Here is a 57,671-nt window from a genome sequence, read left to right as displayed (position 1 = left end):
ACGCGCAGCACTGCTTGCACCCGGTGACCGCGTACGGTTCTGCGATATGGCGAAGAGCGGGACAATCACCGTATCAAAACCAGCCACAGCCGCAGTGAAAACACAGCCCGCAAAAGGCTTGCTTGTCACGCGCGCTGACCGCCCGGCGCTGTATCAGGATATGGGTCGCCCGGGCCTTGCCAGTCAGGGAGTGTCGGAATCCGGCGCGCTTGATCGGACTGCTATGCGAGAAGCGAATCTGTGCGTTGGCAATCCAGCCAATGCTGGCGCAATCGAGGTCTCTTTTGGCGGCTTTGCGTTCAAGGCCGACCGTCCTGTGACTGTTGCCGTGTCCGGAGCGCCTGGCCCGCTGACCATTCGGACGCCGGAAGGCAAAACCGTTACCGCAGGCTTTGCGCAACCAATCGCGTTGAACGAAGGCGACGAACTGTCGCTCGGCATCCCGCCGGAAGGAATGCTCAGCTATCTCGCACTGCGCGGCGGATTTGAAGTTGAACCTGTTCTTGGATCAGCGGCGCGTGACACGCTTGCAAAGGTCGGTCCATCACCGATCATCGCTGGCGATATTCTTGTACCGGCCCACGGGACAGCACTAGCAGTTTCTTCTGATATAAGCGCGTCGCGCGCGCTGCCGCGCGCCGGAGAAGTCGTGACACTCGATATTGTGCTGGGCCCGCGTACCGACTGGTTCACCCCGCAGGGTCTTACAACCCTCACATCGCAGGACTGGGATGTGACACCGCAATCAAGTCGCGTTGGTATGCGCCTTAAAGGTGCTACCACCATCGAACGCGCCATTCATGATGAGCTGCCATCCGAAGGCACCGCCCTTGGTGCCATTCAGGTGCCTGCGAGCGGTCAGCCCGTTCTGTTTCTGGCCGATCACCCGCTGACCGGTGGTTATCCAGTTATAGGCGTGGTCGCAAACCATCATCTCGATCTCGCAGGCCAGATACCTATCGGCGCCCGCATTCGCTTCAACCCAATCTCCAATTTCGAACCGCAAGAAGTTATAGCCTGATGAAGAAGCTGCTTATTGCCAATCGCGGCGAAATCGCCATCCGCATCATCCGCGCAGCACGCGATTATGGCGTTGCGTCCGTCGCGATCTATTCCGACGCAGATGCAAATTCCCTACACGCCGAATTTGCCGACGAGGCCTATGGTCTCGGCGCAGGTCGCCCGGCAGATACCTATCTTAACATTGCAAAGATACTCGACATTGCGAAGCGTTCAGGCGCGGATGCTGTCCATCCCGGCTATGGATTTTTGTCGGAACGTGCGGAATTTGCCAAAGCCGTGATTGGTGCGGGTCTGATCTGGGTCGGCCCATCACCGGACGTCATCACATCGCTCGGCGATAAGGTTGAAGCACGCCGCATTGCCGAAAAAGTCGGCGCGCCACTCGTTAAGGGTTCCGACGGCCCTCTGGCATCAGCTGCGGAAGCTGTGGCCTTTGCACGTGAAGCTGGGCTGCCTTTGGCGATCAAGGCTGCCTTTGGCGGCGGTGGTCGCGGCATGAAGGTGGCGCATCGTCTGGAAGAAGTCGGCGAATTGTTCGATTCCGCCGTTCGTGAGGCCGTCGAGGCATTCGGACGTGGCGAATGCTACGCCGAGCAATTCCTTGAAAAGCCACGCCATATCGAGGCACAGGTTATCGCCGACACACACGGCAACACTGTTGTTCTTGGCACGCGTGATTGCTCACTGCAGCGCCGCAACCAGAAGCTCGTTGAAGAAGCGCCAGCACCTTTTATCACGGAAGAACAGCGCACCCGTATTCATGACTCTGCGCGCGCAATCTGTGCGGCGGCGGGCTATACGGGAGCAGGCACGGTCGAATTTCTGCTTTCACAGAATGGCACGATTTCGTTTCTCGAAGTTAACACGCGCCTTCAGGTCGAACATCCGATCACCGAAGAAACCACCGGCATCGATATCGTCATCGAGCAGCTGCGCATTGCGGACGGCAAGGAATTATCAGTCACCGAAACCCCAGCGCCACGCGCTCATGCCTTTGAATTCCGCATCAATGCCGAAGATCCGGGCCGTGGCTTTTTGCCAACCCCGGGCCTGATCACGCGTTTCCGTGCACCTTCGGGTCCGGGTGTGCGTCTGGATACCGGTGTTGAAAGCGGATCGGAAATTCCCGGCCTCTACGACTCTTTGATGGCAAAGCTTATTGTGACGGGTGCCACGCGTGAGGAAGCGCTTATCCGTGCGCGCCGTGCGCTGGCCGAGTTTAAGATTGAAGGTGTCGCCTCCGTGCTGCCATTCCATCGAGCGGTTGTGGAAGACGAGGCCTTTACCGGCGAAGACGGATTTAAGGTTTTCACCAACTGGATTGAAACCGAGTTCTGCGGTGTTGAACCATCGGAAAGGATTGATCCCGTCGAGGGTGGTGTTATACGCAGTTTCATTGAGATCGACGGCAAGCGCCATGAACTTGGCCTTCCCGCTGCACTCTTCTCCGGCCTTAGCGCGCCACAGCAAACAGCCTCTTCCACGCAGCCGGTTACAGAAGGCGCTGTCACGGCCCCCATTCCCGGCACGTTCCAGCAATGGCTGGTTGAAGATGGTACAACGGTCGCAGAAGGCGAAGTTGTTGCTATCATGGAAGCCATGAAGATGGAAACACGCATAGCCGCGCCCAAGGCTGGTAAGATTAGCCTGCTTGCACAGCCCGGTGAAAGCGTTGGGCTTGGCGCAGAGCTTGCAACCATCGAATGATGAGTGGGGCAACAATGCCCCTTTCTCAAACCAAAAAAGACCGGCGGATTATGAAATCAGCCGGTCTTTTTTGTCATGATATGACCCGAGGTGGATAACCGCTTAGCTTTGCAGCATAAACTTCTGGATGCGGCTATCGGCCGGGGCATCTTTGAGTTCGTCTGCCGTCATGTTGACTGCGACATGGCCATTTTCCATCATCACAACGCGGTCACTAACACGGCTGACAAAGCGCATTTCATGGGTCACGATAATCATCGTCATGCCATCACGTGCGAGGCTTTCAATGACCTGCAACACTTCACCCACGAGTTCCGGATCAAGCGCTGAGGTTGGCTCATCAAACAGCATGATTTCAGGGTCCATCGCCAGCGCACGCGCAATGGCCACACGCTGCTTCTGTCCACCTGAAAGCTGATGCGGATATTTGTTGGCATGCGCAGCCATGCCGACACGTGCCAGATGGCTCATGGAAGCAGCGCGCAGCGCTTCCTTGTTGCGATTGCCATGATAACGCGGGCCAAAAGTCACGTTCTGCAAAACAGTCATATGCGGAAACAGGTTGAAAGACTGGAACACCATTCCAAGCCGCTTAACGCGATCATGGAAATCGGAAACAACCCGATAGCCTTTGTCATCAGCTGTAATCCACTCGCCACCATCCAGCAGAATGCGACCTTTATCGATGTCCTGAAGCGCATTGATCGTGCGGATCAGGGTCGTCTTACCAGAACCGGACGGTCCGATGATGCTGACAACTTCGCCCTTGTTTACCTTCAGTGACACATCAGCAAGCGCATGCTTGTCGCCGAAATCTTTGCAGACATGATCGAGAGCCACAACGACTTCGTCGCCAATGTGACGCTGATTGGTGGTTTGAACTGGTGCATGCATCATGGCAGGCACTGCGATTTCAGCCCCGGTCATACGCGTGATATCGAGACGACCTTCAAGCCGTGACAGGAAAAAGCTGAAAACAGAAACCACCAGCACATAGTAGAATGACACCGCAACCAGAGTTTCAATGACCATGAAATTGCGTGTGTAAAGCCGCTGGCCAACCAGCAATATCTCCGCAAGCGAAATCACCGATACAAGCGAGGTCAGCTTGACGATTGTAATAAATTCATTGCCCAGCGATGGCAGTGCCACCCGAACGGCTTGCGGCAAAATGATATGGCGATATTTGCCCACCGGGCGGACGCCAAGCGCGTGTGCTGCTTCGTGCTGGCCCTGATCAACCGAAATGAGACCAGCGCGATGAATTTCCGCGAGATAGGCCGTTTCCGAAATAACCAGCGCGATCAGGCCAGCCCAGAAGGGCACAGACAACACTGGACCGAGCGCCGGTATGAACTGCGGCATGTTGTAAACGAAGATCAGCAACACCAGCAAAGGCAGGCTGCGAAACAGCCAGATATAAGTCTTTGCAGACCAGCGCACGACGCGCAGGTTGGATTGTCTTGCAAGCGCAAGCAAAAAGCCAAGCACAGTACCGACAACCCATGTCAGCACTCCCAGCCATGCGACAAGAGCCGTGGCACGCCAGAAATCTGGATACAGCACCAGGCTGAAGAGATAGTTCCAGTCAAAACTCATGGGCCGGATTTCCCAAATATAGTGCGCCCAATTGGACGCTTTGCGCTTCAGATTAATGTTTTAATGCGCATCTTCATCCAAAAACCGTTTCACAGTTTTCAGGATGCGCTTTGAAGCGCCGCAAATCCCAGTCGTGATTGGTCTGGCAGATGTGTGGTGTCCATCTGCCAGACACGCTTATTCGGCAATAGCTGCCTTGAATTCAGCTTCCGTCGACTTCGCAACGCCATACTTGCTGAACAGGGCTTCGTAATCGGCATCACCATCAAGCCTGGTCAGTGCATCGCGCAGGAACTTAGCCTGCTCCTCATTGCCCTTCTTGACACCGAAGCCGACGATCACCGGATAAAGCTGATCAGTCGAAGTGACCTTCATACGGCCACGGAGCTTTTCGGCTGCATCGGCCAGAACGGCAGAGTTTTCAAGCTGCGCATCAACGCCGCCGGAAAGGAGAGCCTGTGTCGCTTCTGGCGAAGTCGGGAACTCACGAGAGTCAATCGGACTGGCGGAGCAAACCGTCTTGTTGAGCTTTTCAAGCTCAGGAATCCATGCAGCACCCTTGATGGAACCAACGCGCTTACCGCACAGCTCTTCCGGCTTAGTAAAGTTTTCACCGCTGCTCGTAGCAACCGCGATGGAAACACCAGTTTTCATGTAAGGGATGTAGTCAATTTGCTTAGCACGCGCAGGCGTTACGTAAAGCGTAGAGGCAATGACATTGAACTGATCACTGGAAACACCGAGGATCAGGTTTTCAAAACGGGTATCCTGAAAGGACACTTCACTGCCCGTCTTATTGCCGATCAGTTTCACCAGTTCTACGTCAAAGCCCGCTGGTTGATTGGCTTCGTCGAAATAATTGTAAGGCGGATAAGTCAGATCGACACCGATCTTAAGTGCCTCTGCATGAGCACCTGTGAGTGAAGCCATCAGGATGAAGGTCGTGGCCAGAAGTTTTTTCATGGGGTGTTCCTCTCATTCGTTTTCTTATCTTTGTTGAACAATTATAAGATTGCAATCCCTTTATCTGCATAAATTCTCATCATAAGCTGTTCGAGGTCTGTAAAAGTAGCCAAACCAATCGCAGTAACCCCGCTGATATGACCGTAAGCTATTCAATTTTCGGGCATTTCTTTTTTGTTCAACATTAGAGGGAAAAAATTCTAAATTTGCAGTCGGTATCGCATACCCAGACGTTTACCCCATAGTAGCTGGCCTTTGTCCGTAAATTGGGTATCGAAGGCCAGAAGCCACCTGTACCCGCACTTGATGCGCAGCAAACAAAACGCCGCGACCTTCGAGAATCTGCTACAAATTTTGCTTATGGGAGTAAGCGGGTGGCGCATTTTCCCTTGACATAGAAAAGTTGTTCAACAAATTATAATGCCAAGGAGACCAGAGTGACCCATCAGGACCGCCCTACAGATCGCCCTTTAGTGCTGACGCAGACTGCGGCTGGCTTGTTGCGCGACAAAATTTTGCGCGGTGAACTGGCGCCTGGCACGCCACTACGCGAGGTTGTCTGGGCCGAGGCGCTTAATGTATCGCGCAATACATTGCGCGAAGCATTGCGCGATCTTGTCGCCGAAGGCCTGATTGAGCACCGTGCACATCACGGCGCCACCGTTCGTGCGCTCAACGCTGCTGAAATCAGTGAGATCTATGCAATCCGCATGACGCTTGAACTGCGCGGCGTCACTTGCAGTGCCTATGCCTCGCAGGAAACCATGTCAGAACTTGTTGAGCGCGTCGAAGCTGTGCAGCGCGCAGCACTTAACAGGGACTGGCAGCAATGCGGCACTGCTTCGCTCGAGTTTCATCAGCAGATCGTTGATTTTATCGGCAGTCCGCGTTTGAATGAGGTTTTCGCAACGGTCGCAGCGCAAGCGCGTCTGGCCTTCTCCATGGCGCCGGATGCACGCCGCTTTCAGGAGCCCTGGGTGGCGCGCGATGTCGAGATCTGCGGCCTGCTCTGTGACGGTGATCGCGCTGCCGCAAGCCGTGCTCTTGAACTCTATTTGCAGGAATCTGAACGCGTGGTTCTTGAAGCAGCCCGCGCACAAAACCTGCCCCGCCCCAGCAAAAAGATATCTTCACACGCAGAATAGCGTGACATACCAATACTAAGGAGAATACAGGGATGAAACCTGAGCCCATTACCCTTGCGCCGGAAGATGCGTCTGCCCGCAAGGCGATCAAACCTGTGATCTGCTATCCGGTCGACACTTTGCCGCGCCCTGATCTTGCGGCCTATCGCGCGCTACGCAATGAGTTGGAATTCGTTGAACGCATCGTCGTTCCAGCACGCGATGCGGCTTGCTGGCAGGTTCCGGCCGGACATTTCTGCCGTATTCTTTGCAGCGAAGGTTCGCAGGTCGGCGATCTGAACCTATTTAATGCAAAGAACCTTAGTGAGCGGCTTTATACCGGCAAGACGCGCGCGCTCAATGGATCGCATGTTGGCCTTGGCGATCAACTTTTCTCGAATATGCCTTACCTGCGCCCGATCGCAACGATCACGCATGACACACTCGACTGGTACGGCTTCGATGAATTCGGCGGCTCGGTACATGACGTGATTGGAACCCGCTGCGACCCATACACGCACAATCTTCTCAGTAATGGCGGCCAGTACCATCATTGCTGCCACTCCAACCTGACCCGTGCTTTTGCAAAACAGACCGGGAAATCGCTGGAGGAAGCAGGCAATTTTGTTCATGACGTCCTCAACGTCTTCATGTGCACAGGCTTTACGCGGGATACCGGCCAGTACTTCATGAAAGCAAGCCCGGTTCGCCCCGGCGACTATCTTGAGTTCTTCGCCGAAATCGACCTGCTGGGCTGCATGTCGGCCTGCCCAGGCGGTGACTGCTCCTCTGAGCACTCCTCCGACACAGCCGCTTGCTATCCACTTGTCGTTGAAGTCTATAAACCTGCTCATAAGCCAGACGGGTGGGTCGCACCGAAAATCAACGGATATGACGGCACGCACGGGCTTTGAAACAATTCGTGGTGGCAGTACAATGTTAGAGAAATGCTACTTATAAGCCTTATGATCTTTCTCGACGCCACTTTCGTATCGGATACCAGGAAAATTATACTGCCATCGGACTAAATTTGTTGGCCGGAACAGACAGAAGAGGAGTTTACCTGCTGTTCTGCTTCGCGATAAGTTAAAATTGGACCGTGGGCGCATAACGATCTGATAAAATCTCTTACTGCCACATATTTAACGGCGGCGAGAAAATTTATCAGGTCTTTATCGTGACGAGTGGGTATGCGTCTGAACTGTTTTAATTTTCTGAAGACGCGCTCAAGGATATTGCGTTGTCAGTAAACCCAATGGCTCAAAGGGTCACTTTCCTTGGAAATGCTTTTAGCCGGAATATTGGCTCATGAGCGCACTGGTTAAGGCATCGTACCGTTAACATGAGTGCAGAGGAATTTGGATATTGGTGGTTGTTTTTATGCGGCTTTCAGGCACGCGATTTTACGCCACACGTCTGTTGCGGCGTGTCGTAACTCACGGTGATTGGAAGAACTGAATCGGTTACGTGGAAAGTTGAAGGTTGTAATTAGGGTCATGTATCAATGTGAATTCTTTTACATGGCGCGCTGACTTGAAACGCTTCATTATGCGTTCTCGTCGTCGCATTGGATGATGCAAATTCTCGCGACGATTGTTCAGGCCTTTAAGCTGGCGAGGATCACAAATGCTCCGGCCTAATTCCCGCCTGACTGCTCCATAAGACCCAGGTTTATCTGTGACCATCACCCGTGGTGAGCAACCCTGAGCGGTTAGCAATTTACGCATGGAATGCTTGGCAGCTTTGGTATCGGGTCGTTTCTGAACCAAAGTCTCCAGCACAAATCCATCCTGATCAAAAGCGCGCCACAGGATGTGATGTTCACCTTTGATCGATATGACTCATTCATCCAGATGCCACTTGTCACCAGGGCGCGGTGTCCGGCGACGGATTGCGTTGGCAGGCGCCCACCCGAATTTCTCCACCCATTCGCGGACTGTCTTATGAGTGACGACGGCCCCTCGATAAACCAGCATGTCTTCAACCAGGCGAAAGCTGAACGGAAAGAGGAAATACAGCCACACCGATTCCGCGATGACCTCGGCTGGCAAGCGATGGCGTCGATAAAGCGCTGAGCCGGCTTTTTCATAGCGCATAGTCGCTCCGTTAGATTACGCCAAAGTTTAGGTTACGCTGCCATAGGAAGGAATACATTAGAAGGTGAGGTCATTAAACCGCGTAGGAGGCCGCTGACAGGCAGCCTCCTATTCTGAGCGAAGCTCCTAATATTAATGACATACTCCATAGACCTTCTATATAAGCCGTAAATAAATTTATAAGATTGAAACTTCATCTATTGGTTTATGCGACAACACTTATTATTGGTTTTGTATGTGATTGATTTTTCTATTTTATATTTCCTATACTGTATTATATATTATTATAAATAGATATAATTTTTGATTTTGTCCGGACAGCAAAAAATAGATCAAAACATAGCGAACATTCAAACAAATAATTTGACGGGTAAAACTAACTCCGGTCAAACGATTAATGAAACGTCTGGCAAAAAGAATTTAAGCTTCACGCAAGATTCGTCGTGCACAACGTCCCCGGGCAAATTGGGGACGACTATGGGACTTTATGGAATGATGCGAACGGGCGTTTCAGGTATGAACGCTCAGGCAAACAGGCTTAGCGCTGTCGCAGATAATATTGCGAATGCAAGCACTAATGGATACAAACGCGCTTCCACAGAGTTTTCTTCGTTGGTTTTGCCATCAACGGCTGGAAGTTATAATTCTGGCAGCGTTCTAACCAATGTGCGCCACGCAATTGGTGCGCAGGGTGGCCTGACATCAACCAGTTCAACCACAGATATAGCCCTTGATGGAAAAGGCTTTTTCGTGGTGCAGGACGCCAGCGGAATGCCTTATCTCACCCGCGCCGGCTCATTTGTGCCCGACAAAACCGGCGCACTGGTGAACGTTGCTGGTATTACGCTGATGGGCTACCCTTACCCTTTTTCGGGGGCTGGCAACGGTTTTGAAGGTTTACAGCCTATCACCCTTGGTCAGAGCAGCTTTCCTGCTGAACCGACAACGAATGGTACATTCACTGTAAACCTCCCTGCAAATGGTCAGAATGTAGGACAGGCAATCATTAACGTGCCGCCATCGGAAAACAGCCCTTACAGTGCATGGAATTCCATAAATCAAATAACCACATTCGATGAAATTGATGGCCTCACTACGACTGAAACCTATTATACCAAGATTGCAGATAACCAATGGGAAGTGACAATAGTAAGCACCTATGGGGGCGCGTCTTCAGGTTTTCCGTATAATCTCACGCATGGCAATGTCGAAATGCAATCGGTTTTGTTGGACTTTGATCCAACTACAGGAGAACTGCTCACTGCAAAACCAGTGATAGAAACGGACCCTCTGAACCACTTGGTTTTTGATCTTTCTGCTTTCACGCAAGCTGTCAACGGAGGAAATGCACCAGGCCTCAAGGTCAACATGAACTTCCCATCAATTGCCAATGTGATTGCAAACACTGCCAATCCTCCTTCGCAAAATACAGTACCCGTAGCTTTTACGGGCTCGATAACATTGCAAGGATATGCTGGCTTTCCCGATAATGTTTCACTGAACCTTTATTATGCGAAAACGGGAGCAGATACGTGGGATGTCGCAGTCTACAACACAACGGATGCGACGCCACCTAATGGTTTTCCTTTTAGCAACCCTCCACTCGGTCAAACGACACTTAAGTTTGATATGGGAACAGGAGAACTGATCAGCGGTGGTGACCTTAGTATCACACTGCCTGATGGCGCGATCTTTCCTGTTGACCTCAGCGATAGTATGTCGGTCGCAGATTCAAACCTCATGGACAACGAAGGCGTTTTTGCTTCGCTCAACCTTCCATCTTCTGCCCCAACCATCAGACCGTCTGTAGCCGGGCTAACTCCCGCTAAAAACACTGCGAATAGTGCCTATTCTCATAAGACATCGCTGATTTCTTATGATGATCAGGGGGCGCCTGTCACACTTGATGTCTATTTCACTAAGGGCACAGACTTTAACTGGGAAGTGGCGGTCTTCAATCGTGCGGACGCGTCACCCAATGGTGGGTTCCCCTATGGCACTGCAGGCAGTGCGCCACTTGCCACATCGCTCATGCGTTTTGATCCCCAGAATGGCACGTTGCTTGAGGGCGGTGATGTTGAGATAGCCATCCCCGGCGGCCAAACCATGCTGCTTGATCTGACAGCTTCCACACAGCGCGCTGGCGACTATCAGATTGCGACAGCGGAACTCAACGGAAACCCGCCTAGTGCGACAGTGGAAACGGTCATTGGCGAGGATGGGGTGGTCTATGATCGATCGGCACGCGGTGACATGCTGGCACGTTATCAGCTGGCAGTTGCCACTGTCGCAAGCCCCGACAGAATGACGGTTATCAGCGGCAATGTTTTCTCAGCATCCGCTGAGTCAGGCGACGTTGTTCTTGGCACGGCAACCGCCAACGGCAACGGCACGATCAGAACTGGCGCATTAGAAAATTCGAATGCGGACATTGCGCAGGAACTCACCGATATGATTGAAGCGCAACGAAGTTATACAGCCAATTCCAAAGTGTTCCAGACGGGCTCAGAACTTATGGATGTACTGGTGAATCTGAAGCGCTGACGTATGGCATTGATTAAGATGTGGAGTGATATACATAGCTATGCTAATGACGATCCATTCACGCCTTCAGGATCTGATCCCCAAGCAAACCAAAGCTCACCGCAATAGTTAGTTTGGGCATGCTGAAAAAGATCGACAGGAGGCACGATTTACGCTGTGGTGCCCGGCCCTGTTTCATCAGTGTTCGATAGACCAGTGAATCACTAAGCCACAGTGAAACGCAAGAATTGACATAATGTGGGCATTTTAAATGAATAAGGAGGTCACTTTTCCACTAAGGACTGCGACCACAGTCATCCGTTTCGGATCCACAGCGGAAGGCTTACGCACGATTGCGCGCCCCATGGCAACGCGCTGGCGCTGACCGCCCGACAATGCGTTAGGTTTGCGATCGAGAAATGGTTCGATCTCCAGCATACGGGCGGCTTCCGCCACGCGTGTTTCGATTTCGGCCTTTGGTGTTTTGCGGTTGCGCAGGCCATAAGCCATATTGTTATAGACGCTCATATGCGGATAGAGCGCATAGTTCTGGAAAACCATTGCGATGTCACGATCAGCAGGTTCAACCTCGTTTATGATGCGTCCGCCAATGCTGACTTCGCCCCCTGAAATGTCCTCACGACCAGCAACCATACGCAGCAACGTTGATTTTCCGCAGCCTGACGGACCCACCAGAACGATAAATTCACCTGCACGGATATCGATGGATACGCCTTTAACGGCTTCTACTCCACCAGCATAGACCTTCTTGAGGTCCTTCATGATGATACCGGCCATTTTTCTCCATTTCCGCAAAGCGAAATGTCATGCGCTTTGCATCTTCAAATTTGAGTTTCCAATGTGGGATTAAAGCGCCTGCTGCTTCTTCAGATCCCTCTGCTCCAGCCAATCAGCGGTTGCTTTGCTGGCATTGCGCGCGGAATCGTCAATCGCTGTTCCCGCAAGCAGCGCGGATACGAGATTTACGCTGAAATGATCGCCTGCGCCGATCGTGCTTTTGACGACGGTGCGTTTTGTGGGCATCACAATGCGTTCCTGTTGGCCATCATAAATGGTGATAGAACGCGTGCCGTCGGTCATGACGAGATGCTTCAGGCGTGAACCGCAGAAGTGCTGTGCTTTGCGCCAGAGCGCATTGTCATCCAATTCCGGAAAGTCGCCTTTTGAGCCGATCATGAGATCCGCTGGTCGCGGCACGGAGGTCTCAGATAAGGGAAACTGAGACGCCACCAGACCGATTGAATCGATCGTTTTAAGGATTGTGGCATCCGGGTTGAAACAATTGATATAGGCAGCATCTGCTTTGACATCGCCATCAAGCCGGAACAATCGCATGGCCCCCTGGCTCGGTGTTAAAATCGTGCGTTCGCCCGAAGGCTCAAGCAGAATATCGGTGATGTGAGTGCCGCTATCGCGTGTCAGCACATGCTGCATGTCGAAGCCGAGTTCTGAGAGCTCAGAACGGGCTGTTTCACCGAGCACATCATTGCCAAGCGTGCTAACCAGCGCCACCTCATGTCCCAGAGCCAAAAATGGTGAGCCAGTGAAATACCCGCCGCCGCCAAGTCTTGTCTCACGCTTTCCCCACGAAACGCGGGAGCCGGATTGGAGTGGCCCGTCCAGCTCCCATATCCGATCATGGTTGAGATGTGCGATTACCAGAACACGCGCCATTATTTCTCTCCTTTGCCGGCAGAGAATGCTTCAACGATGTAACGTTGCGCCAGAAGAAACATGCCAAGTACCGGCAATATGGAAAGCAGGCTGGTCGCCATCAGTGGTCCCCATGGGGTTTCAGCACCATCCACATCAGCAAACATAGCAATGCCCGTGGTGAGTGTCTTTCGGCTAGTGTCTTCGAGGACGAGTTGCCCCCAAAGATAGATGTTCCAAGCGCCCATGAAAGAAATCACGGAAAGGGCCGCAATGGCTGGCAGCACGTTGGGTATGGCAACGTCCTTGAACTGTTTCCATATACCGCATCCATCGATGCGCGCCGCTTCGAACATTTCGTCAGGAAGCGAGCGGAACGACTGTCTGAAATAGAAGACATAAAAGCCGATATAAGGGATCGACGGGATGATCATGGCCGAATAGGTATCGAAGGCCTGTATCTTTACCACCGCAATATAAGTTGGAATGATTGCGAGAACGGTCGGAAAGGACATGGTAGCGATTACGAGCCAGAACATGAAATTTTTTCCACGAAACTCCATTCGCGCAAAAGCATAGCCTGCAGGCAGACTGATGACGAGCTTGCCCAGTGTGATGGCCGCCGATGTCACCACGGAGTTAAACAGCCACCACCAGATCGGATAGCGATCCGCTGCAAGCTGGAAGTTCGACACGGTGATCTGCTCGGGCCAGAACCGCAGCGCCTTTTGCGCAATCAGTTCATTGGGTGTGAAAGCAGACGTCACCATCCACAGCAGTGGAAACAGCGTGATGAGCGACAGCACAATGAGAAGAATATGGAGTGTGCCACGCTGAAGCGTAGCGCTGACAGAATTTGCAGTCATTGATAATGCACCCGCTTTTCGCCGAAGCGGAACTGCGCCCAGGTGACGAGAAGGACTGCCACGATAATGATCATGGCGACTGCACTTGCTCTGCCAAACTGGAAGAACTGCAGGCCTTGCTGCCAGAGGAAATAAAGCAGATTGGAGCTTCTGCCCGCTGGTCCGCCGCCCTTCAGAACGTCAACAACGCCGACAATATCGTCGAGCACCGAAAACACCGTTGTGACCGAAATGAAAAACGCGGTCGGGGTAATCAGTGGCAGCTCAATGGTGAAGAAGCGCCGCCATGCACCAGCACCATCCAGCCGTGATGCCTCGCGCAAGGATTGCGGAACATTGGCGAGTGCGGCGATCCACAACAGCATGTTGAGCCCAAAACTCTTCCAGAAGGTGACGACCGATACAGACAGAAGTGCGAGACCGGGGTCCATATGCCACATCGAAGTAGGCAGCCCAAACCAGACCAGCACTTCATTGAAAAGGCCATTGACCGGGTTGAGCAACCATGACCATGTCACGCCTGCGACCGAATAGGCCAATATGGTGGGCAGGAAGAAAGCCCCACGATAGACGCGCTCCAGCTTTGATCCCTGTACAGCGTGAATCATCACAGCGATGATGAGCGGCAGAATAATCTGTGCCGGAACCAGAATGATGCAATAAAGCAGCGTGTTCCAGGCTGCGAGCCGGAAATCGGCATCAGCAAACAGGCTTTTGTAATTGTCGAGCCCAACAAAGCTGACATCGGTTGAAAGCAAGTTCCAGTCAACAACCGACAAAACCGCGGAGGCAATGATCGGGCCATAAAGGAAAACAATGACGGAAAGGACGGCTGGCCCTGCAAACATCCACGGAGCCAGCTTTGCAAACAGAGGTTTCGACATTGCGCGTCAGGCATCCACCAGCACGGTTGCAAGTTCGTCATGAGCCGATTTAAGGCCGGATTTGATATCCGTTTCTTTCAGCAACATGCGTGATACCCATTTGCGCCAGATGTTCTGGCCTTCAAGCCCACGTTTACCGGGCCAGATGGTTTCGGCAGTTAGTCCATCGGCAAGCTGACCCGCGGCAGGTTTCATGAAGTCGTTAATCAGCGGAATGTCGTGAACGGATGTGTTGAGATAACCAACTTCCGACCAAATTTTCTGACCTTCAGGTGAAGCGCAGAATTCAAGAAACGCAAGCGAAGCCTTGGCCTGCTCGTCATTCTTTGCATAAACAGCGAGGAAGTTTCCGCCGCTGTTCATGTTGCGGCCATGGCCCGGAATGCCAGGGAAACGCGCGGTGATCGCCTTGGCATTCCCAAACGGGAAACTGGCAGCGCGTGTCGAGCTTGTGGTGCAGATCGCAAGCGCGCCAGCTTCAAAAGCGGCATCCTGCTCTTTGCCGCTGACGGGAATCCAAAGCCCCTGATGGGCTGGCTGGCAGAAAAGTTCCATGCCCTTTGCAGCCTCATCGCTGTTAAGCGCAAGCTTGCCTTCGGGATCGATAATGTAGCCACCGGCATTCTGAATGAAGGACTGGCTGGTCCATTCATTGTTGGAAAGAGCCAGTGCCGACCGGTAGGTGGCATGTTTGCCCTTGAGCTTTTCATCAAGCGTGCGGGCAGCCTTATAGAGCCAGTCCGTATCCGGATATTCCGGAAGGTGTGGATCGAGACCGGCTTCCGCCCAAAGAGCGCTGTTGATGAAGGTGATCGGCGTGGACATTGCCCATGGCAGGCCAATCACGGCATCGTCGATGGTGACCAGCGGCATCAGCGAAGGAACGAAGTTCGCAATTATGGCCTTTGCTTTGGTTGAATTGATCTCGTTGAGATCACGGGCACCAAGAGTACGACGTGCGAAATACCCGAACTTCCAGCCCGTTACCATGATTGCTGGTGGCTTGCCTGCAGCGATACCGGCCAGTGCCTTGGCAGTTGCTGTTTCATAATCGCCGTCGAAGCGGTTGGTGACCGTGACGCCGGTCTTCAATGCGTTGAAAGCGTCTACGACTTTCTGAAATGGCTTGTCTGGTCCCCAGATGCTGGAGATTTCAATTTTGGCATCGGCGGAAAATGCCGAAGAAATACCAAAGGTGCTTGTTGCTGCCAATGCAGCGGAGGCTGTCAGAAAACTGCGCCTTGAAAGTTCGACCATGTCCGTCACTCCTGTGTCCGCTTTGGGCACAAACTATCGGGCGTGAATGACATGCGAATTGTGAGTTTCGACCGGCTCTTGCGCTATTTGCCCGTTTGATGACCGTTTTGGTGAAATTTTGTCGTATTATTGTGTTGTGTGATCTGTAGGTCTGCCACGACATAACAATGGAATAATCTTGAAATGGCACAAAGACCACTCCGCCCCTCGGACAGGCAAGATCGGATTCGTGATCACCTGATTAGACTAGGCGATACAACATGCGCAGAGCTGGCTGGCATTTTTGCAGTTTCGGAAGAAACAATAAGGCGTGATTTGGCTTCACTGGAAGAGAGAGGCCAAGGAGCGCATTGCGAGACTTGCACATGGACTGCTTAAGCCCGGCATGTCTGTGTTTTTTAGTGGTGGTTCAACCGCCCTGGCCACCGCGTGGGAGGCGCGTCACGAACCACCGATCATCGCCACATCGTTGATGGTCGATATCATGATCGTCTTGTCGATGGGAGGCCAGACCGACCTGACCCTTTGCGGAGGGCAGTTTGACAAACATTCACGCGCTTCATTCGGCTTTGAGGCGATGGAAATAATTTCGCGCCGCGTATTTGATATAGCTTTCATGGGAGCCAGTGGTTTTGACGTGCAGCGTGGATTGCTCGGGCCGTCGGATCGGCATCTGCAATTGGCACAAGTGGTACGTCGCCAAACAAGGCAATTCATCGTGCTGGCGAGCCATACGGCTTTACAAAAATCAGATAAGTTCTCAATCCTGCCGACATCAGGCATAGATTTGGTGATCACAGACCAGCCGCCGCCCAGCTCTGTTTATGCTGCTTTAGAAAAAGGGGGCGTGAAGGTGCTCTATTAGTCTGGTTTTGGTCTTTTGATCAATTCCTCGACCAGTTCAGCACAATTGAGCTTTCGAACCGACAAAGTGATGATTGGCAATCTTTTTTCGATGAATTCAAAAAATAATACAGTCCAGAATCCAGGCTGAAGCACATCCCGAAAAGTGGGAATGCTCCAGCCTATTGGCCTGTTATGCCGATTTCATCGCCTTCTTGCCAATCATCGCATGGCGAAGTTTCGATGAGAACCAGTCAATCACAGCGACGGCAATCAGGATCATCAGGATCAGGAAGGAAACATCCTGAAGGTTGAGAACCTTGATCTGCTCTGCCAGATGCGCGCCGATGCCACCTGCCCCGACAATACCGATAATTGTCGCTGAACGAGTGTTTGACTCGAAGAAATAAAGCACTTGGCTACCGATCAGCGGCAGAACCTGCGGCAGCACGCCAAAGCGATAGCCGTGCAGCTTACTTCCGCCCGAAGAAACAACACCCTCGACCGGCTTTTTGTCAGCACCTTCAATAGCTTCCGAGAACAACTTGCCGAACGCCCCGAAATCCGAACAGGCAATCGCGAGAATACCCGCAAACGGCCCCAGTCCCACAACCGACACCCAGATCAATGCCCAGATCAGCGTATCGACGCCGCGAATAGCATCAAGAAAGCGACGGATGCCGAAATGCAGGAACACATTCGGGATAATATTCCTGGCAGCCAGAAATCCGAATGGGAAAGCAAGGATCGCCGCCAGTAATGTGCCAAGATAGGCAATCGCTAAAGTTTCGAGCATTGACCAGAGATAAAGGCTGAAGCGTCCACCGGACGATGGCGGCATCATCATCAATGCAAAATCGCCAAGACGACCAAGGCCATTGAGAATACGCAGCAGCGAGAAATCGAGCCAATAGAAGGCGAACCAAACGGAAGCAATTACTACTACGGTAAAGATCGTCAGATTGCACCACGCACGCGCATTTCCAAACAAATCGGCATGTTCGGCACGGAGTTCTTTTTCATGCGCGTGTGCTTCGCGGGAGAGACTTTGTGCAATATCGGTCATAATTCTCTCCTCAACCAACACGGCCCAAAAGCGTATGGCGGATGCGCTGGGTAATCAGGTCGATGATAACGATGGTCACGATAATCAGCAGCAGAATGGCGCTGACATCGCTGTAATAGAATTGGCGGATCGAGGTGATGAGTTCCTGACCGATACCACCAGCGCCCACAAAGCCCATCACCGAAGCGCCGCGCACATTGATTTCAAAGCGCAGCAAGCCATAGGAAGCAAAATTTGCGGCCACTTGCGGCAGCACAGCAAAGCGGATCACCTGAAAACCAGAGCCGCCCGAAGCGCGAATGCCTTCCACCGGACGCATATCAATGTTCTCAACAACTTCGGAGAACAGCTTGCCCAGCGCACCCGTTGTATGAAGCATCAGCGCCAGCACACCCGCCATCGGCCCAAGACCAAAGGCAATAACGAACAGCAAAGCGAAAACGATTTCAGGAACCGTCCGCAGCAATTCCAAACCACGACGAACAACAAACCGAACCTTCGAATTGGGTGCCATATTCGATGACGCGGCAAAACATGCCGCAAAAGCGATCACACCACCAATAAGCGTGGCGAGATAAGCAATCAGCAACGTCTCGAACAGCATCTTGAGCCAGCCGCCGAGGTTCCAATACCAATTGGCCATATCGGCCCCGAAATTGGCAATGGTGAGTTCAGGCAGGATACGCCCAAGATAATTCGTAAAGCGGAAGAGATTTTCGGCCAATGTGCCGGGCCGAACATCGGCAACAACTGAAGCAGCAATGGCGATAACGACAAGAGCGAAGAGCAACCACATACCGTAGAGACGTCGTTTACCGACTTCCCTGCGATAATCGGCAAGCAGGTTTTTTACGCCGTTGCCGTCGAGTGAGGATACCGTCATGCGAGATTCCTTCAGAGCGCATTTCGATCAGATGAAATCAGATCGGCGCTCTAACTGTCTGTTTAACGCGCATCCATCCCGAAAACGGGTTCTCACTGTTTGGCACGCGCTCTAAAAAAATGCCCGGAACGAGATACGTTCCGGGCATTTCAATTGCTCTATAGATTAAGACTTGCGAGCCTTGTCGTTGAACTTGAGCATCTCGATGATTGGCTCGTATTCCTTGGCTTCAGTTCCGACGAACTCAATATCTTTACCGTCAGAAAGGGCATCAAAGCCTGCTTTGTCTTTCTTAGGCATATCAAGGAAAGCCTGCTTGATGTCGACCTGCAGCTGTTCTGGCAAGCTATCGAGGACCGCAAATGGGCCTTCGGGCAGGAAGTCGGACTTGAAGATAACGCGGAAGTCATCCTTGGTCATGACCTTGCCATTGGCATCCTTCAGAACGCCGCGGCTGACCATGCGGGTCAGGTTGGAATCGTCTTCCGAGTTCCATGAGTTTGCTGCAGCGTCTGCTGTGCCCTGTGCAAGTGCAAGCACTGCGTTTTCATGGCTGCCAGCAAAGAAGTTCTTACCAAAGAACGTATCAACGCTATAGCCATCGCGGTTCAGGAAGAAGCGCGGTGCGTTGTTGCCTGAAGTCGAGTTTGGATCAACCAGAGCGATTGACTTGCCCTTAAGGTCGTCCATGGTCTTGTATGGGCTGTCGTTGAGAACATAGACAACCGAATAATAGCCGTTAACGCCGGTGTTGTGGCGCTGATTGACCATAGGAGTGGTTTCAACGCCAGTCATCACAGCGCGGGCATAAGAAGCAGGGCCATAGAATGCGACCTGAATGTTGCCAGCGCGCTGGCCTTCGATCACGGCTGCATAGTCATTTGCAACGCGCAGCGTAACCTTCGTGCCGAGTTCCTTGCCGAGATAAGCAGCGAGCGGCGCGTAACGGTCCGAAGTGGTGGAAGCGTTTTCGGCTGGGATCACACCCAGAACGATTTCTGGGTAGTCCTTGCTCCAGTCAGCAGCCTGAGCTGTGGAAGCGAGCATTGGCAAGGTCAGCGTCGCAGTGAGTGCAGCAGCCGCGAGAAAGTTTCTACGGTTAAGCATAGGTATCTCCTGTTAATCCCCGATTTTAGTAAGGTGTTTTTCCGAAGCTTTATTCGCTCAGGCGGAAATTTGGCGCAGCATGGCTTCAGCCGACTGCGGAACTGGCATTGGCATTGTTTCAGCCTGCTCATCGCTATCGATGACATCATCGGCTTCCATGCCGTAAAGGTCGCGTGACGCCATATCGGTCAACATCGACGGCGTGCCGCGGAAGACGATCTTTCCAGCAGACATGCCAACAAGGCGGTCGCAATAGCTGCGCGCAATATCGAGTGAGTGCAGATTGCAGAGCACCGTGATGCCATATTCGCGGTTGATGCGACGCAGCGCATCCATAACGCTGCGAGTGTTACGCGGATCGAGTGATGCAATCGGCTCATCTGCGAGAATGATGCGCGGTTGTTGAACAAGCGCACGGGCAATCGCCACGCGCTGCTGCTGACCACCTGAAAGCTCGTCTGCGCGATGCGCTGCAAGATGCGCAATATCGAACTGTTGCAGAGCAGAAAGCGCGATCAGGCGCTCCTCGTCACTCCAGATGCGAAGAAGCGATTTTGGCGTCGAAACATAGTTCAGGCGACCCATAAGGACGTTAGTCAAAACATCAAGACGATCAACCAGATTGAAATGCTGAAAAATCATCGCGCATTGTGCGCGCCAATCGCGCAGCCCCGAACCTTTCAGTCCGGTAACGTCGCGACCATCCCAGTGAATTGTTCCCTCAGAAGGCTCAACAAGACGATTAATCATCCGCAACAGCGTCGACTTACCAGCACCCGAGCGCCCAATAATTCCAACAAACGTGCCCGGTTCAATCTCAAGGTCAACGCCCGAAACCGCCACCTTATCATTATAGCGGCGCGTTACGCCTTCCAGTCGAAGCATGAATTAATCTCCATTCATGCTCACTATCGATCCATTCAATGACACAGCAATGAACGGACAATGACGTTTGTGTAAACTTAAAAACCACCCAGATTATTTCATCTAAGTATATGTTTTTAAGCTTATTTCCTTCAAATGATTAATAAAGGCATCTGTGGAAATAGCGACTTCACCCGAATTGTCTATTATAACGACATCGTCTGCACCGTCATCGAAGTTCACTTCGCGCTTAAGTCGCAAGGCGATTTCTTCTCGACTTTCACGTCCGCGCGATGCAAGCCGCTCTGCAAGCACTTCCGGCTTTGCCGAGATGACAACAACCGAACGCTGTCCAAAGAGCGTTCGTATATCGCCAAGCACGCGCCGCGAAACATTTGCAATCACCACGATACCGTCGGCGATTTCATCAATAAGTGACTTCGGCAAACCGTAGCTCAGGCCATGCGCCTGCCAGTGTAGCGCGAAAGCGCCCTCGCCCGCGGCTTCTATAAACGCTGCATCATCCAGACTGTCGTGATCTTCCGTGCCGGGCATTTGCGGACGCGTAATGATCCGGCGCACAAAATGAAACCGCATGTCGCCTGCAAGAGCCACACGCGCTGCATCCATAATCGTGTCTTTGCCGGCCCCGCTGGGGCCGACAACGGCAACGAAACAGCCTTTCGGCGTATCGGATTGCAACTGCATCAAAGCACCCGTTCGCCTTCGCGCCAGACAGTGCGCACCACCGGAATTGCACCTTTCGGCCGCACGCGAACCAGATCGGCACGCTTTCCGATAGCAATTTCGCCGCGATCATCCATAGCCATGGCATTAGCCGGGTTCCTGGTGACGAGGCGCATGGCCTGCGGCAACGAGATCGGACGCTCGCCCGAAGCAAGGCCGAAAGCCGACTGAATGAGGCTGAACGGAATGTAATCTGAGGACAGAATGTCGAGGCTGCCATTATCAACAAGATCGCGTGCAGCAATGTTACCGGAATGCGAGCCACCGCGCACAATATTGGGCGCGCCCATCAGAATGGAAAGGCCTGCACCTTTTGAGGCACTCGCTGCTTCCATCGTGGTCGGAAACTCGGCGATCCGCACACCATGGTCGAGTGATTCATCGACATGCGCGCTGGTCGCATCGTCATGGCTGGCCAGCACGATGCTGCGCGCTGCTGCCAATTCGGCAATGGCGCGACGATGTTTGGCCGAATAGGCGTCCGAATCTGCCATACGTTTCTCACAATGCACCCGGAACTCCTCATCCGTGAGCTTCATCTTGCGCATGTAATAAGTGCGATACGTATTAAGATCCACGAATTGACGCTGTCCCGGTGCATGATCCATCAATGAAGCGAGTTTAACGCGGTCATCGCCTGAAAAAAGCTCGAATGTTTCAAGGCAATCTGCTGAGGATACTTCGCAGCGCAGGTGCAGAAAGTGGTCTGCACGCAGGCGATTTTCGCGAACACCGCTTTCGATGGCGTCCGCAAGCATCCGCATATCCTTGCCCACAAAGTCCCGGTCATAATCGGACCCAACGCGCATCGCATCGAAAACTGTTGTGATGCCCGATGCTGCAACCTGCGCATCATGCGCCTGAACCGCTGCATCGACATTCCAGCGCACCTTTGGACGCGGCGCGTAATGGCTTTCGAGCTGATCGGTATGCAGCTCAATGAGGCCCGGAATGATATAATCGCCATCGATGTCATCGCCTCCGTTGGTATTGCCCTGATCGATGGCGGCAATTTTGCCATCACGGATCAGGATAGAACCGGTAACAATCTCATCAGCAAGCACGATCTGCGCATTTTTCAGAACGGTTTCACTAGCCATTGGACAGCTCTTTCATGACCGCATTCGCATTGGCGGCCGTTTCATATTTCGAGAGGAAAGCTTCGATATCGAGCGCGCGGAAATCATCGAGCGTTTGGCGCAGACGATCATGGCTCCAGTCCCACCAGGCCAGTTGATCCAGACGATTGCCGGTCGCAGCATCGAAGCGTTCGCGGATGAGACGCGCCGGGACACCACCAACAATCGTGTAGGGCGCCACGTCCCTGCTCACGACAGCTCTCACGGCATTGCCGCGACGCCAATCAAAGAACTCCGTCTCATCCTTTTCTTCCGGCCAGTAATCACCGGCGCGATAGGTGAAATGATGCAACGTTGGACGCCATGTCGGATGATTGGTGGCGTTGATACGTACATGGCTGGCGATATTGGAAAACTTACCGATCTCAGCACACCAGATTTCGCAATCGATGCCGAGATAGGAATAGTCGTCCAGCACGGTCTCCGACACACGGCTGCGCGCGCCGATCTCGGTATATCGACCGAGCTTGCTAGCGTTTACTTCAGCCGTTTCGTAAACAAGTGGTTCTACCGAGAGCTTGGTCATGCTGCTGCTCTGGGAGAGAAAGCGGTTACGTCGATAATGCGATCAGCAACCTGTTCACGCACGTCTTCATCATGGAAAATGCCAAGCATTGCGACGCCTTGCGCCTTCTTGGCCTTGATGAGATCAACAACGACTGCTCTGTTTTTGGCATCGAGGGAAGCGGTTGGCTCATCAAGCAGCAACACCGGATGATCCGTGATGAAACCGCGCGCAATATTTACGCGCTGCTGCTCACCGCCGGAGAAGGTTGCAGGTGGCAATGCCCAGAGCCGTTCCGGCAGGTTGAGTTGCGCGAGCAATTCGCTGGCACGATTGCGAGCAGCATCGCGATCAACACCACGCGCCACCAATGGCTCCGCAACGACATCAATTGCCGACACGCGCGGCAATGTGCGCAGGAACTGGCTGACATAACCAATCGTATCACGCCGAACGGCCAGCACTTCGCGTGGATCAGCGGTTGCCAGATCCACCATACGGTGTTCGTGGCGAATGAGGATTGAACCTGCATTCACGGCGTAATTGCCATAGACCATCTTAAGGATGGAGCTTTTACCGGCACCGGAAGGTCCACCAAGCACGGCGCATTCGCCTGCTTCCAGATTGAAGTCCACGCCACTTACGACTGGCAACTGTATGCCACCCTGCAAATGCATTGTGAACGTCTTCGCCAGACCTGACACGGTCAGCGGGGAGGATGTTCTAACTTGTGTCATTTCTCACCTCAGGCATGAAGTTTCGCTAATTTACGAACAACACGCTGCAAACATCTGTTTTAATTTACTAAACCTGCAGAATAGATGACACGAGCAGCTGCGTGTAAGGCGCTTGCGGGTCATCCAGAACGCGGTCGGTGAGGCCCTGTTCGACAATATGGCCGTCTTTCATGACCATGATGCGATGGGACAGAAGACGCGCCACTGCGAGATCGTGGGTCACGATGACAACCGAAAGGCCGAGATCGCTCACCAGACCGCGCAGCAGGTCGAGAAGACGTGCCTGCACGGACACGTCGAGACCGCCGGTCGGTTCATCCATGAAAACAAGACGCGGAGCCGTGACGAGATTGCGCGCAATCTGGAGACGCTGACGCATACCGCCGGAGAAAGCGCGGGGCTCGTCGTCGATGCGGTCAGCAGCGATTTCGACACGTCCGAGCCATTCAGTTGCCGTGTTGCGAATATTGCCATAATGGCGCTCGCCAACAGCCATCAGCCGTTCACCGACATTAGCACCCGCCGAAACGGTCATGCGCAGGCCATCCGAAGGATTCTGATGCACGAAGCCCCAGTCGGTACGCATCAGGAAGCGGCGTTCAGCCTCTCCGACCTTGTAAAGATCGCGGAACTCGCCATCACGCATCCGATATTCCACGCTGCCCGATGTCGGTTCCAGACGTGTCGCTAAGCAATTGAGCAAAGTCGTCTTGCCGGAACCGGATTCACCGACAATGGCCAGCACTTCGCCCGGCCACAGCGAGAAATCGATATCCGAACAACCGCGGCGGCTGCCATAAAACTTCGAGAGATTGCTGACTTTCAGCAGAGGTTCGGCGCTCATTTTAATACTCATTTCAGGGCTCCCCTGGCTGCGGCCTCGTTGTTCGCTGCCAGATGACCAAAGTGGCCATTCGCCTGACGATCTTCACAATAATCGGTGTCGGAGCAGACAAACATCGAGCCGCCACGGTCATCGAGCACGACTTCGTCAAGATAGACGCCGCGTGCGCCACACAATGCGCAAGGCTGTTTGAATTTCTGTACCTCAAATGGATGATCCTCGAAATCGAGGCTCACGACATCCGTATAAGGTGGTACGGCATAGATGCGCTTTTCACGACCGGCACCAAACAGCTGCAAAGCTGGCGACATATGCATCTTTGGATTGTCGAATTTGGGCGTCGGCGACGGTGCCATGACATAGCGCCCTTCGATCATCACCGGATAATCATAGGTCTTGGCAATATGGCCATGGCGCGCGATATCTTCGTAAAGCTTCACATGCATGAGGCCATATTCGGCAAGCGCGTGCATCTTACGCGTTTCGGTTTCACGCGGCTCCAGAAAACGCAGCGGCTCAGGAATGGGCACCTGATAGACAATCACCTGCCCTTCGCTCAGCGGATATTCCGGAATGCGGTGACGTGTCTGGATGATAGTCGCCTCACCCGTATGGGTGGTCACGGCAACATCAGCAGTTTTCTGGAAGAATGCCCGGATGGAAACGGCATTGGTCGTATCATCAGCGCCCTGATCGATAACTTTGAGCACATCATCCTGACCAAGAATTGCCGCCGTCACCTGCACACCGCCTGTGCCCCAGCCATAAGGCATCGGCATTTCACGGCTTGCGAACGGAACCTGATAGCCCGGAATAGCAATGGCTTTCAGGATAGCACGACGGATCATCCGCTTTGTCTGCTCGTCCAGATAGGCGAAATTGTAATTGGCCAGATCGCTCATTCTGCTGCTTCCTTGCCTTCAGCAGTATTGGCTGCTGCATCAGTGCTCTGGTTCTGCGTTTCCTCATACTCCGCACGCATACGGCGGATAAGATCGAGCTCGGCCTGAAAGTCCACATAATGGGGCAATTTCAGATGCTCGACGAAACCTGTCGACTGCACATTATCGGAATGGGAAATGACGAATTCTTCGTCCTGCGCGGGTGCTGTCACATCCGCATCGAATTCGCGGACACGCAGCGCCCGGTCGCAGAGCGACATCGACATGGCTTTGCGCTCGCTTTGTCCGAATACCAGACCATAGCCACGCGTGAACTGTGGTGCCTGCCTGGACGAGCCTTTGAACTGGCTCACCATCTGGCATTCGGTCAGCTGAACACGGCCAAGCGAAACGGCAAAGCCGAGCTCAGGCACATCGAAGTCAACCTCCACCTCACCAATGCGAATTTCACCGACAAATGGATGCGTGTTGCCATAACCGCGCTGCGTGGAATAACCCAGCGCCAGCAGGAAGCCTTCATCACCGCGCGCCAAAGCCTGCAAGCGCAGATCGCGCGGCATCGGGAACGTCCACGGCTCGCGGGTAAGATCGCCCGGCTCATGCCCTTCCGGCATTGCACCATCTTCTTCGATCATGCCGTTGACACCGAGAATATCGGTCACGCGTGGCGTTTCTTCAGGCTCAGTCACACGCACTTCCGGCTCGGGAACACTGACATCACCCGCCAGTTCCGGATCAAGCAGACGATGCGTATAGTCAAATGTCGGTCCCAACAGCTGCCCGCCGGGCAGGTCTTTATAGGTGGCCGAAATGCGACGTTCGATCAGCATATTCGCGGTCTCAAGTGGCAGCGAATAGCCAAAACGCGGCAAGGTGGTGCGGTAGGCACGAACCAGAAATATTGCCTCAATCAGATCGCCACGCGACTGGCGCACGGCAAGTGCTGCGAGTTCCCGGTCATAAAGCGAACCTTCGGCCATGACGCGATCAACGGCGAGACCCAGCTGTTCGGCAATCTGGTCAAGACGCAACGCCGGAACCGAGCGGTCGCCGCGACGGCGATCATCAAGCAGACGGTGGGCATTGCGGATGGCGGTTTCACCGCCCTTTACAGCAACATACATGGATTAGCCCTCAATCTTTTCGACAGCATGATCTTTTCCGAAAACTGGTTCCCACTTTTCGGGATCCTGCGCCAAACTTGCTATACGCGTGGTGCGGGGAAGCGCTGCAACTTTGCCGTCAGCGACGAGCACCAGATCTATGCCCAGCGGAAACAACGCGCCATTTTCACGCCATTGCGCAGCAAAATCCTGCGGCAAACCATCAACGGTCAGCACAGTTTCATTCTTGATGCCCGGGCCTTTGAGGCTGAAACCCTGCCCGCTCGTCAAAGACGAAACCGCCAGAACAACAGTCGTCGAACGATCCGGAAATTCAGGATCTCCCTGCGCGAAGGAAGAAAGTGCCGGCAACGATTGCGCATCCGTTACAAGTGCGAACTGCGCTTTCGACTGATCGCCGACGAGTGGTGCACCGGTATGGAATGTCAGCCATGCCGTTGCGTCCTGATTGGCTGCTATTTCAGCATCGACCCAGACGCTTGCGTCGTGATCAAGAAGCGTTGCTGCAATCAGGCCAAGCTCAGGCGTGAGCGGCTTTGATGGCGCAGCCGCACCAGGCAGCGAATGGATACGACCAGGATTGGCCATTGCGTGCATGAGCGCATGAAACGCCGACTGCGCTTCATTGACTGGATCAGCCAGTCCGCCTTCAAATGCAGAAGAAGAATGGAGCATCAATTGTCTCCCCGAACCATTGTGAAGAAATCGACTTTCGTGGCAGCAGCCTCATTGCGCCGTTTTGCATCCGCAGTATCGACACGACCACGCAATGCATTGAGCACGCTGCTTTCGATTGCATCGCGGGTGGCCTCGTCGAGCCAGAGTGCATCAAACAATGCAGCGAGCTTCGCCTTTTCCTGATCACGTCCCAGCGCATAGGAGTGCCCAACCGAGCCATTCGCCAGACGAACAGTTGCGCGGGTGACGGTTGCCTCGCCAACATTGAACGGGGCACCGCCGCCGCCAATACGACCGCGCATCATAACCAGCCCGGTTTCCGGACCACGCAAAACTTCAAATTCGGGCTTGTCTGCCCAGTTCTGCCAGAACGTCTTCAATTCTTCGCCGCTTGCGCGAGCGAGAAGCGCCATACTGGCCTGACGTGCTGCCTGCGTTGCATCCGGCGCCAAATTGCTTTTAGCGGCGGAGCCACCTCCACTTTCAACTGTGCTGTGCCGGGTAGTATGCCTCGTCGTGTTCATGAGCTTATCCGCCCTATCTAATCCGGTTGACTTGATCGCCTTATTTGTCTATTCATATAGACAACTATACAATACCAGAATGAATACACCCTGCCAATGACAGGACGATGACAATTGACGACAAAGGCGCAGATGAAAAAGAGTGGACGGATTGAGAGAAACAGCGGTGTAGCCATCTGGCGGCAGATTGCCGACGAGATACGCGGCGACATCATGGCCGGGAAACTTGCTACGGGCGCACGCATACCTGCCGAAATGGACCTGGCAGAACGATTTGGCGTCAATCGTCACACCGTGCGCAGCGCAATTGCGGCTCTTACGCAGGAAGGCGTCCTGCGCGCGGAACAAGGACGCGGCACCTTTATCGCCAATGCAAAACGCCTCACCTATCAGATCGGGCGCCGCACGCGTATTTCGCAAGCACTCGCCCCACAAGTGAGCGAAACCCGGGGCATACTGCTCAGCTCTTCTCTGGAAATTGCGACTGCCGACATCGCTCAGGCACTCGGAATGGATATAGGCTCCGAAGCGTTACGGTTAGAGACCATGCACAGCGCTGACGGGCACCCGATCTCAATCGCCACCCACTGGATAGATTCAAATGCTTTCCCGACTTTCACCGAAGATTATGCGGCCAGCGGTTCGATCACTTCAGCATTCAAAGCGGCAGGCGTCAGCGATTATTTCAGAAAATCGACTGTGGTATCCGCCCGCCATGCCGATCCTGACGATCTCAAACACCTCAAATTATCTCCCGGTGCAATCGTGCTGACAGCCCGCGCAATCAATATCGATACCGAGGGAAAGCCCATACAATTTTCTTTGACGCGGTTTTCCGCAGACAGAATGGAATTTGTTATTGAAAGTGATAATGAAAATAACTGAAACTCGGAACTGCCTTTGGCGACATCTTCGAAATACTCACAGAGGCGATGTGGTGTATGCTCTCCGAATGACCGTAATCGATCTCACGTTCGAGCGATCCAAAAATAATCCTTGCATTACCCGGGGTACCCACACGTGAGAATGACGGCGGTGCTCTGGTTCGCCTCGATGTCGTGGGCGACACCCGGGTAGATGTTAACTGGCAGTCCTCTGACCAACTTATCCGCGAAGACGATTGCGTGGCGCATGTCGCCGTACAGATCGCGGCTTACTTTCGCGGAGCGCTTCAAGTTATCAATTTGCCTATCGCTCCCACAGGTAATCCGTTCCTGCAGGATGCATGGTCGCATCTGATGAAAGTGCGCTATGGCACGACCATCACGCATCTCGATCTGGCGCAACGCCTGGACAAGCCGACGTGGGCAAGGGCTATAGTGGTGGGCTGGAGAGGGCTAAAGCAAGCTGGGTCGACGATGAGCAGTCTCTCCTTTTCCAGAGCCGCCGCGATCTTTTGGCGGGCGAAGTATGAACTCCCCGAAAAGCCTCCAATCGTAAGTCGACCCATTTGACGCCATTAATAGCTCCAAACGCGTCTGGAGCGCTTTGAAAAGAGTCATGAATTCTCGCTCTAATCCAAGCGTGTAAAACGAAGCCTCAATACACTTTTGAAAGACATAGCTGAAAAGTGGCCATCGGGACGACGTCATCAAAAGCACGATGCACTTCTTGAAACGTTTCTGATCGAACTGTTCAATTTTTATAGACAGTATGTTTATCGGAATAAAATAAACGTTATGATCGAATATCAAAATTAAGCTGTATGAATATTTCAAATGAACTGAAAAATTCAACGGGCCCTAATGCTACAATCCATTATCATTAAAGTCATTGCATTTCCGCTTCTTCTTGGCGCAATTCTGGCGCTTGCAACTTACCGACTTGAGCAGCAGCGAAATCTGGTCATCGCGTTTCTCGCTCCGTTGTTTGCATGTGTCATCATAATCGTTTTAGACGGTTTTCCAGGCTTTCCACCGGTGAGAGCTGCACATAAATTTCCGTACATACTGTTTGCTGGAGGTTTATTTTTTGCAATTTCCGCAAGGCTGTCTTTTCGTCGAAGTATCATTTATTGGGGCCTGGCTTTTGCATTGACGGTAGCCCTGCCGACCTGGTGGATGGGAAAATCTATTCTGATGAATAACAGTCAAAAAGCGACTGTCGTTACAATTCTCGTTCTTCTAACCGTGGCCGGCGCCTTCCTGTATAGATGTTTTGCAGTAGCTAAGGCAAAGCCTTTGCCCAACGTTCTTCCACAAGCCGTATTTGCCACGTCAGTCGCTGGTGCTTTGATTGCAATACTAGGCGGATATATGGGTATGTTGATGTTCAACGCCGCTCTGTCCGTCATGTTTGGGGGCTATTTATTCGTCTCTTATGTGCGATATCTCAGAAGTGATGCACAGGCTTTTGCGCTTAAAGGACAAGGCGCACTCGCTATAAGTTGGGTCGCTTTTATTGGCGTGCTCGTCACGGGTATTCTTGCACCCAAAGCCTCGGGCTCAGCGCTTATCCTGGCGACCTGCACTCTCACAGCTGTGCCATTGTCATATGTTTACGCACCTGTAGCGGGTCGCGTGCCCTATCTGCTTCGACCACTCCTTTTAGGAGTAATAGTAGCCGTCCCTGCACTTGCAGGTATTCTCGTGGCTGGCATGCAGTTTGCTGGCTGATACGTCCAATCGAAAAGGAAATCCAAATGAAATTTCTTGCGACAACCGCAACTGTTCTCGGGCTGGTAATGGCCGGAAACGCCTTTGCCGCAGACGCTTACGATATTGATCCTACCCATGCATGGGTTAGCTTCAAGACCAACCACAATGGCTGGGCTAATGCACATGGCACATTCAAAGATGTATCTGGTACGATTTCATTTGATAAAGACAACGTTGAGAACAGTTCGATTGACCTGAAAATTCAGGCTGCCAGCATCGATACCAATCATGAGCAGCGTGATACGCACCTCAAGAGCCCTGATTTTTTGAACGCTGAAGAATTTCCAGAAATTACCTACAAGAGCACGAAAATTGAAAAGACCGGCGACAAAACTGCGAAAGTAACCGGCGACTTGTCGATTGCTGGAAATAGTAAGCCTGTTACACTTGAAGTGATCTGGAATGAAGAATCAGGTTTGCCTTGGGATGCCAGTAAAATTAAAACCGGTTTTTCAGCAACCGGTGAGTTCGATGCAACAGAATTCAATATTCCAAAACTAGCTGATTCTGGCCTTGGACCTAACTTCAAGCTCGACATTGATGTTGAAGCTTTGAAGAAGTAACTTTAATTTATGCGTTTAAAATCAGACGTATAGCTGAGCATTTATCAGTCAGCGAGGTATTACTACGTGCCCCTCATCAACATTGATGAGGGATAAGGTCAAAATTTGAAGCACTGCCGGGGCAACTCCCCCGGCAGTGCTTTTTCAATGATTAGTCCACAAGACCCTAGGCAATAACATAGTCACCACGGTCAGGTGACTGACGCGCACCACCTGCAGAAATAACAACATACTGCTTGCCGGTCTCCAGCGAGCGGTAAGTCAATGGCCCACCCTGGCTACCCACGGGCAACCTTGCCTTCCAAACTTCCTTACCTGTCCGCCCGTCATATGCGCGGAGGTAGAAGTGTTGCGTTCCTGCAAAGAACACAAGGCCAGATTGGGTCGCAAGTGTTGGTCCAAGCGTTGGCATACCGATGGCAATGGCAGCCCCATGCGAATACTCATAGGGCCTGGATCCTGAACCGTTCCGACAGGTAGCTGCCAAACAAGCTGATGCGTTTTCAAATCAACTGCCGTGAGTGTACCAATTGGTGGCGCCTGACATGGCACACCAAGAGGCGAGAGAAACTGTTCGCGCGCACCATAGGGTGTGCCAAGCTGAGGAACTACGCCCATTTCGATGCTGTTGCCAGCTTTAACGTGATCACGACGGATCATGTAATTGGCAAGACCAAGACGCATATCATTGACAAACATGTAGCTGGCCGTCGGATCAATAGAGACCGACCCCCAATTCATGCCGCCGAGCGAACCCGGCATTTGCAACGCGCGGTCAAGACCCGGAGGGGTAAAAACACCCTCAGGACGCATACCCTTAAACCGATAGACCAACTCCCGCGAATACGGGTCCTTCATGGGAACGGTCAGCGGAAAGCGAGCGATTAGTTCTCTCGTGGTGGCATTGTCGATGAACGTCGCTGTTGCAACCTGGCTTCCCGCCGTTATTTTCACTTTTATGCGACGATCATTGGTCTGCTTTCAGCATCCGATAATTCCTTTACATGCGGAGGTGGTTACAACAGCCTGAGGTCCGACAAGCTTCCTTATCGGAATCTAGAAAATGGGCCTTCCCCCTTGCTCAAATTCCTGACTATGCTCTCCATGACCCGATGCTGAGTCTGCTTACCGAACCGTGTCTGGCGCTCATCAGATGCAAAGACGTAGCGCACCGCGCTTCAACGATCTGTCCATTGCATTCCTTCACGAGTGCGGTCTGATTGGCCCGCAGTAAGCCGCGAAGGAAGTCTGCATCGTGGGAGGCGATGAACAGAAACCGAGGGCCAATTAGCAAGGCAATATGGCTGCCATTGCTGTCCAGACCATTTTGTCCTGATGACCGGACGATCCGATGTCAGGAGTAGGGGAGCGGAGGCCGGGTTTGCAGTATGCGCCAGTGCATCGTTTTGATCGATGTTTCGACCTCATCATGCCCTGGTAGGGTGTTCAACGTATTGAATATGGCCGACTATTTAGCCACGGCAAGTAGGCCGAGCAGATATTCTGTAAACGTGGCTGGTTCTCCCCCCGACCGCTTCTCCTGATATTTCCTTTCAGCCTTCCCACTTACTCGGCGGAAATCCTCAATCCACCACTCCCGAAACATGTGAATGTCTTCAGGCCATCGCAGGAGATGCGACAGTATAAAGCGCCTCCAGGCTGATCTGCTCTCCCAAGTCCAATCCGCGAGATGACCGTGCCGGTATAGCAGTTCAAGGGTTTCCGCAGCATTGGTGTCCAGCGGCTGGAAATACTTGGTTTCGAAGATCTGCGCGACGGCCGGATCGTGGCCCTCATTTCGTACTGGCGGTTTTAGAACCCTATTGCCTCGGGTGCCATTGCCAGGACGACGTAATAGAGGCCGATAGAAAACCCGGCCGCCATGGCATCGCGCATCATGGTGACGGCCTGCTATTTGCTCAGGGTGATCTCGTAGATGAATGATGTTTTGGGGGCGATCATCTCCGCGAGCTTGTGGATGGCCGCCGCTCGCCCGCCACCGGTCCCGGTGAGCTCCCTGGAGACCTCATCGCATTGATCCAAACGCCGTCGAGCTGCAGCTTGGCATAGGCAGCGGACTTGCCGTACCCGTTGGGGCCGCCCAGAATGATTCAAGATGGCTTAGCCAATGATTACCGCCCCATGGCGGCATGAACACGAATGTCCTCGTGTTTGATTCGATCCTTGACCTTTTTCGCCAGATCCTTGGCGGAGATCGGCAAGCCCAGACGACGGCGCTCGGCAATTGCTTCGCGGCCGATTTCCTTGAGGGCTTCCTCGTTCTCGTCGTACTTCTTCAAAAGCATCGTCGATCTCCTATCAACTCAATATAGCGCGTCCGGCCCGCTGCTGCAAATCAGGGTGTTTCGACTTCGAACGAAAGATAGGGGAAGGTCGTATCGATGGTCGCATAGTGTTTGATCTCATAGGCGGGCAACGTGATCGGGAATGCTCCCGAACCGTCCACGGAGAAGTGCGGCGGCTATGGTTTATACTATTGGGTCCATGGAGGAATTGCGGCCTTTGCGATCAAACTATTTTTTTTAGGCCGCAACGCCATCTTTGCGAAGGCAAAGGAAACTACCAAGCCTGTTTCAATTCCGATACATTACATTTAAACTCTTGTTTTCCAACTAGTTATCATGACGTTGTTAGTTAAGACCTATCTGGTTGTTCGGCTTCGCCTGGGTTGGGATTTTCGGCCAGACAGGTACCAATATTTATTGAGCAGCGAAGGCTGCTGACTTTGCCTCTAAATGCCGCCGATGAAGGGCGCACTTCTGCAATAATATGATGTTCACACTCTGAGGAGTTGGGGCCGATCCTCAATTATCTATAGAAGTGCGATCTCCTTATTTTATTTTGGATGGCATGCGCGACCTAAGCTTTTCCCATCCTTTGAATAATCCACGATTGCTCGTGTTTTCAAAAATCTCGTCTGGTCCATTTGGGTCGAGTATCTCATTTTCGGCCAACCACTCTTCTAACCCCGATAGCTCGGGTAATTCATAAGGAACCAAACTCCGTCCGTTACCACGAAGTTCATCGATAGTAGCAATCAGAGAACCAGTTTCCTTAAGTGTCTGGGATACGACTGTGACATCAACACCGAGATGTTCAGCGAGCAAATCATTTCGAAGGTTGGCTATCTGGGCGCACAGTGGCTTTTCGTCATTCATATCGGTAGAAAAAATAACATCACATTCTGTATCCAACCGCATTGAGCGATTGTTGAAATTTGATGATCCAACACGCAGAACTTCATCGTCCACCACCATAACTTTCGCATGAACATAAATTGGTTCACCACCCTCAGTCTGAGGATGGAACATACGCAAGCGGCGGTTTCGGTCCAGGCGCTGTAGAGCCTCCATTAATTTTGCTCGTGCAGTATTCATTGCTATTGGTTCGAGCCACCCCTCGGCAGAGTGCGGCGTCACAATTATGATTTCAGGAGGATTCTCCTCCAAAAGGCGCTGGGCAATTGCATGGGCTATCTTGCGCGATGCAAAATATTGGCTCTCCGCATAGATCATACGCTTCGCATGACCGATCATATCAAGCCAAGCCGTTTCTATCTCATGAATAGCTTCCTGATTGCTCATCTTAGGAAGGGTCCGAGCAATTCCGAGCTTTAGATCTTGAAACGTCGGATTTAGCTTATGAGGCCAGCAATCGTGGGTTTGCTCGCATGGCTGTAAAGCTTCCTTTGTAGCAGCCTTCCAACGAGCACGCGCCAAATCCCCGATCGCTTTGGCAGCATCTCCATCAAACACGCTGGTAGCATCGTGCCACGGCGTTTGGATGTGGCCGTCAGGACTGGTTCGCCTGGGATCGCCATCTATATGTTCGCGCGTATCCCAGCGCTGCATCGTTAGATCGATGCCGCCGCAAAAGGCAAGACTGTCATCAATGGCAACGATCTTCTGGTGGTGTGATCCTGCAATGGGATGCTTTGCATCCAGCCTCAACGTAATACGAGGGTGTGCCTTCCACCGCAATATCGTCCAGAGCGTGTTACCGCGCAGCATAGCTTTGAACGCACCCGTGTCCCAGCGCAAAAGACGGATTTCCAGTGAAGGTGTGCGATCCGCAAGCCATAAAATGAAATCACCAAGCCGCTCTGGTCCGCCATCAGCGTTATCACCAAACGTGATACGAGTGTCAAAATCCCAGCCGACGAGCATAATTGAACGTTTGGCGTTCAGGAGCGCATTGCGCAGAAATATGAAATAGTCAGCCCCGTCAACAATGAAGGCAAACCGATCCGCACTCTCAATGCGCCAGCAGTTTTCTCCTGGACGCAGCAGTGGATTTTCACGCTTTGAACGCACGAACTGCCTCGACAAGACGCTTCATATCTGTTGGTTTTCCGAGGTTATTGACGGCAGCCAGAACACCATAGCGAGCAAGTTCTGTGTCAGACGTGGCGCTCGTAAGCACGAAAGGAATACCGCGAGATTGCAACTTAAGCGCAACAGGGGTTACTTTCTCCCGACCGAGGTTAAAGTCAAGAACGGCGGCGTAAGGGCTTTCTTGTTCCAGTAAATCTAAGGCGGAGCTGACAGATCCTACCGGACCTAGTACCAGAAACCCTCCGTCCTCAAGTGCCTGCTCAATCTCCATCGCGATAAACATCTCATCTTCCACAACAAGAATGAGGTCTTTGTTTTTGATGTCGTCCACCGTGACTTTATTCATATCCTCACACTGCAATTCTGATCGTGGCGATTAAACCATTCTTCTCGTAGTTTAGTTCCACGGTTCCGCCAGCTTGAGCCGCCGTCGCCTTGATTAAACTCGTGCCGTATCCCGTACGGACAGGCTCCTGAACTGTCGGGCCATTCTCTTCGCGCCAGTGACACACGACGTATGTACGGTCTTTCGGACCAAGCTCCAAGCGCCATGAGATATCGACTTCGCCGTCTGATACAGAAAGAGCCCCGTACTTCACGGCGTTTGTAGTAAGTTCGTGAAAAATCATGCTAACAGGCAGAACTTTTGAAGCTGCTATTTCCACGGATGGACCAACACATCGAATCCGATTTAAGCCTGGTTCGCTAACGGATTGTTTCACCAGCAAGTCAAAATCAGCGGTCTCGTTCGTGGCCGCTATTTCCTGTGCGCGGAACGTCGTTTCCAATCGCCCAAGCAGCACCTGGCGAAATTCGGCCGCCGTTACGTCCTTCACCTCTGTTTGCATTGCGATTGCGCGCACAACGGAGAATAAATTCTTCATCCGATGGCGTGTTTCAGAAATGATAAACTCCATTTCCGCCGTTTGGTGCTGACGCTCTGTCACATCATCGAAGAGAACAAGAACATTTGAACTATTGTCATCAGATTGAACCAAGCGGCGTGCGTCGACCAGAAAGGTGCGAGGACCAATAGACGGAAAATCGTGCTTAACCTCAAATCCAATGACGGCAACCGCTCTGGGAATGACTGCAGCGATCAGATGTCGTAGTTCCGTGATATTCCACTGTCCATCGCCAAGACTAAAGAAGCTCTTATCGAGGATGTCATCCCGCTCCACTTTAAACGTTTTGATGAAAGCATTGTTTGCAGTTATCACGTGCAAATTCTGATTAAGAACCACGATCGGCTGGGTCATCGTATCCACAACGCCCTGTGCTTGCACATGCCCGCTTCTAAGGAGACGGTAAAGATCTTCTAACATAGTGTATCCATAAGTTCCTGACAAAAGCCAAAGCGAGCCACTTCAGCCAATAGGTTTGGAGGTTTCTAGCCTTATCTTAATTAAAGACGGCAAGAAGTTAAGAGTGTTGATCCCGGCGCTATGCGAAATTGCTAATATAAACCGTTGCAACCCCAAAATGGTTGCATGGAATTCAAGGATTTCTGATATTTGAATCAGTTTTGCACTATTTCCCGGCTCGGCGACTGTAATGAATCTTATAATTCAACCACATCGAAAACGGCAGAAATTTAAATTTTTATGATGGGACGTAATTTCACCGTTTTTTGATAATCTTAGTCACCCATCCAGAATTAGAGGAAAACTTATAAGAAAATATTGCAGAGTATATTTATCTGCTCTCGTTAATCGTGCAGAAGATAAAAGAAAGAGGAATATTCATGCCTATGATATTTAAATCATCGTAATTTATACATCTAAATGAGATCTATAATTGGCTCTGGTATGTCATAGACACTGTAAACATACGAAAGAGCCAGCTTAAAAAAAAGCGAGCCGCAAGGCTCGCTTTTAATTCATTAAAGGTATCGGTTTCTTTCTCGTTCAATCTCTTCTGACGTATAGGGTTCAGCGTTGGGATCAAAATTCTGCCAGCCTTCGCGGGTATATACCTCGCGACGTGCGACAACATCAACGCGTGACGCGCCTGCCAGAATTGCGTCTGCTTCAGCTGCCCTGTTTTCAGGGACGCGCGCAGTCACCAGTGAGCCACCACGACGGACGCTTTCCGCATAAACATGCGCATCCTCTTCTGAAACGCCCGACTCCGTCAGCGCTCCAATAAGGCCACCTGCTACGCCACCGACCACGGCACCACCAACTGCACCGGCCAGAGTAGCGGCGAGCCAACCCGCAGCGACAACCGGACCAACACCCGGAATCGCCATAATTCCCAAGCCGGTTAACAAACCGCCGGCACCGCCGATTGCCGCACCTATTCCAGCGCCCACACCCGCACCTGCTCCAGCGTTGCTTTCACCCTCTCGGTGATGAGAAACGATAGAAATATCATCAGACGGAAAGCCGGCCGCTTCCAAGCGGTTAACTGCATCTTTCGCCGCATCATAATTATCAAATAGTCCGGTAACAGTTTTCATTTTACGCTCCGATAAAGATTGTTTTGAAAGATGAAGGCGGCTCTGAAACGAGCTTTACATTGCCTTCGTGGTTACATTTCCCTGATAATCAAGCTGGACCTGAACCTTGTCTGCCCCCTTCATTGCAGAGGCATTCCAAATCCCATCTTCCCCGAGCTTAAGATCCATGACACCACTATATCCGGCTTCTTCAATTCGGGATTTTGCCTGATCCTCAGTGAAGCTATTCTCGCCTTTCACTGGTGCGTCGGGGTTCTTATCGCTTGGTGTACTAACCGCCGGCGTCTCTTTCGCCGTCGAACCCGTATCGGGAGCCGAAGTTTGAGCAAAGGCAACAGAAGGCGCAAGAAAACATGCGCCGACTAGCGCTATGGTGCTGATTTTCATGATGTTTCTCCAATATTCAAACTTATTGTTTGGATACTGAATAAACGCATGAATACGTTATCGGTTCCGTGAGCTAAGCGTTTGTATGAAGAATAACTGTGCCACCCTCCTTGATTGTCACGAGCTTGCCCCCGATTACGTTTTAAACTCTTATCTTAACGAACATTTTTTCCGAGAAGTGTTTTAAACCTCTTTGAATGGGCCCTAATAAATTCCGTGCATCACTGCATCGTAATGATCTTCAATGGCTGTGGTGCAGTCGCATGACTTTTTACGCAAAGCGGCCTCATCCTCAATGATAACAACACCACGCTTTGTTGAAATAACCCCTTCTGCGCGGAGTTGCCCTATCGTCCTTGTTACAAACGTTCGTCCTACACCAAGCATTTCGGATAACTGGTCATGGGTGAGTTCAAAATGATCTGAGTTTGTTCTGGCAGATGCAGACAGCAGCCATTTTGCCGTTCGCTGGGTAATTGTGTGGGTTGCGTTGCAGGCTGCCGTTTGAAAGACTTGCGCCATCAGGCAATCTGAGTATCGCGCAAACCAGTGACGTAAAGTTATCGATTCCATTTTGACCTGCTCAAGAGCAGATGTTTTAATCCTGTAGAACCGCCCGGAATTACGCACTATTGCTGTTGCGTAGGCTTGAAGGCTACCATTTGAAACGATGCCACCTATTGCACCTTCTCTGCCGATTAGTGCAATTTCGACGGCACTGTTGTCCTCATCAACCCATCTCTGAAAACTGGCCATCGCGGGTCCGCAAGGAAACCATGTATTTACAACATCGTCACCGGCTTTATGCAAAATAGTAAGTGCCTCCAGATCAGCGGTAATTGTATGGGGGAGCAATTTTTTCCGATCCTCCTCGCTGAGCATCATCAACAGCAGGTTATCTGAGAAATCTTGCATCGATTGAATGCTCATCGAAAGCGTTTCCTTTATTCACTCTGGAACTGTCCATAAGTGGACAGATGGTTGCCGTTTGATATGTTACTTTTAGACATAACGAATATAGCTGATTGGAAATTTGGATTTGCCGATAGCGGAAATGAAAAGAAGCCAATCGACAAGCTTTGTGGTGCATTGCAAACGAATAATTCACCATTGTTATTATCAGACCCCTCGACAAATACCCGTTTGATTTGACTTCGTGAGAAAGTGTGCCGTTCGTAATGTCCCTATCTGAGCCGGTTAACCTCACAAATTGCGATCGCGAACCTATTCATATTCCGGGCTCAATACAGACACATGGTTTTATGCTTGTTGTTGATCCGGTAAGCCAGCGCTTGCTGTATGCCTCTTCCAATGTTGCTTCATTAACGGGCTATAGTGGCGATTTGATCCCTGGAATGGAAATTTCATTGATCATCGGCGAGAAAAATGCGCATGATTTTCGCAATGCTGCCGCCAAAGCAAGAGAACCAGGTCTATCTTCAATCTTAATAGGCTTGGGATTTCCTGGACGGCCAACGTTGTTCGATGCCATCGTTCACTCACACAATGGTAAGACTTTTATCGAGTTTGAACCTTGCCATGATCGTGGCCAGACAGCAAGACAAGAGCTGGATCTGACGCGCTCAGTCATTCACAGGCTCGGACGCGAGGAAAGCGTTGATCTTGCGGCAACAGCGGCCGCACGTCTCATGCGTGCCATGCTCGGTTATGATCGGGTGATGGATTATCGCTTTCTTCATAACGGCGCCGGTCGTGTTATTGCTGAGGCGAAATCGGCATCATTAACGAGCTTTATGGGACAGCATTTTCCAGCAAGTGATATTCCAGTTCAGGCGCGCAGGCTCTACATTAACAATACCATTCGGATGATTTCCGATACGACATCCAACCCTGTAGCGTTGACCCCTGCACTGAGCCTGGGTGAAGAACCAGTTGATATGTCGTTTGCGCAGTTGCGAAGTGTTTCGCCAATTCATTGTCAGTACCTGAACAATATGGGTGTCGCAGCTTCGCTTTCTATATCCGTAATCGTGGATAGAGAACTCTGGGGATTGATTGCATGCCATCATGACGCACCCAAAGTGACACCTCTGCCGCTGCGTACTGGTGCCGAATTGTTCGGCCAGTATTTTTCACTTCACATTGCCGCCTGCGAACGCCACGCAACACTGCAAGCTGCTGCCGATGTGCGAGCCAAGTTGGATACCATCGTTTCTCGACTTGGCGTGAATAGTTCGATGCGTGAAGACCTCATTGGACAATTGCCCGAATTTGCGAAACTTGTTTCCAGTCACGGTGCTGTGATATGGATGAATGACACGTGGTTTCAGCATGGCGATACGCTGGATCAACACTCTACCCTACATCTTCTTAAAAGGGCCAGAGAACAGAACAGCGCCGCCGTATTCTCAATGCCGAGCTAAATCACCGGGTTAAAAACATTCTTTCTCTGGTCAAATCTATCGCCAAACAAACAGGCATGGGGGCACAGAATGTCGAAGGCTATGCACACACACTGGAAGGACGCCTTCGGGCACTCGCAGTCGCACATGATCACTCTCTCGACATTACGAAAAGTGGGCTGATTAAGACGCTGATTGAAAGCGAGGCTAATCTTTATCGCGACAGTGCAGGTTCGGACAAAGTTTCCCTTAAAGGTGAAGCTCTCAGTCTGGATCAGCGCGCCTACAGTGTACTGTCACTTGTTGTACATGAGATGATGACCAATGCAGCAAAATATGGCGCACTCTCCACGAGCAATGGCCGGTTGGATATTAGCTGGCATCTCGAAGCGAATGGAGAATGCAGGATTGTCTGGCAGGAGAGCCAAGGTCCTGTCGTTGTACAGCCGACAAACACCGGCTTTGGAACCAAGCTGATCAGAAGCTCATTTGAATATGACTTACCGGGAAAAGTTCATATCGAACACAAGTCCGATGGGCTCTACGCAACATTTCAAATTCCCGCAGCATATGTTGGTTCAGAAGAACTCATGATGATCAGGGAGGCTCCATTATATATATCAGAAAAACCTCAACTGAAGGGCACTTCCATTCTCGTAGTTGAAGATCAGAGTCTTATCGCTATGGACGTGGAAGACACACTGCGCGAAATGGGTGCGCAGGACATAAGACTGGTCAGTGATGCCGAAGAGGCTATGGCTGCCCTTTCGACTTTCAAATTGCACATAGCGATCCTGGATTTCAATCTTGGCTCCATTACGTTAGAGACTGTCGCAGAGTATCTTTCTGAACGCGGAATTCCATTCATTTTCATGACTGGATATAGTGATCAGTCATCCATTCCTGAACGCTTCCGGCATATCGAAGTTATCCGCAAACCTATCGATATTTCATCGCTCATTATAAAGTTGAATTCAATGATTAATGCACAGATCTGATCGAAAGGGATGTGCTCTCAATAATCGTTATTTTTAATTTTGATAGTTTTAAACTTGATGAATAGAGCTTACCCGTTTCGTTTACCGGGCAGCTTTCTTAAGATTATGGGTCGTAGATTTTCAAATACTTCTGGCTTGGTATCGGAAAGACACTCGATTGCAGCTTCCACGAGGTTGAGTGCCAGAAAATCAGCCTGGCTTTCTTGTTGCAATTTCTTGCGATCAAATGGCGTCTCGTTCGTGGTTATCTGCCATAATGCCAGTCCGATACGGGCCGCTGGATTGAGACGTCTCAAACGCCGTAGAGTAAACTTGGCGCGATGTGCGGAGGATAAGTCCAGCACGCAAAGAACAATCGCAGTGGCACCTGCAATGTCTTCCTTGCGCAATTGACTGGGTTGAGTTTGCTCCTGATCAATCACCTTGGTTTGCGCTGCCTGAACCGACAAAACCTGCGCCAGCATCGCAGCCGTAATATCATCCAAAGGACCACGACCGCCTACACAAATTATAGATTTGTTTTCACCTGAGGGGATTTGCAACATTTCGCCATCTTCAGTGTCTGATATTGCATCAACAGAGACAGTTTCTTCATTATCCTCTTCTTCATCGGCTATTTGTTTGAGATTTGCGACCAGCATTCTGGAACTCTGTGAAATCTGTTGTAGCTGTGTGTCACTGAGAACGCCGCGAATGCGATCCTGTTCTGCAATTAGCAGCGCTGGAATGGCTACATTGCCGTAATATTCTACTAAAAATTGGTCTGATAATAATTCAAGCGCGTTGTCGGTGGCCTCATTAGGATCACCAGCCAGAAGTCGTTGATAAAGCCTCTCTTCGGGATTGAGTACCGGCTCCGATCCAAAAAGAATTTCAAGAAAGCGAAACTGCGGAACATAGCGCCCCAGAACGACCAAACATACGGTCAGTGGGGTTGAGAGTATCAATCCAATCGGACCCCATAACCATGTCCAGAAAATTGCAGAAACGATAATTGCTAAAGGTGACAGGCCGGTCCGCGATCCATAGAGCCACGGCTCAATTACATTGTTACTGATGAGTTCAAGCAAAACGAAAAGTGCGATGGTCCATAAAACAAGATCCCATCCGGGTGCTATCGCAAATGCCAGAAAGAGTGGCATTATCGCTGCGATAACCGGACCAATATATGGCGCAAATCGTAAAACTATTGCCAGCATGCCCCATAAAAGTGCGTTCGGTACACCTAAAATCCAAAGCCCAATGCCCAACGGCACGCCATAACTGATATTTACGACCAGCTGTGTGAGGAGATAGCGCCCCACACGCGTACCCGCCTCCTGCAAAGCTGAGGTGGTTCGATGAAGATCCCCATGACCCACCAGACGGATAAACCGATCTCGTAATTCTTCTCTCTCGAGAAGCATGAAGACCACCACCACAATAACGAGCCCCATAGTCGCAAGCGGCCCGATAAGCGGCCCCACGATTGTTTCAAGCGTTTGAATCGGATTTCGCTGTGAAAATATTTCTACGAGAATCGGCTTTCGCTGGGGCTGTCCTGAGACGGCCTTATCGACAGTTTGTCCCTCGTCCTGACTGATTTCCGCACCAATACGTTCCGCAAAGCTGTTCAGCCGATTAAGCAGACCATTATCGGTCCCAGTTTCTTTAAGCGTACGAATTTTCTCGATGATATTGTATTGATAAGTCGCGATGTTCTGACCAACTTCATTGACTTGAAATGCCAAGATTGCGCCAAACAATCCAATAATCAGAAACCCGCCCGTAACGCTGGTGATAATGGCAAACAAACGCGGCAAACCGATACGTCTGAGATAAGCGACAATCGGCGCCAGCATGAAGGTTAAGAGCACAGCAATGGCTAGTGGCAGGAAAACGTCTTGAGCAAAATAGAGAATAGCAACGACTGCGGCGACAGCTGCTAGTGCAGGAAGCCGCGATTGTTCCTGCGCTACAGCTAAAGAGTGGTTACCACGTCCAAGACCGCGCTGCATCATACCTCTTGCTCATTCGTGTTCCTATTGTGAAAATTGATAAGTAGAGCTGGCATTTAAAATGGCAAAGCATCTGAAAAGAGTGTTGCCTAAGGAAAATATTGTTAGGCTTTAATAAATATAACAGCCCCTATCGACAAGGCAAACCAGATACCGTGTTTACCACGATACGCAGAAAGCTCACTGCTTAAAGCAATGAGCTTTTCATAAAATGCGCAATCTATCAGGCTTTATCGATAACGCTTTTTACGGCATCTTTGGCCTTACCCTTGGCCTGCTGTGCATCGCCCTTGGCTTCCTGAGCCAGACCTTTGGCTTGCATCTCTTTGTTATCAATGGCTTTGCCGATTGATTGCTTAGCTTTACCAGCGAGTTCGTTAGCCTTTCCGGATACCTTATCTGAGGTACTGCTCATTTTAACTATCTCCGTAAACTATGTTTTTGTAACTTCATTTTAACAACGATCATCGCTAAAATTGGTTCCAAGGGAGTTTTCAATTTCGAAGTCCAGCACTCTGAAATCAGCGTTGAGACCCGGAGTGCGTCATTAATAGAACGGAACCCAACCTCGCATCACGCCCTACCATGAATTGCCAGACGAGACGCAGGGAGAACATGATGATAAGCACCAACAAACCTGGAAAATCTAATCAACGATACGGTTGAGGATAAATGTCACATTTTCAAATAAGAGTTTTACTAAATTGGCTCACGCCCAAATTATGCGGGGATCGCCCAGCTGGCCCATAGCGCGCAGTTGTTAAACGCAATGGGCGGATGCGATTGCTGATATTTGAAGGGAGGCCTTTGTATTCTTCGGTCCAGACTTCAAACCTGTTAAGCTGATCTGGCCCAAAGGTTGAAAATAGCGGAATGTCGCTGGCGTCTCTGCCACGCGCCACGAGAACCCGCCCTATCCTTGGTTGGTTATGACAGGGATCAAAAATGGCCTCAGACACAGCGTTGCAAGGTATCCGCCATATCCCGTCTGGGAGAAAAGCTCACCTATATCCATAACCAATGGGAAGGTCTGCAAACCTTCTTAACGGATGGTCGCGTAGAGATCGACCCAACACGGTTAAAACCTCATCCGGCCTATCGCTCTTAATCGCAGGAATGCGCTCTTTGCAGGTCTCGACGAAGGCGGCATCGCTTGGGGCCGCATCGCTTCGCTGATCGAAACTTGCAAAATCAACGATGTCGAACCCTTTGCATATCTCAAAGCAACACTCACTGCAATCGCAGCCGGACATCCCCAAAGCTGCCTTGATGATCTGCTCCCATGGAGCTTTAATACGTCAAGCTAAGAAACATGCGCAACGCAGCGAACGCTTACGCTGTAACCTGCATGCTAGCCTTCATTGAATTGGTCAGGCCTATCTTCATTCTTGTGGCTGCCACTAATCATTTAGGTTCAATATCTAACGGCAGCAGTTATCTTTTATGGGAAGCATGACAAAATCATTATGGATTATGTCGACGTAGAAAAAATAATATCGTTATTCTGTAGCGATTTTACCAGTTTCCCCAGCCCGACTGAATTTGATCCCTTAATAAGCACATTATCGCCATCTGAAAGCCACTGCCCAATTCGGCTTGGAGTATTTCAACGTTTTGGTACCATTTGCCGAAGGGACTTGTTTCCAAAATACCCTCTAGTGCATTCCAAAAAAACTTCATTAAGGCTCCACATGCAAGAACGCAGTCTGGTTTTAAAGCAGCCACACGCAAAGCTAAATCTTCATGATATTTAATTGAATTATCGCCAAGTTCCAGCATATCTCCAAGTATGAGGATCTTGCGTGAATGTTTTGGAAGTGTATTAAATATCGAAAGAGCATATTCCATTGAGAGGGGGTTGGAGTTGTAAGATTCATCGATAATATTTATCAATTTGCCGTTAAAATGGATGCTAATATTCTCGCCTCGTCCCGAAAGCGAATTAAACGTACTCAATTTCTCAATAAAATCATCAATTTCTAGTCCTAGAATACTCCGAACAGCCAGACAGGCTAAGCTGTTGATTGCCATATGCAGGCCTCGAGCTGTCATTGCATATTCAACAATACGACCTTCAATTGTTCGCGCAGTTATGGCATTCAATTCCGGGTCAAATTTTAAGATCTGAAAGTCAGCATCAAGTGATTCACCATAGGTCACTATATTAAGACCACGCTCAACCGCTTTACTTCTTAACAATTCAAAACAATGCGTTTCCCGAAAGATTACGGCCCAACCCTTAGGCTGGACACCCATAAAAATATTAGCTTTTCTTCGAGCGATATAATTCAGGTCTTTTCCGGGTGGCAGATGGGATGGCGCGATGTTTGTGATTACGGCGATATCTGGCCTAGCTAGTTTGATATTCTGAAAATTGGGGGCATTAATGGCGCTTACTGCGGCTTCCATTACCACGAGATCGGTATGTTCATAAGTATTCGCTAAAAGATGAAGCAGTCCGACCCGGGAATTATAATTTGTTCCCGCGTTGGAACTCACACTTCGATCAAACGACATAGCGTGCGCCAGCATGGCACTAAAAGTTGACTTCCCTGCACTCCCCGTAACGGCAACGACTTTTCCCCGCAGTCGCTGACGACCTGCTATACCCAACTGCATCAACGCATGAAGGGGATCATCGACTTGAAGCGCAGGCAATGACGGGCAAAGGGCCGGCAATGGGCGCGCTATGATTGTACCTGCGAGACGATGCTGAATTTTCACCAGCCGTTGATGCGAATCCCAATACTTTCCGGAAAGTTTCGAATACAATTCGTGACGGGCAACAATCTTAGTATCTGTAGCCACAAACATTCGGGGTTCAGGCATATCCTCATTGAATATCATATTCGACTTATGTGAGATTGAACCGACGTACCAATGAGGCGGCGGAGCCGTAATCCATTTTCCACCCGTGATTTGTTCAATTTGGTTTGCATCCCATAATACTTTTGGCAATTGCGATATCTTTTTGTCTGTCGCCAATTTATAAGTGGGAACGTTTGCCCTGAGTACGGCAAAAGCTTCAGTTGGTGACAGAGCAAACGGTACTTCAATTGGAAGCTTTTTTCGATCAATGACCCCGTCTTTAGATCTAAGACCCACAAAAAGACTTAAGACATCGTCCCGCCATTTTTTGACGAGAGGGGGGCGTAAGGCATAGAGGTCACGATAGATCGTGCCTTTGGACCAGCGACTTGTCGGCCACATCCAGTCACAGGGGTCATGATCGCAAGACGCGCCCCATCGCCCGACACCCACGCCATCACTATTTTCGGCTATGAAATCCAATCGCCAGTCTTGTGTGGTAGCCTCAGACAAAACCCAGTAGGATTCAACCCACATTAAAGCACGGCTGACCAATATTTCAGGACTAATCCGAACCCCCACCAATTCCAGAGGGCCGAGTTTTACTGGTGTCGAAAGCTTTATGTCTTCTGGAACTGCATCAACAATACAAGCGGATTGTGGCGAATGAAGTGGCTGCTGGTGAGGTTTCTCTGAAATGAAATCAGTAGTTCCCCCCTGTTGTAAGATGGGTCGAATGGGTGGATGCAAATCAATCACACCGGCGCCATTATCCATAACGTGCAAGCTGGTGCCAAACTCTTCGCACTTTTTCATATAACGCCGGGTGGCATTACGCGATGATATTTCATCCAAATTCGTTGTCGTGCAAAATCCTATCTCAAGGGGAGTGAAGTATATTTTTTTTACGCCTAATCGACTAACCTCGAGTGTGAAAATCGCCGTATCTTTGTCACTTCTCCTAATTGCATCAAACAACAAATCACCAGCATCATGTATGATTGGCCGACCTTTGTATATCTCGATACCCTGTAAGACATGCGCGGAAGAACCAAGTATGGCATCCGCACCAGCGTCAACTACTGCGTGACCGACAGAGATCTCACTACGGGAAGGGTAATGCTCATTATTTGCGCCCCAGTGGATTGCTACCAAAACAACGTCCGCAACCTGCCGCGCCTTGGCAATCAGCGGTTTAAGGCAAGAATACCAAACATCTGGTTTATTGATGTCAAGAAAAGCATGCCCTGCCGCGAACTCTGTTGCAGCAAAACTTCTTTGGGTTGAATCAATCGCAAAAAATGCGATGGTGACGCCCTTCACCCTGCGAATAACAGGTGTGAAAGCCTCTTTGAGAGTGGAACCCGACCCAGCATGATCAATCCCAGATGCTTTCAACCACTGTGCTTGCTCCATTAACGCGACAGAGCCATAATCACCACTATGATTATTTGCCGTCGCGACCAGTTGTATGTTCGCCTTTCTTAAGGCAGAGAGCATTTCGGGACGTGCGCGATAGTAATAGGAAGCCCTTTCTCCCTTGTTCAGCCCTTCTTGTCCATGCGTTGCGATTACACACTCTAAATTAGCGATATTCAAATCTGACCTTTGGAGGGCAGAAATGCTACCAAGAGAAAAATTTTCTCTATTTTCTTGATAAGCATAATGGAACCGCCGTCCAACGTTTACATCACCACCCCATGATATCCATACGGTTTCAGGTGATTTCGAAATCATGTGCATATCGCCCATTCTGAATATCTTTTGGTGGGTTGATTGGCGCTGCTGCTGAGTTTCTGTAATGCAGGAATGCTACCAAGCCAGATAAGTAATGCTCAACATCATCTATGCGGATGCGAAATGCATGATGGCGAATAAAAAAGCTTCCCTTAATCTTCCAGGGATTTGCGTAAAACATAGCTAGTTCCGGCCAGAAGTGACCATTTAGCAGATGATGGGCGCGGGCTTCCAACGCGCGATAAAACCTATCTAAGTCCAAACTTTCCAATAAATGTGAGTGTTTCGTGGACGTTTGTAATCGCAATATCATTTCCTGTGCGGCCATCATCAATTCTAACAGAGTTGGAAATGTTGTGATCCTATTTTCAACAAAATCTAAATAGTCTTTAAAGTTGTTTAGCCCGAAAACAAAGTATTCGCTCTTTGGCCTGTAACGCGTAATTTCGTTAACCGCATAAGAGAGCCAATGATCGTGGGCCTTCCAATGCTCGGCTGCGATAAAATAATTAAAACTTTTTTCAACGGCATTTATCCAACGTTCATCTCCTGTGAGAGAATAAAGCTTCATCAAGCCAAACGCTGCTTCTCCATCATAGTATATTATGCGAAAATCTGATTTTACTGTTAGTTCCGGATAATTCAGAACATGAGTAAATTTTCCAGCATCCTCATCCTGCATATATAATATTCCGCATGCAAGCTTATTGAGAATATCATGGTATCGATCAGTCATTAACACTTCACTGTACTTAACCAGCGCCAATAAACAGACCGCGTTTCCTCCAAGCTTTATTTCAGCGTTCTCATCAACCAAAAATGCAAGATCATGCTTTTGATGAATCACCACCTTAATCAATTCTTCTGTGAGATAAGCGATAGCTCTTTCGATCGCATCTCCAAGCAATGGATCTCGCGTAACAGACCATGCTTCAATCATCGCATATAAAGTGCTGGCATGCCTAAGGCTATTGTAGGCCTTTATGGGGCGATCAAAACAAGGGTGCCACCCGTAAATGAAACGGCCTGATTGGTCGACCTGTGTTGAAAGAAACTTGCTTCCCCTATCAATAAGTCCATAAATATCATCTTTTGACATTCGCTCGATCGTTCGACGCCCAGTCGTTCTTCCTGCGCCTGAGATCAAGTGAACGGTGTTTTCCTCGCAGTCGATGAATACCGCTTGTGTCGAAAACTTGTAGACGATGTCATCGGCATTCATACTGACATTGGACAAGCTGTGGCGGATCTTTGCGTATCGAAGAAAATTATTGGTGTTAATCACTGCATGTTGAATTTGCCCGCCCCCGTAAAGCATGGCATTCGCATTCAGTTCCGTTTCTAAAAATGCGTGTCGAAATTGCTTATCCAGTGATAAGCCGTAGCGATAGTAATTGCGCTTCGTGTTGTTTAGGTCCTTTTGGAGCGCTTTCCAACTAAGCGTCTCCACGTTTTCCAACCAATCAACACGGAGCCATCTTACTGCATCGCTTTTACCAACCAATTGAACTGTCTTCTCGATGGCCGCTTTCCAGCAATCACGAAAATTGGTCGCGCGAAACGTATGTGTCTCAGCGCGTTGTTTAGCATCTGTAAAAGAGATAAAAAGTACAACACAATCAAGATTCTCTCGTCTTATCGACGCCTTTACTCCATCTCTGACCTGTTCTTCAATTTGATCAAATAATGCTTTCATTTTTTGCGACATGCTATTTCCGATTAATGAGTTTTTATTACATCTCTATTTGATCTATCAATACCAATTTCTAACGATAAGAGTTTCCTGACATCTGAGCCTTATCGCTCCCGCAACGCTTCGCTGGCTCTGTTAAACGGCTTGATCAGATACTCGAAGACTGTTTTGGCGCCAGTGTGAATATCTACCGTGGCAATCATGCCCGGAACGATTGGGAAGCGCTGATCATTCTTGTTCATAAGCGCATCTGTTTCCGTCTTGATGAACACACGATAGTAATACTCCTCAGGCTTGATTTCGTCCTGAATAGTATCCGCAGAAATGCTCACGACCTTACCTTCAAGCGCTCCATAAATCGCATAATCATAGGCTGTGATTTTCACAGTCGCGCGCTGATCGGGGTGAATATAGGCAATATCACGCGGCAAAACCCGCGTTTCGATCAGCAACTGCTCATCAAGTGGCACGATCACCATCAGCTTGCCATTGGGCGGCACGACGCCGCCTATTGTTGCCACCTCAATATTCTTGACGATACCGCGCACCGGCGAGCGCAGCGTCATACGTGCAAGGGAATCGGAACGACCACGGATCACAGATGACAGCGAATCCACTTCGGCATTTGCTTTTGCCAGCTCCTCGCGCGCTTGCACAATATAATCAGATTTGATCTCTGTTTCTTTGAGCTGCAACTCAACTAACTGTCGCTTCAGGCGGATCACTTCAACATTGCTTGCTGCACCCATTTTACTCAAGGACTGACTGATATTCAGCTCATCCTGCACCAGCTGTTTTGATTCAGCGATCCATTGCAGCGCCTCTTTCAAGCTTTGCTTGCGCGCTTCAAACAGCCTTGTCTCTGATGCGACAAGCGCTGGAAACGCATCCAGTTCGGTTGAAAACAGCAGTTCAGTCTGGCTAACTTCAGCGTTAAGGCGTGCAGAACTTGCAAGTGCAGCACGATATTTTGCAGAACTTTCCTGAACACTCGATTCTGTCACTGTGGGATCAAGCTGGGCAAGTATCTGTCCCGGTTCGACAACATCGTCCTGACGCACCATAAGCTTGGCGACAACACCACCCTCAAGCGACTGAATAACCTGCTCCTGAGAGGTTGGCACGACCTTGCCGGTTCCTGTTGAAACCTCGTCCAGCAAGGCCAGATAAGACCAGCCGATGAGAACTGCGAAAAAGACAAAGACCAGCCGCACAAAGCGCTTCGACCGTTTAAGCCGCTGCCCCTGGTCGCTTCCATTAACCCAGGCTCCAAAGTCTCCGCCCACGGCCGCCATATATTCTCTCCGGGTTATATCGTCTTTGTCGGTTCCACTTTGCTCATCCCACGCAGGGTTTGCAGTCCCCGCTCTTTGCTATCGTCCAGAGCAACCTGACCGTTCTCAATCACAATGAGGCGCTGCACCAATTCAAGGACACGCATTCGGTGGGTTGCGATAATCACCGTGCGTCCCGCACTCCACTTGGCAAACTGCTGGATGAAATGGCGTTCTGTCGCCTCATCCATTGTCGATGTAGGTTCATCGAGCAGAATTACCGACGGATCACGGATAAGAAGACGCGCCAGAAGAATTGCTTGTTTCTGACCGCCGGAAAGACCGCCACCCCCTTCCTGCACCAGATGTTCAAGACCTTTCGGCAGCTTACGCACAAAACTGTCGGCACCGACCATAATCAGTACACGCTGGATTTCAGCATCCGATGCGTCCGGTGCGCCCATGGTGATGTTTTCGCGCAGCGAACCGAAAAACAGTCGCGAATTCTGGGTCAGCAGACCAACATCGCGCCTAACATCTGCGGGATCAATTTGGGGCAGAGATAAATCATCGAGCAAAACCTCGCCGTCAGATGCATCCAGCAATCCGGACATGGCCATCAGAAGCGTGGATTTACCCGCACCATTGCGACCGAGAACAGCGATACATTCGCCCTGCTCAACTTTCAGGTCTTTAACGAGCAACACTGGCGGAGAGCTCTCATCACCGTACCGAAACAGCGCGCTTTTCAGCTGGAAAGAACCGTTGATTTTTGGGCAATGAATTCGCGTTTCCGTGTCAGGATGATCAACCGGCATCTGCATCAGCTGATCAAGACCTTTTTTGGCAATACGTGCGTGCTGCAGCCGACCCAGAATTTGCGAAAGTTGCCCCATCGGTGCCAGCATGCGCGACCCGAGAATTGATGCGCCAACCAACGCACCCGTGGTCATGTCGCCTGCAATAATCAGCGGCGCACCTGCAAAGACCGTCAAAGCGTACACACCAGCCTGAACGTTTTGTGTCCAGACGCTGAGACTGTTTGTAAGCGCACGCAATCTGATCTGCGCTTCGCCTGTTACGGCATTAAAATGGTTCCACTGCTGCTGAAAGTGGTCCTCGGCCTGAAGACCTTTTATGTCTTCGATCCCCTGCACGGTTTCCACTAGCATGGCATTGCGCAGCGATGCTTCGCGCATGGCCTGATTGGCATAAATCCTCAACCGACGTTGCAACAAAAGTCCGGGTATAATCAGCGCAACCAAAGCTCCCAGCGGAATGGCAACCATCCATCCGGCCAAAAACCAGTAAATGACGAGAAACATGAAGAAGAACGGCAGATCGGCAAGGGCTGCGACAGTCGTCGATGTCAGCAGTTCACGCACTTGCTCCGTATCGCGAAGCTGAGCGATGAACGAGCCGGTCGATGTTGGTCTGGCGCGGTTTTTAACGCGAAGCGCATGACCAAAAACCACATCCGACATTTGCAAATCAGACTGTTTGCCCAACACATCGATGATGCCCATGCGCGCACGTCGCATAAGAAAATCAAACAGAATGGCCAGCAGAACACCGCTAAACAGAACGTAAAGCGTATTAAAAGATTGTGCAGGTACCACGCGATCATAGACTTGCATGGAAAAAACAATGCCTGCAAGGCCAAGCGTGTTGGCGATCAGTGACGCGACGAGGACATGGCCGTAAGAGCCCATGTCGCGAAACAGGATGCGTCGCAGCCAATTCTCTTCAAACGGCTTGATATAGGCATCGACGCGCGCATCAGGAACGGTTTTCGACGGGCGGGCGAGAATGATTTTTTCGGTTTCGGCCAGAAGCACATCCAGTTTGAAAGGCTGCTCCAGACCTTGCTCGCCAATCATCCAGGCGCTGACTTCCCGATCTTTCGACAGGGTATTTACGACAGCGAGCTGCCCGTCATTCAGCTTCAGAACAAAAGGCAAATGCCACGTCGAGAGTGTGATCGTCGCCGGATCAACAAACCTTATTCCGAGGCCGACATGCCGCGCAATAGAGCTTATCTTTGAATTTTCGTCCGTGCTGATGCTTGCGGCCGCTGCAATCTTTGCGCCCTGCAGAGATATAGGAATGCGATAATGCTGCGCGACGCGTCCAAGCGCTTCAAGCCACTCATCCGCATCGAAACTCAAATTTCCCGCAGGCTTCTTCAACCGTTCAGCGGGTTCATTCAGATCAACACCATCAAAGCCGGGAGGGTTTTCGTCATGCCTCATAGTGTACCTCCGCCTTCCCGCAACATGGATGCATTAAGACCGAAGCTTTGCCGCGTCTTACCGGAACTGTAGAGACAGTTGATATCCAGACGACGGATGTCATGAACCGTATTGGCTGTTTGGAACCGTGCTTCATGCAGTTCCTGTTCGGCATTCAGCAAATCAAGCAGGGTTCGTGTGCCAAGCTCGACATATTGTTCGCGATAAAGATCACGGGTTTTAACCATCATATTGGCGCGCGTTTCTAGCGAACTCATGAGCCGGTTCAACGTACCAATCTGGCTGCGCGACTCCATAAGATTACGCTGAACGTCGAAGCGCGCCGTGCTGATTGCTGCCTCGGCCGATTGCAAAGCGTAAGCGGCGGCGCGTTTACGTGCGCCTGTCTGGCCACCATTATAGAGGCTGGAAGATACATTCACGCCGACTGAATATTCAGGTTGCCGGTCGTTGCTGCGTGTATCGTCGCGTGAAGCATTCAGATCATAGCCGGTTGTCGCTTCAAGCGAGACTGTGGGCAAGCCATCGGCGCGGCTTGCCGCGAGCTGCGCTTTGGCTTCTTCGCGTGCAGCTTGCGCCTCAAGCATCGCTGGCACCTGCTCCCAATCGGGTGCGGCTATGCTACAAGAATTTCCAAGCCATGACGGAACAGATGCAGCGGGGTTTGGCGAGCCACCACCAATGAGCGCGGAAAGTGCAACCTGCCAGCGGCTCAGCTCCGATTGATATTGGAGTTGGGTTGCGAGTGCCGATTCAACACGCGCATCTGCCTGCACCTTGTCAGACATGGTGCTCGCGCCTTTATCCGTGCGTTCATTCACAAGACCTGCGATTTTTTTGACGCCGTCAACCTGCGCCTGTGCATAGGACGACAGCGTACGATAGCGCTGCACCTCAACAATTGCATTGGCGGTATCGCGTGCGAGATTATCGACCGTGAGAAGCAAACGCGCGTGGTTGATAGCCTTACCCGCACGTTCCGTATCGACCGCACTCGATACTTTGCCAAAATCATAAAGCATTTGCGACGCGCCAACATTAAACTGCGGTCGCCATCCATTTGTGTTGTTGCTTTGATAGCCTGAATTTACACCCGCTTGCAGCTTCGGATAATAACCCGCCTGAGCTGCGCGTATGCGTTCATCCGAGGCCAAAATCCTGCCAGACGCTTCGTCAACGGCAGGGTGCCAACCCAGCGCCCGCCGGACAGCGGTTTCCATCGTAAGGGAACCACTATCCGGCAACCTGGCCGCCGACTTGGGAGACGTGGCACTCGTCACAGCACTCCTATCAACCGCTGGTACGGGGGCGTAACCAGCAGTTGACAGGGGCCGCGGGGCTTCGGTCTTCTTTGACTGAGACAGGTTATCATTTGTCAAAGCGAGATTGTTTGCAGACATTTGGCACGCAGCCAAAATGCATGAAATCATCGATATTGTCGCGAAACGTCTTAAAACCTGGAATTTTCGCATCGAGTATCCGTTATGACCGGCACAGGCCGGTATTTCATGATCTGACCTTCGCCGCCCTGGCCTCGGCGGCGAAAGGAAATCTCGGCGGATCAAACCGCGTGTGTCGTGTGAAGATCATCCTCCTGCGTGAGCGGATCAGGGACCAGATGGCTGAGTGGATCATCAAATGCATCCGCATTCTCACCCACATCAGCACTGCTGCCATTCATCGCGTTAGCCGAAACAAAACTGTCTTGATCCGAGGTTTGGTCTTCACCGGATGGCAGTGGTACATCACCGCTACCCTCATCAAGGAACACGCCTTCCGTCAGACCGTTTTCAGCAGCATGTTCACTTGCGGAACCTGCTTCTGCGACTTCACTAAGATCTCCAATCGGAACGACATCACTGTCGCTATCATCTGCTCCGTCTGCGTCACTGCTTCCTTCATCGGTTACAGTATGAGCAGCCAACAGATTATCGTCCGTTTGACTATCCGTATGAGTATTGGTGTCGTCGTTGTGTTCAGCCGTAGTGGCCGCATTTTCATGATCAGCTGCGGCGACACTATCGTCATGCACGGGATCTTCTGCGAAACGCGCAAGTGATATTTGACCCATTTCTTCAAGATCGACAGTCAGTTGTGCAGTCGATTCGTGACCATTGGGCAGAACGATCTTATAAGTAAAGCTTTCCGATGCTTCGCGATCAGCGTAGCTTATATTTGAGTGCGGCTGATACTTGTAGGAACCGTTACTGTAGATCGTCAGGTCACCATAGGTTCCAGCAACAACCGTTCCCGTTGCAAGAACATTTACAAAACCACCAGAACCTTGCACCTGCAATTTCGCAGTGACCGGCAGAGAGCCATCATTGTCGAACAGATTGCCAGTCGTGCCCGGATTGTTCTGGATAATGTGCTGATCAGGATACAAGACATTGACATCCGTAACCGTATTCACCGTGCCCAACACACCTGTCAGTGTCGTGTGAACGCGGTATTGTCCGGCTCCCAGATTGAGACTACCGATATCGATTGTCTTCACAACACCCAGCAAGCCGACGGTCATCGAGAATGTTTCTGGTATACCTACATTCTGCCAGGAGCCACCAACGAATTGCTGGATAACCACTGTACCGTTGGCAGCTGCCGCCACAGTTACCGATACGCTCACCGTACCAAAGGCATCCATATCACTGCCAATAGTGAACGTGTTGCTGTTGGACGATTGTGGTATGCCCAAAGCAGCGCCCAAACCTTGGGTCTGATTAAAGAAGGCGTTGTTCACCACATTGGCCCAGATTATTCCGGCCGTATCAGTGTCGTTGGTCGCGACGAAGTCGTATGTCGCATCCTCTGCGAAGTTATTGTTATCCCAGACCAGACCCTGACCATCACTATCAATTCTGATGTTCAGTTCAGCTGACGTGTTCGTACCTGTCAGGGGATCAAATTTGGTGTAGGTGAACTGATCGACCTTACCAATGCTCTCCAGACTTCCATTCGGTGTATAGGTGTATGAACCATCCTGATGGATTACCAGATTACCATATTGACCTTCGATTGTTGTTCCTTGAGCACCCGGCGCAACAGCGTGAGGTATTCCCTCGACAGTAACGCTGGTGACGAGATGGCCAGAACTGATAGCGGTTCCGTCATTGGCAAGGACGTTACCCTCGATATCTTCAACCTGAATACCTGATGGCTGAAGATAGTTCAGATCTGATCCCGAAACCTGCAGATTGCCAATCAGCCCGACACTCAACAGACTTTGTGAAGCGGCAAAGGCGCGATACGTACCTTCGCCCAGAAGCGCACTCGCTTGGGCACTGTTACCCAGAAGCGTCAAGTTAAGTAGTGTCGCATCACCTGTGCCATCCACGGATGACCACGTTCCATCTGGCATGAGCTTCTGAACAACAATTGTTGTATTGGAAGCCACATCCACACCCAACAGCTGCGAATAGCTGAACTCCAGATTCTGTTGATGACCTTGTGCAACCACGAAGTTGCTGGCAGGGACACTCAACACCGTTATATCCGCACCAAGCAGCCCAACCAGCAGAACATACGCTGCATTTGGATGAGTAACGCTGGTTTCGGTCGGCAAAATGTTCACTTCTGCGGTCACATTGTCCACGATTGGAGCCGTGCTGGCTGGATCAATCAATGGCGCAGTTGCAGCGGCAGAATCAGAGACGTTTTCAGCAGCATCCTCAAGTGTTGCAGAGAGCTGTCCACCGTCGCGTTGTGGTGGGTTGAGGGTGATCTGGAAACTGCCGTTGCTGCCGACATTACCCTCGCCAACAATATTGTTATCCGCATCACGAATAACAACCTTGGCTTCAGGCTCACCCTTACCGCTGATCGTATTGCCGTCAGGGCTGACACTCAATTCTGACGGTGCAGATGGCGGCAGAGTATCCGGAACTGTTGCGGAACTTTCTTGCGACTGATTACCCGCTTCATCTGTCTGGGTAACCAGCACATTCTGACCGTTGCTCTGCGCTAGTTCATATGTTGCAGAACCACCTGCTCCCAGCGGAACCGTTGCAATAACACCGCCCTGAGCATTGTAGATGGTAGCCGTTGCATTTGGCTCACCGGTTATTGTCAGCGTAACACCGTCGTCGCCCACAGTTACGGTCGGAGCGAGTGGTGCGAGTGAGTCTGGAACCGGAACGACAGCCGCATCCGAGACATTGCCTGCAACATCTGTCTGCGTGACGGTCACATCCTGTGCGTCGCTTGGTTCAAGAAGGATCGAGCCTGCGCCCTCACCATCCAGAACAACCGTGCCAAGTGGCGAACCATCCGCTGCGGTGATCGTTGCCGTTGCACCAGGCTCACCGGTAATTGTCAGCGTGACACCGTCTTCGCCAACTGCAACCTCAACCAATGGCGCATCAGGTGCCAGGGTATCTGGAACCGGAACGACAGCCGCATCCGAGACATTGCCTGCAACATCTGTCTGCGTGACGGTCACATCCTGTGC

The 57,671-nt window shown here is 51.1% G+C and carries 49 protein-coding genes and 5 pseudogenes (1 of these 54 running past the window's edge); 16 read left to right on the top strand and 38 right to left on the bottom strand.

Annotated features, from left to right (window positions below):
• Positions 1–1,021, top strand: partial view of a 5-oxoprolinase subunit B/C family protein gene (locus WH356_RS14285; protein WP_339511879.1) — the 3' portion only. Its footprint begins 569 nt before the window's first position; 1,021 of the gene's 1,590 nt are visible here — the last part of the coding sequence; its start codon lies off the left edge, out of view; it ends in the stop codon at positions 1,019–1,021.
• Positions 1,021–2,730, top strand: a complete 1,710-nt coding sequence (locus tag WH356_RS14280; RefSeq protein WP_339511877.1) for an acetyl/propionyl/methylcrotonyl-CoA carboxylase subunit alpha — start codon at positions 1,021–1,023, stop codon at positions 2,728–2,730. The genes WH356_RS14285 and WH356_RS14280 overlap by 1 nt, the downstream gene beginning before the upstream one ends.
• A 102-nt stretch (positions 2,731–2,832) precedes the next feature.
• Here WH356_RS14280 and WH356_RS14275 read toward each other — a convergent pair whose 3' ends face one another.
• On the bottom strand, positions 2,833–4,329 hold the full coding sequence (locus WH356_RS14275) for an amino acid ABC transporter permease/ATP-binding protein (RefSeq protein ID WP_339511875.1): 1,497 nt from the start codon (positions 4,327–4,329) through the stop codon (positions 2,833–2,835).
• Positions 4,330–4,506: 177 nt separating this feature from the next.
• On the bottom strand, positions 4,507–5,292 hold the full coding sequence (locus WH356_RS14270) for a transporter substrate-binding domain-containing protein (protein ID WP_339511873.1): 786 nt from the start codon (positions 5,290–5,292) through the stop codon (positions 4,507–4,509).
• Between the two features lie 437 nt (positions 5,293–5,729).
• Between WH356_RS14270 and WH356_RS14265 the strand changes: the two genes are divergently transcribed.
• Both WH356_RS14265 and WH356_RS14260 read left to right on the top strand, forming a co-directional pair.
• On the top strand, positions 5,730–6,437 hold the full coding sequence (locus WH356_RS14265; RefSeq protein WP_339511871.1) for a GntR family transcriptional regulator: 708 nt from the start codon (positions 5,730–5,732) through the stop codon (positions 6,435–6,437).
• Positions 6,438–6,469: 32 nt separating this feature from the next.
• The gene (locus tag WH356_RS14260; RefSeq protein ID WP_339511870.1) at positions 6,470–7,330 is read left to right on the top strand and encodes an urea carboxylase-associated family protein; all 861 of its coding nucleotides are present in this window, start codon (positions 6,470–6,472) and stop codon (positions 7,328–7,330) included.
• 464 nt (positions 7,331–7,794) lie between these two features.
• On the opposite strand, the pseudogene WH356_RS14250 reads toward WH356_RS14260, so the two are convergent.
• Positions 7,795–8,512, bottom strand: a pseudogene (locus tag WH356_RS14250) (IS6 family transposase).
• 477 nt (positions 8,513–8,989) lie between these two features.
• On the opposite strand from WH356_RS14250, the pseudogene WH356_RS24100 reads away from it, so the two are divergent.
• Both WH356_RS24100 and WH356_RS24095 read left to right on the top strand, forming a co-directional pair.
• A pseudogene (locus WH356_RS24100) lies at positions 8,990–9,622 on the top strand (flagellar hook-basal body complex protein); the annotation flags it as partial.
• A gap of 102 nt (positions 9,623–9,724) precedes the next feature.
• Positions 9,725–11,056, top strand: a complete 1,332-nt coding sequence (locus WH356_RS24095) for a flagellar hook-basal body complex protein (protein WP_445253677.1) — start codon at positions 9,725–9,727, stop codon at positions 11,054–11,056.
• A 312-nt stretch (positions 11,057–11,368) separates the two neighbouring features.
• Here WH356_RS24095 and WH356_RS14240 read toward each other — a convergent pair.
• The 5 genes and pseudogenes from WH356_RS14240 to WH356_RS14220 all read right to left on the bottom strand — a co-directional run.
• Positions 11,369–11,833: pseudogene (locus WH356_RS14240) on the bottom strand (ATP-binding cassette domain-containing protein); the annotation flags it as partial.
• A gap of 69 nt (positions 11,834–11,902) precedes the next feature.
• Complete coding sequence (locus WH356_RS14235) at positions 11,903–12,730, bottom strand: PfkB family carbohydrate kinase (RefSeq protein WP_339511867.1); 828 nt, start codon at positions 12,728–12,730, stop codon at positions 11,903–11,905.
• Entirely contained in the window at positions 12,730–13,575 is an 846-nt protein-coding gene (locus WH356_RS14230) for a carbohydrate ABC transporter permease (RefSeq protein WP_339511865.1), read from the bottom strand. Before WH356_RS14230 ends, WH356_RS14235 begins: the two co-directional genes overlap by 1 nt.
• A complete protein-coding gene (locus tag WH356_RS14225) occupies positions 13,572–14,459 on the bottom strand; it encodes a carbohydrate ABC transporter permease (protein WP_339511863.1) in 888 nt (295 codons plus the stop codon). The genes WH356_RS14230 and WH356_RS14225 overlap by 4 nt, the downstream gene beginning before the upstream one ends.
• Positions 14,460–14,465: 6 nt before the next feature.
• On the bottom strand, positions 14,466–15,716 hold the full coding sequence (locus WH356_RS14220) for an extracellular solute-binding protein (RefSeq protein WP_339511861.1): 1,251 nt from the start codon (positions 15,714–15,716) through the stop codon (positions 14,466–14,468).
• A gap of 183 nt (positions 15,717–15,899) precedes the next feature.
• Between WH356_RS14220 and WH356_RS24090 the strand changes: the two genes are divergently transcribed.
• Together WH356_RS24090 and WH356_RS14215 are read left to right on the top strand one after the other, a co-directional pair.
• Positions 15,900–16,094, top strand: a complete 195-nt coding sequence (locus WH356_RS24090) for a DeoR family transcriptional regulator (RefSeq protein ID WP_445253675.1) — start codon at positions 15,900–15,902, stop codon at positions 16,092–16,094.
• A complete protein-coding gene (locus tag WH356_RS14215) occupies positions 16,027–16,581 on the top strand; it encodes a DeoR/GlpR family DNA-binding transcription regulator (RefSeq protein WP_339511859.1) in 555 nt (184 codons plus the stop codon). The genes WH356_RS24090 and WH356_RS14215 overlap by 68 nt, the downstream gene beginning before the upstream one ends.
• 171 nt (positions 16,582–16,752) lie before the next feature.
• Here the strand turns inward: WH356_RS14215 and phnE (WH356_RS14210) are convergent, their stop codons facing one another.
• The 13 genes from phnE (WH356_RS14210) to phnG form a co-directional block, all read right to left on the bottom strand.
• Positions 16,753–17,625: a phosphonate ABC transporter, permease protein PhnE gene (gene phnE, locus WH356_RS14210; protein WP_339511857.1), complete on the bottom strand. Its 873-nt coding sequence runs from the start codon at positions 17,623–17,625 to the stop codon at positions 16,753–16,755.
• A 10-nt stretch (positions 17,626–17,635) separates the two neighbouring features.
• Positions 17,636–18,508 (bottom strand): phosphonate ABC transporter, permease protein PhnE, encoded by an 873-nt coding sequence (gene phnE, locus WH356_RS14205; protein WP_339511855.1) that lies wholly within the window; start codon positions 18,506–18,508, stop codon positions 17,636–17,638.
• A 165-nt stretch (positions 18,509–18,673) separates the two neighbouring features.
• Positions 18,674–19,615 (bottom strand): phosphonate ABC transporter substrate-binding protein, encoded by a 942-nt coding sequence (phnD, locus tag WH356_RS14200; RefSeq protein ID WP_339511853.1) that lies wholly within the window; start codon positions 19,613–19,615, stop codon positions 18,674–18,676.
• 57 nt (positions 19,616–19,672) lie between these two features.
• On the bottom strand, positions 19,673–20,500 hold the full coding sequence (phnC, locus tag WH356_RS14195; protein WP_339511851.1) for a phosphonate ABC transporter ATP-binding protein: 828 nt from the start codon (positions 20,498–20,500) through the stop codon (positions 19,673–19,675).
• Between the two features lie 102 nt (positions 20,501–20,602).
• Positions 20,603–21,181, bottom strand: a complete 579-nt coding sequence (gene phnN, locus WH356_RS14190) for a phosphonate metabolism protein/1,5-bisphosphokinase (PRPP-forming) PhnN (protein WP_339512080.1) — start codon at positions 21,179–21,181, stop codon at positions 20,603–20,605.
• 5 nt (positions 21,182–21,186) lie between these two features.
• Positions 21,187–22,326 carry an alpha-D-ribose 1-methylphosphonate 5-triphosphate diphosphatase gene (locus WH356_RS14185; RefSeq protein WP_339511849.1) on the bottom strand — a complete coding sequence of 380 codons (1,140 nt, stop codon included), beginning with the start codon at positions 22,324–22,326 and terminating at the stop codon, positions 21,187–21,189.
• Positions 22,319–22,891: an acetyltransferase gene (locus WH356_RS14180; protein WP_339511847.1), complete on the bottom strand. Its 573-nt coding sequence runs from the start codon at positions 22,889–22,891 to the stop codon at positions 22,319–22,321. The genes WH356_RS14185 and WH356_RS14180 overlap by 8 nt, the downstream gene beginning before the upstream one ends.
• Entirely contained in the window at positions 22,888–23,607 is a 720-nt protein-coding gene (gene phnL / locus WH356_RS14175) for a phosphonate C-P lyase system protein PhnL (RefSeq protein ID WP_339511845.1), read from the bottom strand. Before phnL ends, WH356_RS14180 begins: the two co-directional genes overlap by 4 nt.
• A gap of 67 nt (positions 23,608–23,674) precedes the next feature.
• Positions 23,675–24,451, bottom strand: a complete 777-nt coding sequence (gene phnK / locus WH356_RS14170) for a phosphonate C-P lyase system protein PhnK (RefSeq protein ID WP_339511843.1) — start codon at positions 24,449–24,451, stop codon at positions 23,675–23,677.
• A gap of 8 nt (positions 24,452–24,459) precedes the next feature.
• On the bottom strand, positions 24,460–25,353 hold the full coding sequence (locus WH356_RS14165) for an alpha-D-ribose 1-methylphosphonate 5-phosphate C-P-lyase PhnJ (protein WP_339511841.1): 894 nt from the start codon (positions 25,351–25,353) through the stop codon (positions 24,460–24,462).
• On the bottom strand, positions 25,350–26,477 hold the full coding sequence (locus WH356_RS14160; protein WP_339511839.1) for a carbon-phosphorus lyase complex subunit PhnI: 1,128 nt from the start codon (positions 26,475–26,477) through the stop codon (positions 25,350–25,352). Before WH356_RS14160 ends, WH356_RS14165 begins: the two co-directional genes overlap by 4 nt.
• A gap of 3 nt (positions 26,478–26,480) precedes the next feature.
• Entirely contained in the window at positions 26,481–27,152 is a 672-nt protein-coding gene (gene phnH / locus WH356_RS14155; RefSeq protein WP_339511837.1) for a phosphonate C-P lyase system protein PhnH, read from the bottom strand.
• On the bottom strand, positions 27,152–27,679 hold the full coding sequence (gene phnG / locus WH356_RS14150) for a phosphonate C-P lyase system protein PhnG (protein ID WP_339511835.1): 528 nt from the start codon (positions 27,677–27,679) through the stop codon (positions 27,152–27,154). The genes phnH and phnG overlap by 1 nt, the downstream gene beginning before the upstream one ends.
• 132 nt (positions 27,680–27,811) lie before the next feature.
• On the opposite strand from phnG, the gene phnF reads away from it, so the two are divergent.
• The 4 genes from phnF (at position 27,812) to WH356_RS14130 (ending at position 30,899) form a co-directional block, all read left to right on the top strand.
• Positions 27,812–28,564: a phosphonate metabolism transcriptional regulator PhnF gene (gene phnF / locus WH356_RS14145; protein WP_339512078.1), complete on the top strand. Its 753-nt coding sequence runs from the start codon at positions 27,812–27,814 to the stop codon at positions 28,562–28,564.
• Positions 28,565–28,904: 340 nt separating this feature from the next.
• On the top strand, positions 28,905–29,093 hold the full coding sequence (locus WH356_RS14140) for a hypothetical protein (protein ID WP_339511833.1): 189 nt from the start codon (positions 28,905–28,907) through the stop codon (positions 29,091–29,093).
• 664 nt (positions 29,094–29,757) lie between these two features.
• Positions 29,758–30,294, top strand: coding sequence for a hypothetical protein (locus WH356_RS14135; RefSeq protein ID WP_339511831.1), 537 nt, complete (start codon positions 29,758–29,760; stop codon positions 30,292–30,294).
• 68 nt (positions 30,295–30,362) lie between these two features.
• Complete coding sequence (locus tag WH356_RS14130) at positions 30,363–30,899, top strand: YceI family protein (RefSeq protein ID WP_339511829.1); 537 nt, start codon at positions 30,363–30,365, stop codon at positions 30,897–30,899.
• 286 nt (positions 30,900–31,185) lie between these two features.
• Here the strand turns inward: WH356_RS14130 and WH356_RS24085 are convergent.
• From WH356_RS24085 to WH356_RS14085, 8 genes and pseudogenes are all read right to left on the bottom strand, one after another.
• A pseudogene (locus WH356_RS24085) lies at positions 31,186–31,853 on the bottom strand (cyclophilin-like fold protein); the annotation flags it as partial.
• Between the two features lie 1,178 nt (positions 31,854–33,031).
• On the bottom strand, positions 33,032–33,205 hold the full coding sequence (locus WH356_RS14115; protein ID WP_339511827.1) for a hypothetical protein: 174 nt from the start codon (positions 33,203–33,205) through the stop codon (positions 33,032–33,034).
• A gap of 546 nt (positions 33,206–33,751) precedes the next feature.
• Entirely contained in the window at positions 33,752–35,233 is a 1,482-nt protein-coding gene (locus WH356_RS14110; RefSeq protein ID WP_339511825.1) for a phospholipase D-like domain-containing protein, read from the bottom strand.
• Positions 35,217–35,600, bottom strand: coding sequence for a response regulator (locus tag WH356_RS14105; RefSeq protein WP_339511823.1), 384 nt, complete (start codon positions 35,598–35,600; stop codon positions 35,217–35,219). The genes WH356_RS14110 and WH356_RS14105 overlap by 17 nt, the downstream gene beginning before the upstream one ends.
• 4 nt (positions 35,601–35,604) lie before the next feature.
• A complete protein-coding gene (locus WH356_RS14100) occupies positions 35,605–36,579 on the bottom strand; it encodes an HWE histidine kinase domain-containing protein (protein WP_339511821.1) in 975 nt (324 codons plus the stop codon).
• 557 nt (positions 36,580–37,136) lie between these two features.
• On the bottom strand, positions 37,137–37,715 hold the full coding sequence (locus WH356_RS14095; protein ID WP_339511819.1) for a general stress protein: 579 nt from the start codon (positions 37,713–37,715) through the stop codon (positions 37,137–37,139).
• A gap of 54 nt (positions 37,716–37,769) precedes the next feature.
• The gene (locus WH356_RS14090; RefSeq protein WP_339511817.1) at positions 37,770–38,102 is read right to left on the bottom strand and encodes a PepSY domain-containing protein; all 333 of its coding nucleotides are present in this window, start codon (positions 38,100–38,102) and stop codon (positions 37,770–37,772) included.
• A gap of 204 nt (positions 38,103–38,306) precedes the next feature.
• On the bottom strand, positions 38,307–39,032 hold the full coding sequence (locus WH356_RS14085) for a Crp/Fnr family transcriptional regulator (RefSeq protein ID WP_339511815.1): 726 nt from the start codon (positions 39,030–39,032) through the stop codon (positions 38,307–38,309).
• A gap of 332 nt (positions 39,033–39,364) precedes the next feature.
• Between WH356_RS14085 and WH356_RS14080 the strand changes: the two genes are divergently transcribed.
• Together WH356_RS14080 and WH356_RS14075 are read left to right on the top strand one after the other, a co-directional pair.
• Positions 39,365–40,486 carry a GAF domain-containing protein gene (locus tag WH356_RS14080; protein ID WP_339511813.1) on the top strand — a complete coding sequence of 374 codons (1,122 nt, stop codon included), beginning with the start codon at positions 39,365–39,367 and terminating at the stop codon, positions 40,484–40,486.
• Positions 40,468–41,463: an HWE histidine kinase domain-containing protein gene (locus WH356_RS14075; RefSeq protein ID WP_339512076.1), complete on the top strand. Its 996-nt coding sequence runs from the start codon at positions 40,468–40,470 to the stop codon at positions 41,461–41,463. The genes WH356_RS14080 and WH356_RS14075 overlap by 19 nt, the downstream gene beginning before the upstream one ends.
• Before the next feature lie 68 nt (positions 41,464–41,531).
• Here WH356_RS14075 and WH356_RS14070 read toward each other — a convergent pair whose 3' ends face one another.
• From WH356_RS14070 to WH356_RS14060, 3 genes and pseudogenes are all read right to left on the bottom strand, one after another.
• On the bottom strand, positions 41,532–43,460 hold the full coding sequence (locus tag WH356_RS14070) for an AI-2E family transporter (RefSeq protein ID WP_339512074.1): 1,929 nt from the start codon (positions 43,458–43,460) through the stop codon (positions 41,532–41,534).
• A gap of 223 nt (positions 43,461–43,683) precedes the next feature.
• On the bottom strand, positions 43,684–43,875 hold the full coding sequence (locus tag WH356_RS14065) for a CsbD family protein (protein WP_310013936.1): 192 nt from the start codon (positions 43,873–43,875) through the stop codon (positions 43,684–43,686).
• A 268-nt stretch (positions 43,876–44,143) separates the two neighbouring features.
• Positions 44,144–44,407, bottom strand: a pseudogene (locus WH356_RS14060) (transglutaminase family protein); the annotation flags it as partial.
• Between WH356_RS14060 and WH356_RS24080 the strand changes: the two are divergent.
• Both WH356_RS24080 and WH356_RS24075 read left to right on the top strand, forming a co-directional pair.
• Positions 44,320–44,568, top strand: coding sequence for an IS66 family transposase (locus tag WH356_RS24080; protein WP_445253672.1), 249 nt, complete (start codon positions 44,320–44,322; stop codon positions 44,566–44,568). The pseudogene WH356_RS14060 and the gene WH356_RS24080 sit on opposite strands and share 88 nt — an antisense overlap.
• Positions 44,549–44,767 carry a transposase domain-containing protein gene (locus WH356_RS24075; protein WP_421566294.1) on the top strand — a complete coding sequence of 73 codons (219 nt, stop codon included), beginning with the start codon at positions 44,549–44,551 and terminating at the stop codon, positions 44,765–44,767. The genes WH356_RS24080 and WH356_RS24075 overlap by 20 nt, the downstream gene beginning before the upstream one ends.
• A 208-nt stretch (positions 44,768–44,975) precedes the next feature.
• Here WH356_RS24075 and WH356_RS14050 read toward each other — a convergent pair whose 3' ends face one another.
• From WH356_RS14050 to WH356_RS14025, 6 genes are all read right to left on the bottom strand, one after another.
• Complete coding sequence (locus WH356_RS14050; RefSeq protein WP_339511810.1) at positions 44,976–48,020, bottom strand: CapA family protein; 3,045 nt, start codon at positions 48,018–48,020, stop codon at positions 44,976–44,978.
• Positions 47,986–49,713 carry a hypothetical protein gene (locus tag WH356_RS14045; RefSeq protein WP_339511808.1) on the bottom strand — a complete coding sequence of 576 codons (1,728 nt, stop codon included), beginning with the start codon at positions 49,711–49,713 and terminating at the stop codon, positions 47,986–47,988. The genes WH356_RS14050 and WH356_RS14045 overlap by 35 nt, the downstream gene beginning before the upstream one ends.
• Before the next feature lie 89 nt (positions 49,714–49,802).
• The gene (locus tag WH356_RS14040) at positions 49,803–50,993 is read right to left on the bottom strand and encodes an HlyD family efflux transporter periplasmic adaptor subunit (protein ID WP_339511806.1); all 1,191 of its coding nucleotides are present in this window, start codon (positions 50,991–50,993) and stop codon (positions 49,803–49,805) included.
• Between the two features lie 14 nt (positions 50,994–51,007).
• Positions 51,008–53,224, bottom strand: coding sequence for a type I secretion system permease/ATPase (locus WH356_RS14035; RefSeq protein ID WP_339511804.1), 2,217 nt, complete (start codon positions 53,222–53,224; stop codon positions 51,008–51,010).
• Positions 53,221–54,504 (bottom strand): TolC family outer membrane protein, encoded by a 1,284-nt coding sequence (locus WH356_RS14030; protein WP_339511802.1) that lies wholly within the window; start codon positions 54,502–54,504, stop codon positions 53,221–53,223. The genes WH356_RS14035 and WH356_RS14030 overlap by 4 nt, the downstream gene beginning before the upstream one ends.
• Before the next feature lie 281 nt (positions 54,505–54,785).
• Positions 54,786–57,671 (bottom strand): BapA/Bap/LapF family large adhesin (locus WH356_RS14025; protein WP_339511800.1); only part of this gene is annotated, 2,886 nt, incomplete at its 5' end.

This window comes from Ochrobactrum sp. MYb379 (assembly GCF_037479515.1).
GTDB lineage: Bacteria > Pseudomonadota > Alphaproteobacteria > Rhizobiales > Rhizobiaceae > Brucella.
The sequence above is the reverse complement of the archived record's forward strand: the minus strand, read 5'-3'. Positions and strand labels throughout refer to the sequence as shown.

Excerpts from the sequence above, each read along its gene's own strand:
- WH356_RS14280 (WP_339511877.1), top strand. The coding sequence starts at position 1,021 with ATGAAGAAGCTGCTTATTGCCAATCGCGGCGAAATCGCCATCCGCATC.
- WH356_RS14275 (WP_339511875.1), bottom strand. The coding sequence starts at position 4,329 with ATGAGTTTTGACTGGAACTATCTCTTCAGCCTGGTGCTGTATCCAGAT.
- WH356_RS14270 (WP_339511873.1), bottom strand. The coding sequence starts at position 5,292 with ATGAAAAAACTTCTGGCCACGACCTTCATCCTGATGGCTTCACTCACA.
- WH356_RS14260 (WP_339511870.1), top strand. The coding sequence starts at position 6,470 with ATGAAACCTGAGCCCATTACCCTTGCGCCGGAAGATGCGTCTGCCCGC.
- WH356_RS24095 (WP_445253677.1), top strand. The coding sequence starts at position 9,725 with ATGCAATCGGTTTTGTTGGACTTTGATCCAACTACAGGAGAACTGCTC.
- WH356_RS14235 (WP_339511867.1), bottom strand. The coding sequence starts at position 12,730 with ATGGCGCGTGTTCTGGTAATCGCACATCTCAACCATGATCGGATATGG.
- WH356_RS14230 (WP_339511865.1), bottom strand. The coding sequence starts at position 13,575 with ATGACTGCAAATTCTGTCAGCGCTACGCTTCAGCGTGGCACACTCCAT.
- WH356_RS14225 (WP_339511863.1), bottom strand. The coding sequence starts at position 14,459 with ATGTCGAAACCTCTGTTTGCAAAGCTGGCTCCGTGGATGTTTGCAGGG.
- WH356_RS14220 (WP_339511861.1), bottom strand. The coding sequence starts at position 15,716 with ATGGTCGAACTTTCAAGGCGCAGTTTTCTGACAGCCTCCGCTGCATTG.
- WH356_RS24090 (WP_445253675.1), top strand. The coding sequence starts at position 15,900 with ATGGCACAAAGACCACTCCGCCCCTCGGACAGGCAAGATCGGATTCGT.
- phnE (WP_339511857.1), bottom strand. The coding sequence starts at position 17,625 with ATGACCGATATTGCACAAAGTCTCTCCCGCGAAGCACACGCGCATGAA.
- phnE (WP_339511855.1), bottom strand. The coding sequence starts at position 18,508 with ATGACGGTATCCTCACTCGACGGCAACGGCGTAAAAAACCTGCTTGCC.
- phnD (WP_339511853.1), bottom strand. The coding sequence starts at position 19,615 with ATGCTTAACCGTAGAAACTTTCTCGCGGCTGCTGCACTCACTGCGACG.
- phnC (WP_339511851.1), bottom strand. The coding sequence starts at position 20,500 with ATGCTTCGACTGGAAGGCGTAACGCGCCGCTATAATGATAAGGTGGCG.
- WH356_RS14185 (WP_339511849.1), bottom strand. The coding sequence starts at position 22,326 with ATGGCTAGTGAAACCGTTCTGAAAAATGCGCAGATCGTGCTTGCTGAT.
- WH356_RS14180 (WP_339511847.1), bottom strand. The coding sequence starts at position 22,891 with ATGACCAAGCTCTCGGTAGAACCACTTGTTTACGAAACGGCTGAAGTA.
- phnL (WP_339511845.1), bottom strand. The coding sequence starts at position 23,607 with ATGACACAAGTTAGAACATCCTCCCCGCTGACCGTGTCAGGTCTGGCG.
- phnK (WP_339511843.1), bottom strand. The coding sequence starts at position 24,451 with ATGAGCGCCGAACCTCTGCTGAAAGTCAGCAATCTCTCGAAGTTTTAT.
- WH356_RS14165 (WP_339511841.1), bottom strand. The coding sequence starts at position 25,353 with ATGAGCGATCTGGCCAATTACAATTTCGCCTATCTGGACGAGCAGACA.
- WH356_RS14160 (WP_339511839.1), bottom strand. The coding sequence starts at position 26,477 with ATGTATGTTGCTGTAAAGGGCGGTGAAACCGCCATCCGCAATGCCCAC.
- phnH (WP_339511837.1), bottom strand. The coding sequence starts at position 27,152 with ATGCTCCATTCTTCTTCTGCATTTGAAGGCGGACTGGCTGATCCAGTC.
- phnG (WP_339511835.1), bottom strand. The coding sequence starts at position 27,679 with ATGAACACGACGAGGCATACTACCCGGCACAGCACAGTTGAAAGTGGA.
- phnF (WP_339512078.1), top strand. The coding sequence starts at position 27,812 with ATGAAAAAGAGTGGACGGATTGAGAGAAACAGCGGTGTAGCCATCTGG.
- WH356_RS14140 (WP_339511833.1), top strand. The coding sequence starts at position 28,905 with ATGGTCGCATCTGATGAAAGTGCGCTATGGCACGACCATCACGCATCT.
- WH356_RS14135 (WP_339511831.1), top strand. The coding sequence starts at position 29,758 with ATGAATAACAGTCAAAAAGCGACTGTCGTTACAATTCTCGTTCTTCTA.
- WH356_RS14130 (WP_339511829.1), top strand. The coding sequence starts at position 30,363 with ATGGCCGGAAACGCCTTTGCCGCAGACGCTTACGATATTGATCCTACC.
- WH356_RS14115 (WP_339511827.1), bottom strand. The coding sequence starts at position 33,205 with ATGCTTTTGAAGAAGTACGACGAGAACGAGGAAGCCCTCAAGGAAATC.
- WH356_RS14105 (WP_339511823.1), bottom strand. The coding sequence starts at position 35,600 with ATGAATAAAGTCACGGTGGACGACATCAAAAACAAAGACCTCATTCTT.
- WH356_RS14100 (WP_339511821.1), bottom strand. The coding sequence starts at position 36,579 with ATGTTAGAAGATCTTTACCGTCTCCTTAGAAGCGGGCATGTGCAAGCA.
- WH356_RS14095 (WP_339511819.1), bottom strand. The coding sequence starts at position 37,715 with ATGAAAACTGTTACCGGACTATTTGATAATTATGATGCGGCGAAAGAT.
- WH356_RS14090 (WP_339511817.1), bottom strand. The coding sequence starts at position 38,102 with ATGAAAATCAGCACCATAGCGCTAGTCGGCGCATGTTTTCTTGCGCCT.
- WH356_RS14085 (WP_339511815.1), bottom strand. The coding sequence starts at position 39,032 with ATGAGCATTCAATCGATGCAAGATTTCTCAGATAACCTGCTGTTGATG.
- WH356_RS14080 (WP_339511813.1), top strand. The coding sequence starts at position 39,365 with ATGCTTGTTGTTGATCCGGTAAGCCAGCGCTTGCTGTATGCCTCTTCC.
- WH356_RS14070 (WP_339512074.1), bottom strand. The coding sequence starts at position 43,460 with ATGCAGCGCGGTCTTGGACGTGGTAACCACTCTTTAGCTGTAGCGCAG.
- WH356_RS14065 (WP_310013936.1), bottom strand. The coding sequence starts at position 43,875 with ATGAGCAGTACCTCAGATAAGGTATCCGGAAAGGCTAACGAACTCGCT.
- WH356_RS14050 (WP_339511810.1), bottom strand. The coding sequence starts at position 48,020 with ATGGGCGATATGCACATGATTTCGAAATCACCTGAAACCGTATGGATA.
- WH356_RS14045 (WP_339511808.1), bottom strand. The coding sequence starts at position 49,713 with ATGTCGCAAAAAATGAAAGCATTATTTGATCAAATTGAAGAACAGGTC.
- WH356_RS14040 (WP_339511806.1), bottom strand. The coding sequence starts at position 50,993 with ATGGCGGCCGTGGGCGGAGACTTTGGAGCCTGGGTTAATGGAAGCGAC.
- WH356_RS14035 (WP_339511804.1), bottom strand. The coding sequence starts at position 53,224 with ATGAGGCATGACGAAAACCCTCCCGGCTTTGATGGTGTTGATCTGAAT.